This window comes from Paenarthrobacter sp. YAF11_1 (assembly GCF_052113445.1).
GTDB lineage: Bacteria > Actinomycetota > Actinomycetes > Actinomycetales > Micrococcaceae > Arthrobacter.
The window spans coordinates 228815-286485 of sequence record NZ_JBFRDF010000005.1; the positions used below are offsets into that span (position 1 = coordinate 228815).

Annotated in this window: 52 protein-coding genes and 1 pseudogene (2 of these 53 running past the window's edge); 23 read left to right on the top strand and 30 right to left on the bottom strand. The window is 58.4% G+C overall.

The genetic code is table 11. The annotated features are described in order from the left end of the window. Positions 1–227, bottom strand: partial view of an LCP family protein gene (locus AB4Y77_RS10870; protein ID WP_442013922.1) — the 5' portion only. 850 nt of this gene lie to the left of the window's left edge; 227 of the gene's 1077 nt are visible here — the first part of the coding sequence; its start codon is at positions 225–227; the stop codon falls past the left edge of the window. A gap of 191 nt (positions 228–418) precedes the next feature. After that, positions 419–2086, bottom strand: a complete 1668-nt coding sequence (locus tag AB4Y77_RS10875; protein WP_442013923.1) for an alkaline phosphatase D family protein — start codon at positions 2084–2086, stop codon at positions 419–421. Positions 2087–2211: 125 nt separating this feature from the next. Between AB4Y77_RS10875 and paaA the strand changes: the two genes are divergently transcribed. Genes paaA through AB4Y77_RS10910 form a run of 7 tightly spaced genes read left to right on the top strand, consistent with a single transcriptional unit; the run spans position 2212 to position 8052 of the window. Further along, the gene (gene paaA, locus AB4Y77_RS10880) at positions 2212–3207 is read left to right on the top strand and encodes a 1,2-phenylacetyl-CoA epoxidase subunit PaaA (protein ID WP_442013924.1); all 996 of its coding nucleotides are present in this window, start codon (positions 2212–2214) and stop codon (positions 3205–3207) included. After that, positions 3204–3581 (top strand): 1,2-phenylacetyl-CoA epoxidase subunit PaaB, encoded by a 378-nt coding sequence (paaB, locus tag AB4Y77_RS10885; RefSeq protein ID WP_311213829.1) that lies wholly within the window; start codon positions 3204–3206, stop codon positions 3579–3581. The genes paaA and paaB overlap by 4 nt, the downstream gene beginning before the upstream one ends. Then, positions 3578–4495, top strand: a complete 918-nt coding sequence (gene paaC, locus AB4Y77_RS10890) for a 1,2-phenylacetyl-CoA epoxidase subunit PaaC (RefSeq protein WP_442013925.1) — start codon at positions 3578–3580, stop codon at positions 4493–4495. The genes paaB and paaC overlap by 4 nt, the downstream gene beginning before the upstream one ends. A gap of 5 nt (positions 4496–4500) precedes the next feature. Further along, positions 4501–5064, top strand: a complete 564-nt coding sequence (paaD, locus tag AB4Y77_RS10895; protein ID WP_442013926.1) for a 1,2-phenylacetyl-CoA epoxidase subunit PaaD — start codon at positions 4501–4503, stop codon at positions 5062–5064. 8 nt (positions 5065–5072) lie between these two features. After that, on the top strand, positions 5073–6278 hold the full coding sequence (gene paaE, locus AB4Y77_RS10900) for a 1,2-phenylacetyl-CoA epoxidase subunit PaaE (RefSeq protein WP_311213826.1): 1206 nt from the start codon (positions 5073–5075) through the stop codon (positions 6276–6278). An 8-nt stretch (positions 6279–6286) separates the two neighbouring features. After that, positions 6287–7066 (top strand): enoyl-CoA hydratase/isomerase family protein, encoded by a 780-nt coding sequence (locus AB4Y77_RS10905; protein ID WP_442013927.1) that lies wholly within the window; start codon positions 6287–6289, stop codon positions 7064–7066. A 41-nt stretch (positions 7067–7107) separates the two neighbouring features. Further along, positions 7108–8052 carry a lipid kinase gene (locus AB4Y77_RS10910; protein ID WP_442013928.1) on the top strand — a complete coding sequence of 315 codons (945 nt, stop codon included), beginning with the start codon at positions 7108–7110 and terminating at the stop codon, positions 8050–8052. A 234-nt stretch (positions 8053–8286) separates the two neighbouring features. On the opposite strand, the gene AB4Y77_RS10915 is transcribed toward AB4Y77_RS10910, so the two are convergent. Further along, complete coding sequence (locus tag AB4Y77_RS10915) at positions 8287–9408, bottom strand: hypothetical protein (protein WP_442013929.1); 1122 nt, start codon at positions 9406–9408, stop codon at positions 8287–8289. A 174-nt stretch (positions 9409–9582) separates the two neighbouring features. On the opposite strand from AB4Y77_RS10915, the gene AB4Y77_RS10920 reads away from it, so the two are divergent. Beyond that, positions 9583–11046: a protein adenylyltransferase SelO gene (locus AB4Y77_RS10920; RefSeq protein WP_442013930.1), complete on the top strand. Its 1464-nt coding sequence runs from the start codon at positions 9583–9585 to the stop codon at positions 11044–11046. Positions 11047–11049: 3 nt separating this feature from the next. On the opposite strand, the gene AB4Y77_RS10925 is transcribed toward AB4Y77_RS10920, so the two are convergent. The 4 genes from AB4Y77_RS10925 to AB4Y77_RS10940 form a co-directional block, all read right to left on the bottom strand. Next, positions 11050–11229 carry a hypothetical protein gene (locus AB4Y77_RS10925; protein WP_311213821.1) on the bottom strand — a complete coding sequence of 60 codons (180 nt, stop codon included), beginning with the start codon at positions 11227–11229 and terminating at the stop codon, positions 11050–11052. Positions 11230–11382: 153 nt separating this feature from the next. Further along, complete coding sequence (locus AB4Y77_RS10930; RefSeq protein WP_311213820.1) at positions 11383–11790, bottom strand: MarR family winged helix-turn-helix transcriptional regulator; 408 nt, start codon at positions 11788–11790, stop codon at positions 11383–11385. A gap of 136 nt (positions 11791–11926) precedes the next feature. After that, complete coding sequence (locus AB4Y77_RS10935) at positions 11927–12388, bottom strand: hypothetical protein (protein WP_442013931.1); 462 nt, start codon at positions 12386–12388, stop codon at positions 11927–11929. Positions 12389–12566: 178 nt separating this feature from the next. Next, positions 12567–13151, bottom strand: a complete 585-nt coding sequence (locus tag AB4Y77_RS10940) for a DUF1349 domain-containing protein (RefSeq protein WP_442013932.1) — start codon at positions 13149–13151, stop codon at positions 12567–12569. Between the two features lie 116 nt (positions 13152–13267). Between AB4Y77_RS10940 and AB4Y77_RS10945 the strand changes: the two genes are divergently transcribed. Beyond that, the gene (locus AB4Y77_RS10945; RefSeq protein ID WP_442013933.1) at positions 13268–13705 is read left to right on the top strand and encodes a hypothetical protein; all 438 of its coding nucleotides are present in this window, start codon (positions 13268–13270) and stop codon (positions 13703–13705) included. A 40-nt stretch (positions 13706–13745) separates the two neighbouring features. Here AB4Y77_RS10945 and AB4Y77_RS10950 read toward each other — a convergent pair. Together AB4Y77_RS10950 and AB4Y77_RS10955 are read right to left on the bottom strand one after the other, a co-directional pair. After that, a pseudogene (locus tag AB4Y77_RS10950) lies at positions 13746–14410 on the bottom strand (response regulator transcription factor). Further along, positions 14407–15573, bottom strand: coding sequence for a sensor histidine kinase (locus AB4Y77_RS10955; RefSeq protein ID WP_442013934.1), 1167 nt, complete (start codon positions 15571–15573; stop codon positions 14407–14409). Before AB4Y77_RS10955 ends, AB4Y77_RS10950 begins: the two are co-directional and overlap by 4 nt. 184 nt (positions 15574–15757) lie before the next feature. Between AB4Y77_RS10955 and AB4Y77_RS10960 the strand changes: the two genes are divergently transcribed. Next, on the top strand, positions 15758–16669 hold the full coding sequence (locus tag AB4Y77_RS10960; protein ID WP_442013935.1) for an alpha/beta fold hydrolase: 912 nt from the start codon (positions 15758–15760) through the stop codon (positions 16667–16669). A gap of 149 nt (positions 16670–16818) precedes the next feature. Further along, positions 16819–17643, top strand: coding sequence for an alpha/beta fold hydrolase (locus tag AB4Y77_RS10965; RefSeq protein WP_442013936.1), 825 nt, complete (start codon positions 16819–16821; stop codon positions 17641–17643). A 45-nt stretch (positions 17644–17688) separates the two neighbouring features. Here AB4Y77_RS10965 and AB4Y77_RS10970 read toward each other — a convergent pair whose 3' ends face one another. Together AB4Y77_RS10970 and AB4Y77_RS10975 are read right to left on the bottom strand one after the other, a co-directional pair. Next, positions 17689–19572 carry an FG-GAP-like repeat-containing protein gene (locus tag AB4Y77_RS10970; RefSeq protein WP_442013937.1) on the bottom strand — a complete coding sequence of 628 codons (1884 nt, stop codon included), beginning with the start codon at positions 19570–19572 and terminating at the stop codon, positions 17689–17691. 119 nt (positions 19573–19691) lie between these two features. Continuing rightward, the gene (locus AB4Y77_RS10975; RefSeq protein ID WP_442013938.1) at positions 19692–21380 is read right to left on the bottom strand and encodes an FG-GAP-like repeat-containing protein; all 1689 of its coding nucleotides are present in this window, start codon (positions 21378–21380) and stop codon (positions 19692–19694) included. 495 nt (positions 21381–21875) lie between these two features. On the opposite strand from AB4Y77_RS10975, the gene AB4Y77_RS10980 reads away from it, so the two are divergent. Then, positions 21876–23138 carry a choice-of-anchor P family protein gene (locus tag AB4Y77_RS10980; RefSeq protein ID WP_442013970.1) on the top strand — a complete coding sequence of 421 codons (1263 nt, stop codon included), beginning with the start codon at positions 21876–21878 and terminating at the stop codon, positions 23136–23138. Positions 23139–23277: 139 nt separating this feature from the next. On the opposite strand, the gene AB4Y77_RS10985 is transcribed toward AB4Y77_RS10980, so the two are convergent. The 3 genes from AB4Y77_RS10985 to AB4Y77_RS10995 all read right to left on the bottom strand — a co-directional run bounded on the left by AB4Y77_RS10985 (position 23278) and on the right by AB4Y77_RS10995 (position 24328). Next, on the bottom strand, positions 23278–23592 hold the full coding sequence (locus AB4Y77_RS10985; RefSeq protein ID WP_442013939.1) for a hypothetical protein: 315 nt from the start codon (positions 23590–23592) through the stop codon (positions 23278–23280). Next, positions 23592–23768 (bottom strand): hypothetical protein, encoded by a 177-nt coding sequence (locus AB4Y77_RS10990; RefSeq protein ID WP_442013940.1) that lies wholly within the window; start codon positions 23766–23768, stop codon positions 23592–23594. The genes AB4Y77_RS10985 and AB4Y77_RS10990 overlap by 1 nt, the downstream gene beginning before the upstream one ends. 83 nt (positions 23769–23851) lie before the next feature. Beyond that, entirely contained in the window at positions 23852–24328 is a 477-nt protein-coding gene (locus AB4Y77_RS10995; RefSeq protein ID WP_442013941.1) for a hypothetical protein, read from the bottom strand. 365 nt (positions 24329–24693) lie between these two features. Here AB4Y77_RS10995 and galU point away from each other — a divergent pair, with 365 nt between their 5' ends. After that, positions 24694–25587 carry a UTP--glucose-1-phosphate uridylyltransferase GalU gene (galU, locus tag AB4Y77_RS11000; RefSeq protein WP_442013942.1) on the top strand — a complete coding sequence of 298 codons (894 nt, stop codon included), beginning with the start codon at positions 24694–24696 and terminating at the stop codon, positions 25585–25587. Positions 25588–26215: 628 nt separating this feature from the next. On the opposite strand, the gene AB4Y77_RS11005 is transcribed toward galU, so the two are convergent. Both AB4Y77_RS11005 and AB4Y77_RS11010 read right to left on the bottom strand, forming a co-directional pair. Further along, the gene (locus tag AB4Y77_RS11005; protein ID WP_442013943.1) at positions 26216–27292 is read right to left on the bottom strand and encodes an LCP family protein; all 1077 of its coding nucleotides are present in this window, start codon (positions 27290–27292) and stop codon (positions 26216–26218) included. Between the two features lie 37 nt (positions 27293–27329). Further along, positions 27330–28958 carry a hypothetical protein gene (locus AB4Y77_RS11010; protein ID WP_442013944.1) on the bottom strand — a complete coding sequence of 543 codons (1629 nt, stop codon included), beginning with the start codon at positions 28956–28958 and terminating at the stop codon, positions 27330–27332. A gap of 1025 nt (positions 28959–29983) precedes the next feature. On the opposite strand from AB4Y77_RS11010, the gene AB4Y77_RS11015 reads away from it, so the two are divergent. From AB4Y77_RS11015 to wecC, 7 genes are all read left to right on the top strand, one after another. Then, the gene (locus tag AB4Y77_RS11015; RefSeq protein WP_442013971.1) at positions 29984–31198 is read left to right on the top strand and encodes a glycosyltransferase family 4 protein; all 1215 of its coding nucleotides are present in this window, start codon (positions 29984–29986) and stop codon (positions 31196–31198) included. A gap of 473 nt (positions 31199–31671) precedes the next feature. Then, positions 31672–32946, top strand: coding sequence for a glycosyltransferase family 4 protein (locus AB4Y77_RS11020; protein ID WP_442013972.1), 1275 nt, complete (start codon positions 31672–31674; stop codon positions 32944–32946). Next, a complete protein-coding gene (locus AB4Y77_RS11025) occupies positions 32946–33107 on the top strand; it encodes a hypothetical protein (protein WP_442013945.1) in 162 nt (53 codons plus the stop codon). The genes AB4Y77_RS11020 and AB4Y77_RS11025 overlap by 1 nt, the downstream gene beginning before the upstream one ends. Next, complete coding sequence (locus tag AB4Y77_RS11030) at positions 33107–33994, top strand: ABC transporter permease (protein WP_442013946.1); 888 nt, start codon at positions 33107–33109, stop codon at positions 33992–33994. The genes AB4Y77_RS11025 and AB4Y77_RS11030 overlap by 1 nt, the downstream gene beginning before the upstream one ends. A gap of 136 nt (positions 33995–34130) precedes the next feature. Next, the gene (locus AB4Y77_RS11035) at positions 34131–34874 is read left to right on the top strand and encodes an ABC transporter ATP-binding protein (protein WP_442013947.1); all 744 of its coding nucleotides are present in this window, start codon (positions 34131–34133) and stop codon (positions 34872–34874) included. A 166-nt stretch (positions 34875–35040) separates the two neighbouring features. Continuing rightward, entirely contained in the window at positions 35041–36780 is a 1740-nt protein-coding gene (locus tag AB4Y77_RS11040; protein WP_442013948.1) for a glycosyltransferase family protein, read from the top strand. Positions 36781–36793: 13 nt separating this feature from the next. After that, positions 36794–38044, top strand: a complete 1251-nt coding sequence (wecC, locus tag AB4Y77_RS11045; RefSeq protein ID WP_442013949.1) for a UDP-N-acetyl-D-mannosamine dehydrogenase — start codon at positions 36794–36796, stop codon at positions 38042–38044. A 102-nt stretch (positions 38045–38146) separates the two neighbouring features. Here wecC and AB4Y77_RS11050 read toward each other — a convergent pair whose 3' ends face one another. The 14 genes from AB4Y77_RS11050 to AB4Y77_RS11115 form a co-directional block, all read right to left on the bottom strand. Next, positions 38147–39382: a hypothetical protein gene (locus AB4Y77_RS11050; protein WP_442013950.1), complete on the bottom strand. Its 1236-nt coding sequence runs from the start codon at positions 39380–39382 to the stop codon at positions 38147–38149. Positions 39383–39525: 143 nt separating this feature from the next. Next, on the bottom strand, positions 39526–40653 hold the full coding sequence (locus AB4Y77_RS11055; protein ID WP_442013951.1) for a polysaccharide pyruvyl transferase family protein: 1128 nt from the start codon (positions 40651–40653) through the stop codon (positions 39526–39528). 136 nt (positions 40654–40789) lie between these two features. After that, positions 40790–41842, bottom strand: coding sequence for a polysaccharide pyruvyl transferase family protein (locus AB4Y77_RS11060; RefSeq protein ID WP_442013952.1), 1053 nt, complete (start codon positions 41840–41842; stop codon positions 40790–40792). A gap of 361 nt (positions 41843–42203) precedes the next feature. Next, positions 42204–43589: a UDP-glucose dehydrogenase family protein gene (locus tag AB4Y77_RS11065; RefSeq protein WP_442013953.1), complete on the bottom strand. Its 1386-nt coding sequence runs from the start codon at positions 43587–43589 to the stop codon at positions 42204–42206. Between the two features lie 156 nt (positions 43590–43745). Then, positions 43746–44405 carry a hypothetical protein gene (locus AB4Y77_RS11070; protein WP_442013954.1) on the bottom strand — a complete coding sequence of 220 codons (660 nt, stop codon included), beginning with the start codon at positions 44403–44405 and terminating at the stop codon, positions 43746–43748. Further along, entirely contained in the window at positions 44405–46444 is a 2040-nt protein-coding gene (locus AB4Y77_RS11075; protein WP_442013955.1) for a glycosyltransferase family 2 protein, read from the bottom strand. Before AB4Y77_RS11075 ends, AB4Y77_RS11070 begins: the two co-directional genes overlap by 1 nt. Next, a complete protein-coding gene (locus AB4Y77_RS11080) occupies positions 46437–46850 on the bottom strand; it encodes a hypothetical protein (protein WP_442013956.1) in 414 nt (137 codons plus the stop codon). Before AB4Y77_RS11080 ends, AB4Y77_RS11075 begins: the two co-directional genes overlap by 8 nt. Further along, positions 46847–47614 (bottom strand): hypothetical protein, encoded by a 768-nt coding sequence (locus AB4Y77_RS11085; protein WP_442013957.1) that lies wholly within the window; start codon positions 47612–47614, stop codon positions 46847–46849. Before AB4Y77_RS11085 ends, AB4Y77_RS11080 begins: the two co-directional genes overlap by 4 nt. Further along, positions 47611–48681, bottom strand: a complete 1071-nt coding sequence (locus AB4Y77_RS11090) for a GSCFA domain-containing protein (protein WP_442013958.1) — start codon at positions 48679–48681, stop codon at positions 47611–47613. The genes AB4Y77_RS11085 and AB4Y77_RS11090 overlap by 4 nt, the downstream gene beginning before the upstream one ends. 36 nt (positions 48682–48717) lie before the next feature. After that, positions 48718–49905 carry a glycosyltransferase gene (locus AB4Y77_RS11095; RefSeq protein WP_442013959.1) on the bottom strand — a complete coding sequence of 396 codons (1188 nt, stop codon included), beginning with the start codon at positions 49903–49905 and terminating at the stop codon, positions 48718–48720. 87 nt (positions 49906–49992) lie between these two features. Further along, the gene (wecB, locus tag AB4Y77_RS11100) at positions 49993–51153 is read right to left on the bottom strand and encodes a non-hydrolyzing UDP-N-acetylglucosamine 2-epimerase (protein ID WP_442013973.1); all 1161 of its coding nucleotides are present in this window, start codon (positions 51151–51153) and stop codon (positions 49993–49995) included. Positions 51154–51744: 591 nt separating this feature from the next. Continuing rightward, positions 51745–53322 carry a hypothetical protein gene (locus tag AB4Y77_RS11105; RefSeq protein WP_442013960.1) on the bottom strand — a complete coding sequence of 526 codons (1578 nt, stop codon included), beginning with the start codon at positions 53320–53322 and terminating at the stop codon, positions 51745–51747. Positions 53323–53598: 276 nt separating this feature from the next. Continuing rightward, the gene (locus tag AB4Y77_RS11110; protein WP_442013961.1) at positions 53599–54171 is read right to left on the bottom strand and encodes a YdcF family protein; all 573 of its coding nucleotides are present in this window, start codon (positions 54169–54171) and stop codon (positions 53599–53601) included. 61 nt (positions 54172–54232) lie between these two features. Further along, positions 54233–54697: an Lrp/AsnC family transcriptional regulator gene (locus AB4Y77_RS11115; protein WP_311213790.1), complete on the bottom strand. Its 465-nt coding sequence runs from the start codon at positions 54695–54697 to the stop codon at positions 54233–54235. A gap of 171 nt (positions 54698–54868) precedes the next feature. Between AB4Y77_RS11115 and pdhA the strand changes: the two genes are divergently transcribed. The 3 genes in view from pdhA to AB4Y77_RS11130 are tightly spaced (at most 2 nt apart) and all read left to right on the top strand, a layout consistent with a single transcriptional unit that may run on beyond the window. Beyond that, positions 54869–56083, top strand: a complete 1215-nt coding sequence (gene pdhA, locus AB4Y77_RS11120) for a pyruvate dehydrogenase (acetyl-transferring) E1 component subunit alpha (RefSeq protein ID WP_442013962.1) — start codon at positions 54869–54871, stop codon at positions 56081–56083. Further along, positions 56080–57168, top strand: coding sequence for an alpha-ketoacid dehydrogenase subunit beta (locus AB4Y77_RS11125; protein WP_442013963.1), 1089 nt, complete (start codon positions 56080–56082; stop codon positions 57166–57168). The genes pdhA and AB4Y77_RS11125 overlap by 4 nt, the downstream gene beginning before the upstream one ends. 2 nt (positions 57169–57170) lie before the next feature. Then, positions 57171–57671 carry the 5' end (the start) of a dihydrolipoamide acetyltransferase family protein gene (locus AB4Y77_RS11130; protein ID WP_442013964.1) on the top strand. It continues 981 nt past the right edge of the window, so the window shows 501 of its 1482 coding nt (coding positions 1–501); its start codon is at positions 57171–57173; its stop codon lies beyond the right edge, outside the window.

Below are 57671 nucleotides of genomic sequence, written 5' to 3' on the forward strand. Positions count from 1 at the left end.
GACTTCTGGGGTCTGGTGGACTCGTCCGGGAATGCAACGTCGATCTTGGTAGTCCCGGAGTTGAAGGTCTGTGCCAGATTGAATATGTAGGCGCCGGCAACCAGGCCAACCACAAGTACCGCGGCGGCGAAACCGAGCAATACGTAACGTGCAGTTTTCTTGCCACTTTTCCGACGTCCGGAAGGGGACACTTCAGGTGAATTGTCAGTATCTGTTGGGAGTGTCATGTGTTCCTCGGTGTCGGCATCAGCAACGTTGATTCTATCAAGCAGAAAACAAGCGGCTTGAGCTGAAAAGTCTGGCACAGTCAAACCCACTGCCAGCTCTCATTCAAATGCAGTATTGAACGAGCATAATGCGATCGGGCCCCGGTCAAGAGAAATTCGGCCGGGGCCCCGTCGAGGAAGATTCAGTCTGCTCAGCCCTCCGGAGTCAGCGCCTTTGAATACAGCACCGCACCATTTGCGTTACGGAGGCTCACGGTGAACAGGCCGTCTGCGGCCAAGTCCACATGCCCGAAGTACTGGTTCTCGCCATCGCGCGGTGACTCGCCCGGGAAGCGCCCGGCCTTGGCGAACAGAACCTCTGGCCCGAACGTCCCATCCATCTCGCTGGGACCGAACGAACCGGCGTTGATCGGCCCGGCCACGAACTCCCAGAAGGGGTCGAAGTCCGTGAACGAGGCGCGCTCGGGGGAGTAGTGGTGCGCCGCGCAGTAGTGCACGTCGGCGGTCAGCCACACGGTGTTCTTCACGCCGTATTTCTTGAAAGCCGAAAGTACGCCCGCGATCTCGAGCTCGCGGCCCAGGGGAGCGCCGTGATCCCGGTTGGCCAGGCTTTCCTGGTTCACGGCGCCGTCGGGAACGATGATGCCCGGTGGCAGGTCTGCGGCGATCACTTTCCAGGTCGCCTTCGATTTTCGGACTTCCTTGATCAGCCAATCCACTTGCTCCTGGCCCAGGATGTTGGTGGCGTAGGGTTCCTTGCCGTCGGTGTTGGGCGATTTGAAGGTCCGCATGTCCAGGCAGAAGATGTCCAGTTGCGGGCCGCGGGAGATCTTCCTGTAGATGCGCGCCGGTTGGTACTGCCCGGCGTCCACCTTTCCCGGGCGCCAGAGCGCCGCGGCGTCGGCGATTGGCATGTTTTCCTGCCACGCCTGGCGGCCCCGGGCGGCGAGGACGTTGACGTTCCGTTCGGTGTAGCGGGGGTCGTCCAGGATTTCGCCGGGGTACCAGTTGTTGGTGGTCTCGTGGTCGTCCCATTGCGCGATCACGGGGACGTCGGCGAACATGGCGCGCATGTTGGCGTCCAGGGAGTTGTACCGGTGGCGGCCGCGGTATTCCTTGAGGGTCTCGGCCACTTTGGTGACTTCCTCGGTGACGACGTTCCGCCAGACCTGGCCATCCTTTTCCGTGACGGTGGCGGCGATGGGGCCATCGGCGTAGATGGTGTCGCCGGAGTGGATGAAGAAGTCCGGGCGGGTGGCATGCATGGCCTTGTAGCCGCGCATCCCGCCGAGGTCCTTGTTGATGCCCCAGCCTTGGCCGGCGGTATCGCCTGTCCAGACAAAGGACTGCGAGGACGACGACGGCCTGCCGCCTCCGCGCGCGACTTCAGTACCGTCGTCGTGCTTTCCGGGTGCTGTGCTGAAGGTGCCGTGAACTGCTTCGCCAAGACCGTTCTCGTCCTCGAAGTTCAACTCCAGCGCGAACCGGGTGCCGGCCGGGAGCCCTGTGGCGTGGATTTTAGCCGTGAAGTCGCTGGCCTCGGTGGCGAGGGGCCCGCGGATGGTGCGGCTGAAACCGTAGCGGCCGCGCAGGATTTCGCCGGAGTTGTCCACTGCCTGCAACAGGGCGGTGATCCGGCCGGGTCCGGAAGCGCGGGACCAGAGGACGGCGGAGTCGGTGGTGACGTCGCCCGTTGCAATGCCGGTGGGAAGCGTCAGTCGCTTGCGGACCAGCGGCACGGCGGACGGCGCCGCGGATGCAGGTGCGGCGGAGGCGGAAGCTGCGCTGGTGGCAAAGCCGGTCAGGGCCAGGCCGGCGAGGGACGTTGTGACGAGGGTGCGGCGTGTGAGGTCAGTCATGCAGTCCACTCTTGTCAGCGCCCGTGAACGGAAGATGAGGTGGAGGTAAAGGAACCCGGACCTTGACTGAAAACGCCCGCTCCGCATATTCTGAACGAACGGTCGGTAATTTATTAGGAGCAACCATGGCATCGCAGAATCTGCAGTCAGTGCCCGCTGAGCTGTCCCCGGAAGAGCAGGAGCGGGAGGCAGCCGGACAGGCGTATTTTGATCGCATCATTTCGGAGGACTCGCGCATCGAACCGCGCGACTGGATGCCTGCGGCTTACCGCAAGACTTTGCTGCGCCAGATCTCGCAGCACGCACACTCGGAAATCATCGGCATGCAGCCGGAAGCCAACTGGATCACCAGGGCACCGAGCTTGAAGCGCAAGTCCATCCTCATGGCCAAGGTCCAGGACGAGGCCGGCCACGGCCTGTACCTGTACTCGGCCGCCGAGACCCTGGGCCAGTCCCGGGACCAGATGATGGAAGACCTGATTGCCGGCAAGGCCCGGTACTCATCCATCTTTAACTACCCCACGATTTCCTGGGCAGACATGGGAGCCATCGGTTGGCTTGTTGATGGTGCTGCCATCTGCAACCAGGTGCCCCTGTGCCGTGCCTCGTATGGTCCTTATGGTCGCGCAATGGTGCGCATCTGCAAGGAAGAATCGTTCCACCAGCGCCAGGGTTTCGAGATCCTGCTGGAACTCGCCAACGGCACGCCTGCGCAGAAGGAGATGGCCCAGGACGCAGTGAACCGCTGGTACGCGCCGTCGCTGATGATGTTCGGCCCGCCGGATGACGATTCACCCAACTCCAAGCAGTCCATGGCCTGGAACATCAAGCGCTTCAGCAATGACGAGTTGCGCAGCCGGTTCGTCGGCATGATGGTGGAGCAGGTCCGGGTCCTCGGCCTGACTCTTCCTGACAAGGACGTCCGCTTCAACGAAGAAACCAAGAAGTGGGAGCACGGACCCCTGGACTGGAATGAGTTCAAGGAAGTCCTGGCCGGCCGCGGTCCCTGCAACTCGCAGCGCGTCGAGCGCCGCCGTGAGGCACACGAAAACGGTGCCTGGGTTCGCGAAGCCGCAGTGGCCTATGCCCGCAAGCAAGCACAGAAGGAAAACGCAGCATGAGCCCCCACGGTAACCCGGAAGCACCGGCCAGCGCAGCCAGCCAGATCAACCGCGAAGCCCCCAAGGTTGCGGCAACCACTGAGGAGCACCAGGAATCACCGTGGTCCTTGTGGGAAGTTTTTGTGCGCTCCAGCCGCGGCCTGTCCCACGTGCATGCCGGATCCTTGCACGCCCCGGATGCGGCCATGGCCCTTCGGAACGCCCGCGATCTCTACACGCGGCGCAACGAAGGCGTCTCCATCTGGGTTGTTCCGGCCGAGGCGATTTCCTCCAGCGACCCTGACTCCAAGGGCTCGTTCTTCGAGTCCCCGCAGGGCAAGGACTACCGCCACGCAACGTATTACACCAAGAGCGAAGGCGTGAAGCACCTGTGACGACCAAAGATACTGACTTCGCCATCGAAGGCCACGGCGACATTTCCGTCGGCGTCCACGGTGCAGGCGCTTCCGGCGACGGTTCGGCCAGTGCCACCCGCATCACGCCGGGCAATGCGCTGCGTCCGGAGGACATCGCGCTCGAAATCAGCCGGGGGCAGGTCAAGCCCACCGAGGATGTTGCAGAGTTCGCCCTGCGCATTGGCGACGACGGCCTGATCCTCGCCCAGCGTCTGGGCCACTGGATTTCCCGTGCCCCTGAGCTCGAGGAAGACATTGCGCTGGGCAACATTGCGCTGGACCAATTGGGCCACGCACGCTCGTTCCTGACCTACGCCGGCGCCGCGTGGGGCAAGTCCGAGGATGACCTCGCGTACTTCCGCCGCGAGCACGAGTTCCGTTCGGCGCACCTGTTCGAGCAGCCCAACGGTGACTTCGCGGTCACCATCGCCCGGCAGTTCATTGTGAGCTACTACCAGTACGAGCTCTACACCAAGCTCATGGAGTCCACGGACGCCACCCTCGCTGCCATTTCCGCGAAGGCCGTGAAGGAAGTGGATTACCACCGAGACCACAGCGCCCAGTGGGTGCTTCGCTTGGCCGGCGGCACGGACGAGTCCCGCGAACGCATCATCCAGGGCTTCAAGCTTGTGTGGCCCTACGTGGACGAGCTCTTCGAGGACGATGAGCTGACCACCCGGCTGGCGGAGGCCGGCGTGGCCGTTCAGCCCTCCACCCTCCGTGCTGGGTTCGATCGCCTCACCGGCGACATCATGGCAGAAGCGGAGCTGGAAATCCCCGGGGTCCCGCAGTCCCTCGGTGGCGGTCGCCGCGGCAAGCACTCCGAGGTCCTTGGCTACATTCTGGCGGAAATGCAGGTCCTGGCCCGCGAACACCCGGGCGCGAGCTGGTGACCACCATGACTACCCTGTCACGGACTGAAGAGCAGCGGGCCTGGGACATCGCGTCCACGGTCTGCGATCCGGAGATCCCCGTCCTTACCATCGAGGACTTGGGGATCCTGCGCGGCGTGCGGGTCACTCCTGCCGACGCATCCGCCTCAACCCAGGCAACAGACCAGCACGACGGCGGCACGTCGAGGACCGCCGTCGAGGTCACCATCACGCCCACGTACTCGGGCTGCCCGGCGATGGACGCCATTGGTGACGACCTGCGGACAGCCTTCCAGAAGGAGGGCTACGCGAGCGTGCGCATCAACCTGGTGTTGTCTCCGGCATGGACCACTGACTGGATGACGGATTCCGGCAAGGCCAAGCTGGAGGAATACGGGATTGCCCCGCCCAGCGGCATGGCTGCTGCCGGTGGCCACTCCGGTCCTGTCCGCTTGAGCCTGGCCGTGAAATGCCCGCAGTGTTCGTCGTTGAACACCAAGGAACTCACCCGCTTTGGTTCCACGTCCTGCAAGGCATTGTTCGTCTGCCAGGACTGCAAGGAACCGTTCGACTACTTCAAAGTCCTCTAAGGAATTCCATGACCACCGAAACCCAGACAGCCAGCCGCCGTCGTGCGTCTTTCCATAACCTGACCGTCTCGGAAGTCCGCCGCCTCACGGACGATGCCATTGAGGTCTCGTTTGGTGTTCCTGCCGAGCTGGCCGGGCAGTACGACTACCTTCCCGGTCAGTACGTGGCTTTGCGCACCTCGCTGCCCGATGAGAACGGTGAGCCGCACGAGGTCCGCCGCAGTTACTCGATTTGCGCAGAGCCGCGCAGCTTCGAGGACGGCAGCAGCGAGATCCGGGTTGCCATCAAGAAGGACCTGGGCGGCCTCTTCTCCACATGGGCCAACGCCGAGCTGAAGGCCGGTGACGTCCTGGACGTGATGAGCCCGCAGGGTGCGTTCATTTCGCGGCACGGCAAGGACGGCTCGGCCGTCCAGCACAACGTCATGAACTCCATGAATCATCCGGAGGAGCTGGCGGGGGAGCCGGGCAACTTCGTGGCGATCGCCGCTGGTTCCGGCATTACCCCGGTCATCGCGATTGCGCGCACGCTGCTGGCGGCCAATCCGGAAACCACGTTTGACCTGGTCTACGCCAACAAAGCTGCCATGGATGTCATGTTCCTTGAAGAGCTGGCTGACCTGAAGGACAAGTACCCTTCGCGCCTGGCGCTGCATCACGTGTTATCCCGCGAGCAGCGGATCGCGCCGCTGATGACCGGGCGTATTGATTCCGAGAAGCTGCAGGCGCTGCTCAGCAGTGCCATCCGTGCCGAGGATGTGGACGAGTGGTTCCTGTGTGGCCCGTTCGAGCTGGTTCAGCTGTGCCGCGACACTCTGGCTGCCCGTGGCGTTGAGCCCGAGCACGTTCGCTTCGAGCTGTTCACCACTGGACGTCCGGACCGCCCCGAGGGCAACGCCGGCCGCCCGGTTGTGGAGGACGAGTCGCAGGATACGTACAAGATCACCTTCACCCTGGATGGCCTGACCGGCGACGTCGCCAGTCCCACCCATGCCCGCGAATCCATCCTCAACGCCGCTTTGCGTGTCCGCCCGGACGTTCCGTTCGCGTGCGCCGGTGGCGTCTGTGGCACCTGCCGCGCCAAGTTGATCACCGGTACGGTGACCATGGATGAGAACTACGCCCTTGAACAGGACGAGCTGGATAAGGGCTACGTCCTCACCTGCCAGTCCCACCCCACCAGCGAAGAAGTTACCGTCGACTTCGACGTCTAAGGAGTCCCATGATCGAGCTCTCCATTGCCAACGGCATTGCCGAGATTGTCCTCAATGCCCCCGAAAAGCTGAACTCGCTCAACGAGGACGCGCTGGCCGAACTGGATAAAGCGTACGACGACGCCGCTGCCGCTGCCTCACGTGGTGAGGTGCGGGCGCTGCTCCTTCGCGGCGAGGGTCGCGCCTTCTGCGCCGGCCGTGACATTGCTGCCGTTACTCCCGAAACCGATGACGCCCAGGCTTACCTTGGCGGCCTCGTGGAACCGCTGTTGAAGAAGATGGCGGCCTTCCCGGCACCCACGTTTGCCGCCGCCCATGGTGCTTGCCTGGGCGTCGGGTTGGGGCTGTTGTTGGCCACCGACGTTGTGTACGTGGCGGAGAACGCCAAGTTCGGCTCACCCTTTGCCAAGCTGGGGGCCACGTTGGACTCGGGCGGGCATTGGTACTTCACCGAACGTCTGGGCATGCACCGCACGCTGGATTTGATCTACACGGCCGATCTCATCTCCGGGGCCGAAGCCGTGGCACAGGGTATGTTCAGCCGGGCGATGCCGGCCGATGTTTTGCTGGACGAGACCCGGGAAATCGTGTCGCGCGTGGCCGTTGGCGCCACTGAAGCCTTCAATGCATCCAAGGAACTCGTGGCCCACATCCGCGATCAGCGCTTGGGCCTTTGGGCTTCCATGACCGAGGAAAACGCCGAGCAGGCACGGCTGTGCAAGACCGACGACTACGCCGAGGGCTTCCGGGCGTTCCAGGAGAAGCGGGCGCCGGTTTTCAAGGGGTAGCCGCAGGTTCCTCCAAGGTAGTTGGGCCTAGCATTGGTCACATGATGGCTTCCCAACAAGTGCGCTCAGCGGCCGTGGTGATTAATGCGGCATCACGTCGCGGGGCCGCAGCGAGCCAACTGGCCGTGGATGCAATGAAGAAGTCAGGTGTGCCGGTTCGTTCCGTTCATCCGGTGACGTCGGGCGAGGGATTGTTCCAGGCCCTGCGCCAAGTGATGTCAGAAGGACATGACCTGGTGGTTGTGGGTGGTGGTGACGGCACCGTGACCTCTGCCGCCGGACTCCTTGCCGGGACTGACGTCGTACTCGGCGTCCTTCCGTTGGGTACCGCCAATGATCTGGCCCGAACACTTGAGATACCGAGCGGGCTCGCTGAGGCCTGCGCCGTTATCGCGGACGGGAAGGTGGTGGACATCGACCTTGGACGGGCCAATGGTGAGCCATTCCTCAACGTGGCGTCCGTGGGGCTTTCGGTAGGTGTCACGGAGGCTCTTAGTCCTCGCCTGAAGCGGCACATAGGGCCCTTGGCCTACGGCATCGCCACCGTGCGGGCTTACGCCCGGCACCGACCTTTCCGGGCACGACTGGAATTCCCGGACGGCGATCACGAGCCGATGGACCTCGACCACGTGCTTCAGGTGGCAGTGGGCAACGGCAAGCACTACGGCGGCGGAAACATGGTTGCTCCGATGGCGGGGATCGACGATCACACCCTGGATATTTACGCGATCCTGGCGGCACCGCTTAAAGAGCATTTCAAGATTGCACGGTTGCTCAAGGACGGCAGCTTTATTGATCACGATCGGGTGCACCACCTTGCGACCCGAAGGGTCCGGTTGGTCACGGAACCGCCGATGTCCGTGAACCTCGATGGCGAAATCGCGGCGGTAACTCCCACGGAATTCAGTGTTCAGCGCAACGCCGTTCACGTCATGGTGCCGCAGGGCAGCAACAGCGCCTCGCTCGATGGACCGATGCGGGGCTGACCCACAAAGAGCACTACTGCCGCAGGCAGCAGCGGCTTAAACTTTGAGGACACGCATCGAACGCAGTTTGCGGGTTAAGCGTGCGTTGAACGGAGATAGCCATGCTCCAGATGATCATGTGCAAATTGAACATCCACCACGTCTGGCATATCGAGTCAGCTGAGGATGGCAGCGGCCGTTACAGGCGCTGTACACGGTGCGGCAAGTACGATCGCGACTGGGATGGCAGCGGGTTCATGCACTGACGTTGCCGACGCCCGATTGCCTGGCGTTGCCGGACCTCCACGCCCGGATGAGCAGGACGGCAGACCCAACCGGGGCGAGGAACGCGGACATCGCTACCAGTGGGATGCCGACTGTGGAAGCGGCAAGCCCCATCAAAGTGACCACGGCGATGCGGGTCAAACGGCCGCCACTGACCAAGCGCTCCAACGGGAGCGCAATGGCGAAACCCATGAGCGCTGCTGCAACCAGGGTGGCAGGCCACTGCGATGGATGTCCCGCCCCAAGGAGTTGCGCGAACCCCTCAACGGCCATGGCGGCACACGAAAGAAGGACAGCCCACGGCGTAGTGGGACCGCGACGAGGGGCAAGCACCCCACCGGCAAGAACCAGCAAGGGGATAGCGGCGAAAGCGCCGTAGGCCAAGCCGAGGTTCATGGCATGGGTGGAATTGGCGACTCCGGGGGCCCACGTACTTCCCGTGACTGCAAAGACGGCGCACGCCAACCCCACCAGGAGCAACGCCAGCGCCGCTCCGCCCACACCGCGGCTGGGTGCAACCACTGTGGGTGAAGGTGCCGTGGCCGGCGGAGGTACGGGCCGCCCCTGCCGCAGGGCCGAGATAAGCAGCACCACCGCGCCCAATACACCCAGCATCGGGGGCATCATCATGAGGGCTCCGAGTATGAGCGCGGCTGGTGCGGCCAGCAGAACGGCTTGCGTTATACGGACGGGAAGGGAACGCCGGCCAGCCAGCAGGGAGTTCAGCGGAACAGCAAGGCAGACCGTCCCGGCAACCCAGCCCAGGATCATGAAAAGTAGGCTCGATGATCCAAACCAGCTGAGGCGTTGGCCCGCATCAGCTTCGTCGAAGCCCACGGACCAACTTGCCGCTGCGGTCAGAGCCAGGGCCCATGCCGGCACCGCGGCCACCGCCGTGAACAACGCGACACGAGCAGTCAGCCGCCCGGCAAGACGCAACAGCACGACGCCGGAAAACGTCCCCGCGAGCGGGCCGACGAATCGGGACAGAATGAGGTGTACGGGTTCCGTCCACGGTAGGGAGTACGCACCGCTGAACAAGAGGACCATAGCGCCCAAGAATCCGAGCAAGGATGCCGCTGCGCACCCCACGGCCCAACGCCTTGAAGCTGAAAAACGGCGCACTTGCGCAAATGAACCCACGTATTACCTCACCTTTTTGGCGGAAACCGCCCCCAATGGATCTCCTGCCTCAGGCAGAGGTTCACATGCTAGCCGGACCGGACCGTCATTTCGCGCAGGCAAGGGCATCTATATCCTTGAGTGATGAGTGACATAGCGCGTTCCACCATCGCCTTCGAGGGGCACTTCGCCCGGGACTTCCCGGAGCTCGCTGTTCCCTGGCGGGCGGAGGAGGCCGCCGAACCGCAGCTCTTGGCACTCAACGAGCCACTCGCCGTCGAGCTGGGTTTTGATCCTGGGTTCCTCCGGAGCCCCGAGGGTATTCGGCTGCTGATCGGTAATGCCCTCCCGGAAGAGGCAACTCCTGTGGCACAGGGATACTCGGGCCACCAGTTCGGTTGGTATTCACCGCGACTTGGCGATGGGCGGGCGCTCCTGCTCGGCGAGGTTGCCGGAGCTGACGGGAAACTCCGCGATGTCCACCTCAAGGGTTCGGGGCGCACGCCGTTCGCACGGAATGGGGACGGCCGGGCGGCTGTTGGTCCGATGCTGCGGGAGTACATCCTCAGTGAGGCGATGCACGCCTTGCGCATACCCACTACCAGGAGCCTTGCCGTCGTTGGGACAGGTCGTCAGGTTCAGCGTGAGACGCTCCTTCCGGGGGCGGTCCTGACGCGGGTAGCCAGCAGCCACTTGCGGGTAGGCAGTTTTCAATATGCCAGGGCCACGGATGATCTGGAGTTGCTTCGCCGGCTTGCTGACCATGCGATCGAACGCCACCACCCGTCGTCGGCCGGTGAAAGCAACCGCTACCTGGCGCTTCTCAAGGGCGTCATTTCAGTCCAGGCGGCACTTGTGGCGCAGTGGATGCTGGTCGGGTTTGTGCATGGTGTCATGAACACGGACAACATGACTGTGTCCGGCGAAACCATCGATTATGGTCCTTGCGCCTTCATGGAGGGCTTCGATCCGGGCGCCGTGTACAGCTCCATTGATGAGATGGGACGATACGCCTACCGTAGCCAGCCGGTGGTTGCGGAGTGGAACTTGGCCCGTTTCGCCGAGTCGATCGCGCCGCTCATCCACGACGATGAGGAGCAGGCGGTGGCCCTCGCCGTTGAGGCGCTCAATGGATTCCGCCAGCAATACAGCGCGGCCTGGTTCAACGGAATGAAAGCCAAACTTGGGCTGCCGGAGGAAATGGACGACGACGTTGCGTCGCCCTTGGTGGATGACCTGCTGCAGCTGGTCCAAGAAGCCCGCGCGGACTACACCTCGTTCTTCCGCAGCCTCGGCAAGGCGGCCCGCGGGCAGGCTGAACCCGCCCGCGGGGCCGTTCTTGACCTTGTGGCGTTTGATGCCTGGCTGGAGCGTTGGCGTGCACTCGCGCCGGACGCCGATGCCATGGACAGGGTCAACCCGGTCTATATTCCACGCAACCACCTGGTGGAGGAAGCGCTTGCTGCCGCAACTGAGGGAGACATGGGACCGGCAGGGCGGTTGCTCACAGCTGTATCTGACCCGTGGAACGAACGTCCCGGCCTGGAAGAGTACGCCACGCCGGCGCCGGAGAGCTTTGGACCCTACCGAACCTTCTGCGGTACGTAGGGGCTAGTTCCAGACGGCTCGAACCACCATGTCTGCACCTGCCGCCAGATGTTGACCAGTATGTCCTGCATCCAGGACGCAGACGTGTTCTGCTTCAGGAGCACTTGTTGATACGAGGCATTCCGTGGCCCTGAAACTCAGGAGATCCACTGGAAGGGTGTCGCCGATTCGAAGATCACTCATGGTGTCCTTTTGTTCGCCCGGGCGTCACCATAGCTGCGGCTGGCCCGGTGTGGTGGTGGAGATAAATTTCTCCTTGGGACGCCGGACTTCATCAGCGGATAACTTCATACTGCCCTGAAGGAAGACTTCCGTCTACGTGGGACTGCCTAACTCTCAACTGAAGTTTGAGTGACGCACGATTGCCAGCAGCTCTTCGCGCAGATTTCCCGAGTCCGTCATGATGGCCGACAGTACGGTGCTCTCCAAATCGTGGGACTGTTCCAGCAGCGCCAAACCCAGGTCGGTAATCGATATCAATTGGCCGCGGCGGTCGAAGCGATTGGGTTGTCGGTGGATGAACCCCCGGGATTCCAGCCTCGTCAACAGCGGTCCCATGGTTTGCGCTTGAACGCGGACGCTTTGGGCTAGCTTTCCCGGAGCGATAGGTCCCGACGTCGCCACGGTTTCCAGCGTCAGCACGGCCGGATACGTCAACCCCAGAGGGCGCAGCTTGTCGTTCCAGGCCAATTCCACCAGCCGTGCCGCCGTGGACAGCAGCCGGCTGGTTGGCCATCGGTCCATGTCAGGCATTCAGGCCCCCAGGCTCCCCAAAATAGTCAGCTTACTTACTAGGCTACATCAGGCCGATGCTAAAGCTGGCTGTGGGGCAGGGCTGCATTCAGGTGGGGGACACGAGCGGCGGGACTCGCCGTTGGGTTCAGGAGAGGTCGAACGCCGAACGTCCAACGGCGCGCTCGGCACCGTGCACCTGCAGGGCGTGCCGCATGGCTTGGCGGTTGTCTTCGGCAAGTTCAGGGTGGCCGGCGACCCGGTAGAGGTCCGCCGCCCACTGGAACTCATCGGCAGCGGAACGGAAACGGGCTTCGTCGAAGAGACGCCGGCCAATGTGGTGCCGAACGTAGGCCTCCTCCGCCGGTGACTGGACGGTTCGCAGGGCCTTTTCGTGGAGTACGGCGGCGTCGTGCCAGCGGTACTGGCGTTGATTGACCTGGGCAAGTATCAGCAACAACTCGCGGCGGTCAGGTGTATGGGGCAGCAGTTTGGAGCCTTCGTCGAGGGCTTCAGTGTCCCGGCCCAGCAGCGCCAAGTACCGGACGCGCTCCACCGGTGGGCACTCGCCAGCCAGCGCAGCTTCCACCGATTGGCGGCTGATTGCCACGTCGCGGAACGTCGCAGGGTCAGTGCGCCAAAGACTCGCAGTATCTTCCACAGTAATGTGCCCCCCACAGGCTTGTTTTGGAGCCAACTGAGTTGCAGCACTGTTCAATGGCAGGCCGCAGGAAACTCCATAATCTCATGAACGACGGGACCCGCAAGCTGGTTCCGCCCTGACGGCATCAGTGGAGTTGGCTGTCCGCTGGCGTGGCCCGCCAGGAGTGAAACGGCACGGTCAATCCTGCCCGTGTTGGTGCGCAGGTGAACGGCCCGGCGACGGCCACCGCATCGGGCGATAACGGCACAACCCGGACCAGCTGGAGTTCGTTGTCGCCTGAAGCCGCCCGAATGGTGAGGGCATCGCCCGAGCGGCTGACCCTCATCCGGACCCGCCCGCCGTTCCAGTCCGGGACCGGTGCCAAGGACCAGTCAGAGAAGCGGTCCGTAACCACCGCGCCCAGCTGAGCGGCGCCGTCGGCGAATTCCATACCCGCCTTGATCCAATGCTCGGCGCTGATACGGACGAAGATGCCTGCTTGGTCGAACTGTTGGGAGAACGCGGCGGTGAACTCAACCTCCATGGCGCTGTCCTGGGGAAAAGGGGCAAGCAGCGCGTGTTCTGTGTCGTGGATAAATCCGTAGGACGTGACGCGCCAAGCGTCGCTGCTTTTGGCTGCGGTCACCAGCAGGTCACCTGCCTGCTCGACGACGGCGGCGGCCGGCTGGTTGGTCCACGCGCCGCGGTTCCATGGGATGTCGATGTTCACAGGGCTCCTCGAGGTTGTGGCAAATACAGTTTCACAGTTTATGGGCTCCGACATGACGCCCGCGGGCGAGGCGCCCTCCAAGCCACCATGTGGATAGGCTTGGCAGAGTTCAGCTGATGGGGGACACCGGAATGCGTCGTGAAACAAAATTATGCTTCGCCCTGCTTGCGTTGCTCACGCTCACAGCCGCGAGCTGCGACGAGCGGCCATTTACCCGTGACTATGCCCGGTCCGTTCCAAACTCCGTCATTCAGGTCGGCGAGAAGACGAACAGGACCTGGGAGTACGTGGACAGGGACGGCGTATCGAGGGAACTCAACACCTGCGAAGACTTGAGCCCGTGGAACGCCGCCTACAGCTGCAAGTCCCCTGACGGCACCGTGGAACTGACCTTCAGTTTGTCTAAACGCATGCGGAATCCCACGCTTCACGTCGGTGACGAACTGGTGCCCCTGCATTGCATCAACAACGGATTTTGGGGCGACGCGCTGAGGTTCTGTATCCCGGCGTCGGACCCTGCCGTCCCGCCGCAGCCGGTTCCCCGCCGCGACTAGTGCAAACCCGGCTGAAAAGCCACGAGTAGGCGTCGGCTGCTCACAGCCCTGCGGAAACCAGGCCCGATTCATAGGCAAGAATCACCAGGTGCGCCCGGTCCCTGGCATCCACTTTGGTCATGATCCGGTTAACGTGCGTCTTGCGGTGTGTGGGGAAATGACCAAGCGGGCCGCGATGTCCTGATTTGTCAGCCCCCGGGCAACCAGAACCAGCACTTCCCGCTCCCGCTCGGTCAAGCGTGAGAGGCTCCTGTCTTCCCACACAGATGCCAGTGGAAGGGGCTCCACGAACCGTTCAATAAGTGCCCGCGTCGCAATGGGGGAGAGCAGCGATTCGCCCGTATAGATGGTCCTCACTGCGCGCACGATGTCTTCCGGCTCCGCTCCCTTTCCAATGAATCCGCTGGCACCGGCACGGAGTGCGGCCAGGATGTATTCGTCCTCCTCAAAGGTGGTGAGGATGAGCACCCGGGCTGACCCGGCGGATGGACCGGTGATGATCTCGGAGGTGGCCGCTATGCCGTCCATTTCCGGCATCCGAATATCCATGACAACGACGTCGGGGGCTGCTTCGGCGGCGGCGCGGACAGCTTCCCTGCCATTCGAGGCCTCGCCGACCACACGGATACCGCCGCTGTCGGACAGAATGTCTCGCACGGCTTGGCGTACCAGGGGTTGGTCGTCGACTACCAAAACGCTGATCATCGGAGTGCTCCCCTCGGGGTCGGGACGCGTGACGGCACAGTGACCATGAGTTGGAACTTACCGTCGACACTGGCTGTTTCCACTGTGCCCCGTACTGCGGCAACCCGTTCGCGCAGCCCGCGCAGCCCGTGTCCGCTGGGCACGGCGCCCGCACCGCCAGCACGGAGCCGATTGGTGACTGTCAGGATGACGTCGCCTTCGCTGGAGCGGATGACGACGGCGGTTTGCTCTCCTGTTCCGTGTTTGTGAGCGTTGGTGAGTCCCTCCTGCAAAGCCAGATACGCAACGTGGTCACTGGCCGGGGAGAGTGCTGGAATGCCTGGCTCCCGATGCAGTTCCACCTGCAGTCCCGCCTGGTTGAAGCGTGCCAGGAGCTCGTCGAGCTGCGCCAACCCTGCTTGGGGGTGGAGGCCACGCCCATGGTCTGTATCCTCGGTGCGTAGCAAGGACATCAGCGACCCAATGTCCGCAAGCACGGTTCGCGACGCACTGCGAATGGTGGTCAGCGCCTCCTGTGCCCGTTCGGGCCGGGACGCCAAGGACGAGGATGCGACGCCGGCGCTCAGGCTGATCACTGAGATCTGGTGGGCCACAACGTCGTGCAGGTCCCTTGCGATGCGGACGCGCTCCTCAGCCACCCGCCGTCGTGCTTCTTCGTCTTTACCGCGCTCAGCGCGTTCGGCCCGTTCCGTCACGGCGGCGATGTATTCACGCCGCGATCTGGCGGCGTCGCCCATGGCACCGGCCAGAACGATGAAGGCAACGAATTGCAGCGCCCGGGAGTCAAAGAAGTCTCCCAGCGGGATTGCGCTGACGAGGAACACGAGCAGTGCGGCCAGAGCCACAGCAACCGTCCCGGTGACACGGCGCGTCCTGCTCGTCACTGAATAGGCCGCGATCACAGCGGTAATCAGAGTGCTGGGTGCCAGCACGCCTGCAGTTGCGACGATCACGCTGCAGGCAAGGCTGACCCCGAGTGTTGCCAGCGGCCAACGACGGCGGAACGGCACTGCCGCGACGGGCAGGAGCGCCAGCAGGAGCTGTGCTCCGCGTGCCCGGAAGACGTCGTCGGGAAACGGAAGGACGGCAAAGAGCACAACGACGGCGATCACGATGACGTCGCTCAGGCGCGTGGTGACTCCCGGAAGGCGATGTGGCGGCACCCTCCCAGTATTGCGAGCCAGCAACCGGGCCGTTTCATCCTGAGGACGATTCGCCCGTACCACCAACGCGGTACGCAGGTGACCACTCAGGGGTGACGCGCGCAGCCCCGCCAAGGACGAGGCTGAAGGTATGGGCGCATCGTGCGCCTTGGGAGAGGCAGGTTTGAAGAGGTCTGTGAGGAGAATGCTCATAGCGGTCACCGCAGTAGGTGCCGTGCTGGCGTTGGGTTTGGGCAYTACAACCGTGGTGAACGTGGTGGCAAGCGAGTCGGAAAGCCACCGGATCGAGTCGTATGGGGAGAGGGTGGAAGTCGAGGGCGGCTTGATGAACGTCGTGGTCAACGGCGAGGGGGAGGACATTGTCCTGTTGCCGGGATTCGGCACGTCCTCTCCTTTCCTCGACTTTCAACCGTTGGTGGACAACCTTGCCAAGGACCACCGCGTGATTGTCGTGGAGCCGTTCGGGTACGGCTTGAGTGATGGAACTGAGCGGGAGAGGACCACTGGGAACATCGTTTCGGAGGTGCACTCGGCACTGGAGGCGCTCGACGTTGACAGGTACATCCTGATGGGGCACTCCATCGCCGGTATTTACGGCATTGAGTACGCCGCCCGTTATCCGGAAGAAGTCACTGCGTTCGTCGGCATTGACTCGAGTGTCCCCGGGCAACCTGGCATGGACACCCAGTTCCCCACCGGCCTGTTGTCCGCTGCGAAGAGTCTGGGACTTCTCCGCTTGGTGGCCGCAGTAGGCGACGCGTATGGCGACGCCTACTCCGATCACGCCCGGGAGCAGATGAACATGCTGACGCAGCGTAACTCCATCTCCTCTACTTACCTCAACGAGATGACCCACATCCGCACCAACTTCGAGCACGCGCTGGGGACCGGCTTCGGAGAGAAGCTGCCCCTGCTGCTGTTCGTGGTGTCGGAAAATACGAAGACTCCGGAGTGGTTGGGGTTGCATCAGAGGCAGGCCGCGAGCGTTGCCGACGGTACCGTGGTGCCGCTCCCGGGCGAGCACTACCTCCATCACACGCACGCAGCAGAGATCGCCGACGGGTTTCGGGAGTGGGAGGCCGCCCGCACACGGTAGGCGAGCCGGCTGAAACGAAAGTGTCCCGCCTGATGGGGGATCAGGCGGGACTCATCAACCATAGCCTCGCTAGCTGGTAATTGGCCGGGTACGCCTTTTCACCGTCCCCGAAGCTCGTCCGGGAGGGGCGCTGAGCGTACGCTGGCCCCATGGAGTCTGCGGTCAGGACGGTCGCCTTGCGCACGGGGATCAACGTCCCCTGCTTCGTTCAGGGGCGCCTTGAACGAGCAGTCGACGACGGCGGCACGCCCTTACTCTTGCTGCACGCCTGGGGTGAGTCCTGGCGCAGTTTCGAGCGGCTGATCGCCGCGATTCCGGACTTGGTTGTTGTGGCACCGGATCTTCGTGGACACGGTCTTGCCGAGAAGCCTTCCGGCGCCTATTCGCTGGTGGAGGTAGCCGAGGACGTGGTGGCTCTGTTTGGTGCCCTGGGTCTTGTCCGTGCCCATGTCCTGGGTTCGTCCAGCGGGGGATATGTTGCCCAACAACTGGCGGTGATGCATCCGGAACTGGTGGCCTCGCTGATTTTGGTGGGGGCACCGTTGAGCCTCCATGGGAAGCCGGCGTTCGCCGCCGAAATGGAGTCGCTGACCGATCCGATTTCAGAGGAGTGGGTGCGCGGGTCCTTGTCCTGGTACCGGCTGCTGCACACGGTTCCTGCTTCCTACATTGAAGACCGGGTGCAGGACGGGCTGGCCATGCCGGCGGCTATTTGGAAGGAGTCGCTGCGCGGCTACTACGAAGCGGTGCCGCCGACGGAAGCAGGCTCGATTTCAGCACCTGCTTTGATTCTTTGGGGCGCCCATGACCACTTGGTGCCGCGTCATCATCAGGAGACCCTAGCCAGCCGAATTCCGGGATCGCGCTTGGAGATATATGAGGAGACCGGCCACTTGGTGCTGTGGGAGTGCCCGGAGCGGGTGGCGGGGGATGTTGTGGGGTTTTTGAATGATGTGCGGGGCGGCTGGCCCTGATCGTTCAGGGGCCAGCCGCTCTCTACCTCGTCAAACCGAAATGAATCAGAGAATGGCCGTCATGACGTTCCAGCCTGTGCCCACCTTTGTAGCCGTAGGCCATGCTGCACCCCCGCTGCCTGCGTAAAGCCATAGCTCGCCAGTCGCGTTGCGCGCCAGGATGTCGGCCTTACCGTCGCCGTTGAAGTCACCGGGACCAACCAAGGAGTTCATGACGTTCCAGCCCTGGCCAATCTGCTGCGTCGGGAGCCAACCATTTCCGTTGCGATAAAGCTGGAGTGCGCCGGCCCCGTCGCGAGCAACAATGTCAGGAGTGCTGTCCATGTTGAAGTCTCCTACGCCTGTAATTTCGGACATCCCGTTCCAGCCAAAACCTGCATAGTAGCGAGGCAGCCAACCGCCGTTCCCGTCGCCGCGATAGACAAATAGCAAGCCTTCGCTGGAACGCGCAACGATATCGACGAACTCGTCGTCGTTAAACTGTCCGATGCCCTCAATTGCCGTCATGCTCTCCCATCCACTTCCGACCTGGACGCGTGAAAGCCAACCACTCGAGCCGTTACCCGGGTAGAGCCAAAGCAGTCCGCTTCCATCGCGGGCCAAAACATCTGCCTTGCCGTCACCATTGAAATCTCCGGGTGCGACGATGGCTGTCATGATGTTCCAGCCTTGTCCTACCAGCTTTCGGGGCAGCCATCCACCTGAACCGTCGCCGGGGTAGAGCCACAGCAGTCCGGCCGAGTCCCGGGCGATGACGTCCGCCGTGCGATCTCCGTTGTAGTCGTTCTTGACGGGCGGTTGTGTATTCCCATCAATGACGGATATGTGGTTATTGACCACCGTGTAGACCTTGTTGTTGGACGGGTTTACGGCAGCCATGAGCCACGGCGAAATCCTCAGCGTCGTTGTGCCGTTGTTCCGACCGTCAATGACTGTGGTACCTCGGTCGGCCATTGAAACATAGATTTTGTTATTCGTCGGGTTCACCACGATTTTCTTCACCCGCGTAGGCGTGGGGATTTTTGCTGTCTCCCTCATAGTGGTCCCATCGACAATACGGACGGATCCAGTATTGGATGCAGCAGCCGAACCAATGTAGAGCTTGTCTGTCGCCGGATTCAGGGTCCAGCTCTCCAGGGGGCCGTCCCAAGATAGCGAGGCGGTGATGGTGTCGCTGACGCCATCGATCACTTTGAGGCTGGAACCGGATATCGTCTTGGTTGTGATGTAGATCTTATTTTTCACCGGATTCACTGCCCAGTTAAGGACGTCAATTCCGTCGACGTTCAGAGTTGAGGTGATTTTTCCAGATGCATCAATGACATGTACGCCACCGCTGGAGAGAACGTATGTCTTGTTTGAGACTGGATTGACAGCGATCTTGCCAAAACCTGCGGAACCCGCCACGAGAGTCGGGGTATTGGTGGCTCCATCTACGACGGTGATCCCCGCCGCTGTGCTGACGTAGACCCTATTGGCCTTCTCGTTCACAGCAATATCACCGACGTATGAATCGAACGGAATTAGGGTGGATTCCTGAGTCCCTTCATCGATCACTACAAGGGCATTTCTTTCCATCATCGATGCGTCAGAACTTGCGACGTAGAGTCTGTTCGTCGCCGAGTTGACGGCCAACACCCCAGGCGAGTCACCCACCCACTTCACCTGACTCGAGCCGCGGTCTTTGACCCTGAGCACTGCGCCATCTGACCTTATGTACGCTGTGTCTGTTGTGGAGTTGAGTGCGATGGATGCGGCCTCACCCTCAATGTGGAAATCATCCCCAATAATGTCAGCCGTGGCCGGCGCCGTCGTCGTTCCCAGCGACAACGCCAGCGCCAAACCGGCGGCCACAGACGTAGACGCAGCCAGCCGCCGTCGTTGATTTACTTTCTTTAACGCGCGCGGTTCATCCAAAGCAACAGACATAAGTTCCCCCAGTAGTCGTGACGCTCCTGCGCGTCGATAGTCGGATTTTATAGTGAAAAGACCAACGACCAACCCTGATCGATCAGGATTGGCCGTTGATTTTCATCAAGTGGTGCGGGTTAGAGGATGGCAGTCATGCCGTTCCAGCCAGATCCCACTTTGCTCGCGGTAGGCCAGGCTGCTCCGCCGTTGCCGGCGTACAGCCACAGCTCGCCTGCAGCGTTGCGGGCGAGAATATCGGCCCTGCCGTCGCCGTTGAAGTCGCCGGGCCCAACGAGTGAGTTCATGCTGTTCCATCCCTGTCCAATGGTCTGCTTTGGGAGCCAGCTTCCATAGCCGTTGGGCGGGTAGAGAAACAGAGTTCCGGCGCCGTCGCGGGCTACGAGATCGGAGACCCCATCACCGTTGAAATCAGCTACGCCAGTAATCTCGGACATTCCGGTCCAGCCGGAACCGGCCCACATCCGGGACAACCAACCGCCCTTGCCATCTCCGCGATATACCCAGAGCGCGCCATCGCGGGCACGAGCTATGACATCAGGAAATCCGTCACCATGAAAGTCAATTGCCTCAATTGCGCTCATGCCTTCCCAGCCGCTGCCGACCTGCACACGAGCGAGCCAGCTGCCGGAGCCGGTGCCTGGGTAGAGCCACAACACTCCGCCTCCATCACGAGCCAAGACATCGGCATTGCCGTCTCCGTTGAAGTCGCCGGGAGCCACGAGGGCGTTCATGACGTTCCATCCCTGTCCCACCTGGAGGCGCGGCAGCCAGCCGCCGGAGCCATCGCCCGGGTAGAGCCAGAGCACCCCTGCTGCATCTCTGGCCAGGATGTCGGCCTTGAGATCTCCATTGAAGTCGTTCTTGACGGGCTGTTCCGCATTTCCGTCAATGACGCCCACAGAATCACTCTCGGAGTTGACCACGTAAACTTTGTTGTTGGACGTGTTCACGACTGCAGCGTCGGGTTCCTGGCCCATGTAAAGCGCGCTGCTGGTGTTATTTCGGCCATCAATGACGGTGGTTCCACGGCCAGTCATGGTGGCGTAGATCTTGTTGTTGGACGGGTTTACCACGATGCTGCGAACCCGGGTAGCCGTGACTATGTGCGCAGTTTCCGTCAGGGTGGCACCGTCGATTACCTTGATGGATCCGTCGCTGTTCCAAGTACCAGATTCGACGTAGATCTTGTCGGTGGCGGGGTTTACCGCCAGAGTTCCAAGTGGGCCTTCGGATGCCATGGATCGCGTGATCTTGTCAGTGGCACCGTCGATGACCTTGACGCTGGATCCGTACTTTGGGGTCGTCGTGACGTAGATCTTGTTATTTGACGGATTGATCGCGATAGCACCGATCCCGCCCGCACCCACGGACACTGTTGACGTGATCTTTCCGCTGGCGTCGATGACTTTCACAGTCCCGGCGGAAAGAGCGTAGGCCTTGTTGGTAACGGTATTGACTGCAATGTCTTGCGCACCGGCGGAGTTCAGGATCGGAGTGGCCACGTTTGTAGCGCCATCGATGATCTTGAGGCCATTTGCAGTACTGACATAGACCTTATTGGTCTTTTCGTTTACCGCAATGACGTCTGCGTTAGCGCCAAGTGTGACTGTGGTGGCCGCGTGGGTCGCGCCGTCAACTACTGCGACCGAACTGGAATCGCTGACGTAGATCTTATTCGTCGCCGAGTTTACAGCGATGCGCGACCACATGACATCGGGCTGATACACATTCGCCGTGCCAACCGCGCTGATGCTGTAAATGCCGCCTAAAGTCGACACGTAGGCTGTGTCGGTTACCGAATTCACGGCTATATTAGCCGGCTGCTCACCTACTAAGAAAACATCTTTGACGGCGTCAGCCGTTGCCGGCGCGTTAGCCGTTCCCAACACTAGTGCCAGGGTCAAAGCGGCGGTGCCGAGCCCAGCAACTGCCTGCCGTAGTCGTCCTATGTCCGCCGCCCTGAACGCGCGCGAACCACCCAAAACATTACTCAAGGAATCCCCCGGAAGTCGTGACGCTGAAGCGCGTCTCTACGGGCATTCTATAGGGTGAATGCTATCGATGACGGTCGGGTGGGGGGTGAAGCTCTAGGGGCTCGAAGGGTGGCAGGGCCAAAGCAAGTGGGCGAACATTAGAGATTGTGATGAAAAAGTCGCCATAGTTATGCGAGAATCACAAATTTTAATTGTGAAAAACTTCTTGGCGCTTCGGTCTATTGCCAGTGGGAACCTTGGACGTTACGGTGTGATCACCATCGCTGCATCGTGTTCTACTACTGGGGGCATTACATGAAACGTTCTATGGTCGCTTTAGCGGGCGCTCTTGCGCTTGCGCTTACGGGCGGCGCCACCTCCTCGGCCTTTGCCACCACTACGAGCATTACGCCGGCACAGGTCAGCACTGGATTTTCCGGCTCGGCATATGGGTCTTACATCTTTAATTCAGACAAAACATTGACATCAGGTCCCACAGCCAGTTCCAGCATTAGCTGCACAGGTGCTACAGGAAGAACCTCGTCGAATACCGTGGGGGGACTCAACGTTGCGGCAGTCGGGAACGTTGGCGCTGCCTCCACTGCTGTCAAAACGTTGCTGACAGCCAGTGGGAAGCGTATCGAGGGGCAATCTACTGTTGCTGGCGCCACCTTGCTAGGCGGTCTCATCACGGCGGGGACGATCACGTCCGTGAGCACGGCAGATAAAACTACTACTGGTGACTTCTCCGGTACAAATCAGACGACGATCGCCAATCTGAAAGTCCTAGGCCTTCCCGTGAGCGCCACCCCCGGCCCCAATACAGTTCTTGACCTCAATGCGCCGCTTCTGGGTTCTGTCGGCAAAATTACCCTCAATGCGCAAGAGAAGCGTCTCGTCAATGGCACCTACCAGGTATCGACGACAGCCTTGCGTGTGGAGATTCTTAAAGCTGGACTGCTGGGGCTGAAAGTTGGAACAGACATCCGCGTTGGGGTTACCGCCGTCAAGTTGCCGTCTGCGCAGACCGGGTACCTGGCCGGCACGGGCTTCAGTACGAAAGCCACACTCGCATCGGGCCTTCTGGGATCAGGTCCCACCGCCCTCGCAAACGTCAAATGCGGGGGCGGCACCACATCGGCAAACCTGGCAGCAACCTCGATACCGGGTTTGGCAACGGCAGGCGCATCTGCAACAACCACATCTGGCATTCTCACACCGCAACCAAAGACAACTGTCACAAGTACGCTCGCAGGACTCAACCTGCTAAACGGGGCCATCCGAGCTGACGCTATCAAAGCGGAGACTAGTGCAACCCGGGCTCCGAGTGGGGGCACCGTATCGCTCAAGGACACATCGACGTTCACCAACCTGAGCATTGCAGGTCTGCCGGCGATCAACGCCACTGTTGCACCCAATACAAAGGTCCAGGTGGCAGGCTTGGGTCAAGTCACCCTGCACAAAGTCACCAAATCTTCTACCAAGATCATCGTTGTGATGATTGAAATTGTGCTGAGCCAGCCTTTAGGGGCTCTACCCACAGGGGCAGTAGTACAAATCGGTTACTCAAGTTCCACCGTCGGGACATGAGGGCTCGACTGATCAAACACTGAGGTGGTCCACAATCCTCGAAGAACTTGACATGCACCCGTGGGCGACGAGCCAGAGCGCCGCGTCTAAGAATTACAAAGACCCCCGCCCTCATCGGGTGGGGGTCTTTCGTCGTTTGCTAGTTGTGCCCAAGTTCCTTGGCAATTTCGGCGCTATCGTAGGACTCTGGCGTAACAGCTACACCACCAACAGCTTCGGCGGAATCAGCCGAGTTCCCCTTGATGAGATGCTCCAGGCGCTGTACCTCAGCGAGGGCTGCTCGCCGGGCAACGTCCGCAGCCACGTCCTCGTCGAGGGAAGCATTTCCTTCGCGCCAATCCAAGTGGACCTTGGCCCATGTACGCATTGTTTCTGCGTAGCGGTCGGAAGCCTGGATGAATTCCTCGAGGAGTTTCTGGGCATCGATCATGTCATCGGATCCGTTCGAGCTCACTAAGCCAGGTTGTCCTTCCGGGTTTCGTGGACCAGCCATTCATACAGCGAGTCAGATTCCACAAGGATCGCTTCGGCCATGTCAGCTACCTCGGTTGTGGTGACAGCTTCCTCGGCGGTGACGAGACTGTTGTCCACAGATTCATCCTGTGTGACTTGCGGCATTTCGATGGTCATGTTAGCCCCCATAGCTAAGTAGATTTTCGCGTCAGCCTAACAGCAATGTGCGGAGGGGACCTAAACGGCAACGGCCGGGCGGGCTAGGCGGAGATGATGGTGACTTCACGGAGGTCTATGAAGCCGTTGCTTCTGTTGTTGAGGGGGTCGGAGAGATTGAAAATCTGGATGATCCATCGCCCGGCGGCAGCGCCCTGGGGCACGGTTGCCGTGACCTGCCAAACCCCATTCTGAAGATTCCCTGACACCAGACTGTGGTTGGACAGCCAGTAGTACTGGTCCGTTTCAGGGTTCCAGACGCGCACAAGGAACCCGTTGGTTACTCCGGTTTCATCGGAAAGGCGGACCTTCAGTGTCAATCTCGCTGACGCGTTTGTGACGTCCAACGGTGTCGCGGTAGGGACGTAGTTACTGACTACCGCTGGAGCAGCCACATCCGTTGATGCGGCCGCGGCGGGAAGATCAAGGAACGAGAGACTCCCGGCGAGTACTAGCGATGAAACAACAGCTGCCTGGATGCGTCGTAGTCGCAAGGCCCCCCATATGTTTTTGAAAAGCATCTTGAAGGCTCCAGTGCCTAAGAGCACGAACGTCGCCTACCCGTTCGAATATTAGCCGGTTGGGGCCGTGCGCCCAGCGACCTGGGTGACAGATTCGGACGACAACGGCGCACTTGCCCCCGTTACTGGTCCGATTGAAACGGCCCTCTGCGAGAACCGTAATCTGGTAAGGATGCGGCCATAGGAAGGTCGAGACTGTTTCGGTCGAACGACGGCGTGGGCTAGTGGGTGTATTGATTGAGCAGGTGGCAACGAGCAGTCGCGATGACTTATGAAACCTCTCTTAGAACAACGATGCGCCTGTTCACTGTTCTTGAATCGTTATGAAATTCGTATATTGAGAGTCAGTTTTATAGGGTTCGAGCATGACTACGTTCGGTAAAACTGTTCGAAAAGCTGTGATTCCTGCTGCGGGCCTCGGCACCCGCTTCCTTCCCGCCACCAAGGCTATGCCGAAGGAAATGTTGCCGGTTGTGGATGCGCCGGCAATCCAGTATGTAGTCGAGGAGGCAGTCAACGCGAACCTCACCGACATTCTTATGATTACGGGACGAAGCAAGCGCGCACTGGAGGATCACTTTGACGGAGCGCCTGCATTGGAGCGGACCCTCGAACTCAAAGGCGACCACGCGCGTTTGGAAGCGGTCCAGTATGCGTCTGGACTCGGCCCTATCCACTACGTGCGTCAAGGCCAGCCCAAGGGGCTTGGACACGCCGTTCTATGCGCCCGCCAGCACGTTGGAGATGAACCTTTCGCAGTGTTGCTGGGAGACGACCTAATTGACGAACGCGACCAGCTGCTGACCACCATGATGGAGGTGCAGGCTCAAACCGGTGGTTCGGTGATCGCGCTGATCGAAGTGGAGCCGTCCCAGATCAGCGCCTATGGTTGCGCAGACATCAGCGCCGTGGACGGCGAGGGGTATGTTCGCGTCAACAGCTTGGTTGAGAAGCCAAGCGTGGATGAGGCTCCCTCCAACCTTGCAGTCATAGGACGGTATGTTCTCCACCCCTCGGTTTTTGACGTTCTCGAACAGACGCAACCTGGCCGCGGCGGTGAGATCCAACTGACGGATGCACTGCAGACCCTCGCCGCAGGTGACGGCGAAGGCTCTGGGGTCTTTGGTGTGGTCTTCCGAGGTAGGCGTTACGACACCGGAGATAAGCTGAGTTACCTGAAGGCCGTAATCACCTTGGCATCGGAACGCGCCGAGTTCGGTGAGGACCTCAAGGCTTGGATGAAGACTTTTCTTGGCTGAAAAGCCAGAACCGCTTCCGGTTCCTCGGAGCAGATGCTACTAATGGCCCCGCGTTCGGTATAGTGGGCTTTCTTCGCGGGTTCGCCTACGAAGAACCACACACAAGATCCGCCCACACCCTTTGGGTGTGGGCGGATCGTTTGTTTGGAGATTGCTAGGTGTGCGGGACTTCCCTGATCGACTGGACGTGCCCCTTGAGCCTTGTCTCTTGCGCGCGGTTGCCAGCATCGTAGAACCACCATTGGATGTTCCCCTCGGTGGCACGTGCGGCTGAAATCACTTCTTCTGTTTCCAACCCCTCGTTTATGACAAATATCGGCATTTTTCCTCCCCAATTAGATGTCGAAGCAAGTTGAGTTCGATACCCGCTTCTCCCGCCTAAACAAGTTCGCACTGGATTCTATCTGAGTGCTGGTGCGCTCGGTGTAGTGCTGGAAGGCGGTGTCAATGACGATTTTGATGGACGTCATGATTCGTCCAGCAGATTCCTGGGCCGGCGCGTTTTGTTGTAAGGTTGCAGGTGAGGGCCTCCCGCGTGCTCAGTGGTTTCTAGACATCTCCACTGCCCGCGGGAGGCTTTTCTTGCGTGATTGCAGGATTAGGGTCTCAGCCCCTAGCGACACTCCTGCTAGTTCCCTTTTTCCAGAGCATGCGCTGCAACGTAGGCCGCCAGTTGGTCCTTAGAAAGAGCGTCGGCAAGCTCCGATATCGCTGTGGTGTCTGCAACTACGATGGACTGGCCATCGGTTGAAGTGCCCGTGCCCAGCGTGGGCAAGGTGAACATGACAGTGTCATTCGCGCGAAGGTCCTTCATGCCCAAGGCCAGGCTGCCGATGGCTGCAGCGTCGAAGCTCTTGTCAACGCTGATGAAGGGAGTTACCGCGCTAACCATGCTGTTGACGGTGGCAGGGTTGGTGAGGGTTTCACGGGCGATTGTCTTGCTGATGATCGCTTTCATGTAGGCCTGCTGGTTGCGAACCCTTTGGTAGTCGCCGTCGCTGAAAGACATACGTTCACGGACAAACGCCAGTGCTTCGTCGCCGTTCAGCGTCTGCTTTCCGGCTTCATAGTAGTGGCCCTTCATGGGGCCTTTTGCCGGCGCAAACGGAATCTTCACGTCCACTTCCACTCCGCCTAAGGCGTCGGTAAGACCCTTAAAGCCCTCGAAGTCCACCATGGCAACGTGATCAATGCGCTGTTGAAAGAGGGATTCCACGGTTTGGACCATCAGCGGAACACCACCGAGGGCCAACGCCGCGTTGATCTTCGACTCACCCTTGCCCGGGATGTCTACCCAGAGATCACGCATGAGCGATACGGCGTACACATTCTTGCGATCTGCCGGGACGTGTACGAGCATCAGCGTGTCAGCCCGTTGATCGGTGGAAGTTTGGGTATCGACGTCAAGTTCAGCAGAGCCCCTGGTGTCGCTGCCCATGACAAGAATGTTCATGGCAGCAGTGCCGTTGACGGGTTCGGCCTTCTGGGGTCGAGTGGACTCGTCCGGGAAAGCAGTCTCGATCTTCGTCGTGCCGGAGTTGAAGGTTTGAGCCAGGTTGAAAATGTAGGCGCCGCCTACTAGGCCAGCAACGAGAACCGCGGCCGTAAAGCCAAGGAGTACGTTCCTGGCGGTTTTTCTGCTGGTTTTCTGACGTCGGGGACGGGACTCTGCAGCAGGAGTTTCGGTATCTGTCGGGAGCGTCATATGTTCCTTGGTGTCGGTATCAGCAGTAATGATTCTATCAAGGCCTGTATATGCCGTCTGTATATTCCGATTGCAGACTGTTGCCCCACCGGTTGGAGACGCCGACTTTGTAAGGGGTTTTGACGTTCCAAGTTGCATTGCCGAGTTCTAAGGAGATCGTTTCCAGCTCCGGCTTTGGCTCTATCCAACGCATATGTTTCTCATCGCTGTTTGGGATTTCCGCTTTCAGCTCGTGAGTTACACCATCAGTTGCGGTCCATTTCACTAATGCGCTTCCCCCGGAAAGATTGAAGCCCGTTACCTTCAGCGACCCCGTGGAAGTGTCCAGGGATGCTCCGGTTACGATAGGGGTCGTAAATCCGGATGTCATCTGAGACTTGAGTGCCTCACTACTGTCGTCGCAAGTGAAGTACGGATCCCACATGAAGGAGATCACCTTAGCGGCTTCGGCCATCTGCTGGAGTTGTCGATCAATTCTGTCCAGGGTTGTCTGTCCGCGAAGGCTGTTCCCACATGGATTCTTCTTTGTCGCGGGTGCCATGCCCTCCAGATTTGCCCAGAGCTCTGCACCCGTTCCCACGACGCCAGCGGCCGCGGCTCGGAAGTAGTCCTCATTCGGGGCTATATATTTGCCACCCCAAGTGCCTTTGCCTACTATGCTCTCCGCAAAAGCGTCAACGGCAGTGTCGGACTCGCTGGGGAGATAGGCGGCGCCTTTTCCTGTTCCCATACCGTCTTGAATTGCGATTTTCAACTGTATGCCGCTGGAGGTTTGAGCGATCTTCCTTATCCCGATGCGGGCGTCGTCGGGGCTGACGTTTGACGCATCTACCCTGGACTCTATGTACGGACTCACGATCGCCGAACGAGTCGGGAGGACGCGCCGTATGGCCTCATTCTGCATACGGTAGAGCGACAACACAGGATCGAAGAATGGATTTGAGCTAATTGGCATCTCTGCGTGGTGGTAAAAGCCCGCCAGGCCAGCCACGTCATTCCTTGACGCTTGATATTGGAGGAACCGCTCTGTGAAAAGTGCGAGAGTTTCCTCATATGAAAGATCGGGAAGGTAGTCCAAGTCTGTACGTTTCACTGGGGCTGGCAGTCCTGCGTAGAATTTCATGTCCAGATCTGTTGCCGCTGTCGCCAAAGCGACTGCTGGATCTTCAGCAGATGACTTGCTGCCGCCTACAAGTACAACATCATAGGTACCCTTGGGCGACGAGCACCCCTTGCCCTCGGTTGGCTGAAACAGGAGGGTGTATGCCCTGCCATTGCTTGAAAAGCTCTTATCCCGGGGGCACGGAAGGTCAAAACCATGCCAGCTGCTTCCATCGGAGTATGTAAAGTATCGATGAACGTCCACAATTCCGGCTGCGAATTCGGCGCATTTGACGCCGTCGATCACGCAGTCTTCGGGAAGGGAGTCTGGGCTGGCAGGTTTCAAAAGCGTTCCGAAAGTAATCGCTGTATCGCCACCGACAGCAGAAATATCAGCAAGCTTCTCACGGTTCTTTGAGGCGACCGTGTTGGCGGTTATGAAATAGCCGCTTATGGGGTACTGCGGCCTTGACGCGGAGGTGGCGGATGGGGCCGCGGAGATGGTCGGGTCCGTGGGACCTGCCACTTGGGATGAAAGAGTCACACCGGCGATAATGACAGTCACGGCAAGTAGTGCAATTGGCCATCGCCAAACGCTTCTGACGGCTGACAGCGATGGCCGTGGACGTCTGGAGAGCCTTGCGGGTGACATGTGTTCCTCTGAATCGGCGTCAGCAGAGACGACTCTATCAATGGAAAGTGCGGAGTTTGAGTATCCGTCAGCGTGGGCTGCTGCGGCAGCAGGTCTGGTGCATGCGATAAACTGATCCAGGTCGCCCTCCGATGGTGGACGTCCGTGTGCCGCCAAGTCTTGGGCGGCTGCGTTCAACAGAACTCGACAGCGTTCTGCAATTCACACAACGGGGGGAAAGTTGAGCACCGGAATCAAACGTGTTCAAGCTGCGCTTGTTGTCTTGATCCTGGCCGTACTCGGGTTCCTCGGAAGCCAACCCGCCATAGCCACTCAAGATGACCCTGGAAAGGAAACGGAACAGCCGACTGATCCGGTAACACCGACCACCCCCGTGGTGGTGCCGCCTGTCGTGGTTCCTCCGATTCTTGAGCCTGCTCCGACACTCACTCCGCTGGAGCCCGAGGACAGTCCTGCACCGTCTCAGCCAACTGACCATCCAGCACCCGAAGTTCCACCGGCCGCGGAGCCCCCTGCGCCACCCTCAGTCGCGCCAATCGCCCCGGCTCCCTCCCTTGAGAACTCGGTTCCCCTGGCTCCTGCGGATACTGGCACCCTGGGCAACGTCGTGGAACCGGAAATGCCGTTGGAAAGCACGACTGTTGCGTCGGCGGATCCGACCCCATCGCCGATGCCATCCTCCACGAGGACAGCAGCTCCGCCGGTTGCCAGCGCAGAAGTTGCGGGGCCCCTGAAAGCGGCGCTGGCACCAGCCGCCGAGAATAATCCCCTTGTCCAAGGTCTTATGGTCCTCGTGTTGGTTCTATTAGGTGTCGCCTACTTCCGTGCTTTGCGCTCCACGAGGCTCCGCGGACCGCGGCTTAACGGCAAGTAGACCCATGGTTAACACCCTGGCCGGGGATAAGGCTGTGGAAAATCCTGCATCATGCATGCGCCTCATGGTCCTTTCGCATTCCTACTGGCCCGAACATAGTCCCCCTCAACGAAGGTGGTTTGCCCTTACACGTGAGTTTCGCAGGGCTGGATGGGAAGTTGATGTGGTTGCCCCAGTAGCCCACTACCCTAATGGCCGGCGAAACTTGCCCAGAAGAGAAGCAGGGTTTGCTTTCACTCACCAGCGCGGCCCGCACGGGGAGACTATCCGCCGTGTTCCTTATCTGCGTCATCTGGGGACGTCGTCTCTGGCTCGCTTTATAGATCAGCTTTTTTCGGCAGTAATGTCTGTCCCTGTCGGCTTGGGCGGGAAAAAGCCCAACGCAATCGTAGCCACTGCTCCCAGTCTGCCCACTTTGGCTACAGGATACGTCCTTTCCAAACTCCGCAGAGTTCCCTTCATTGTTGAGATGCGGGATGCCTGGCCGGATCTCGCACGTGATGCCAGGATGGTTCAAGGCGGAGTGAAGAGCCTGGTCGAACGCGCTGTGGAGTTCGTGCAACAGCGGGCAGACCTTGTGGTCACAGTTACAGAGGGCTTTGCAGACACGTTGCGTGACCGAGGCTTTCCCAACGTCGTCACAATAAGCAACGGTCTCGATCTGAATGCGATTCCCTTTCTTGAGCCACCAGCCATGGAACGCGATGTCTTCCGTGCTCTGTACTTGGGAAATCACGGAAAGAGTCAACGCTTGGACATACTGATCCGGGCAAGCGCGCTTTTGGGAGATGCCTTTCAACTTACACTCGTTGGACATGGCACCACACGCCCGCAGCTTGTGAAACTAGCCCGGGAGCTGAATGCCCCAGTTACGTTCTTCCCTTCGCTTCAGGGGCCCGAGGTTGTGGAAAAGTACCGTGAAGCAGATACCTGCATCGTTTCCCTCCGCGACGACTGGAAGTCCTTTGAGACCACCATTCCGTCCAAAACCTACGAAGTCTTGGCGATTGGAAGGCATGTCACCGCCATCGTCCGAGGCGAAGCCGAGCGCATCATCGTTGAGGCTGATGGGGGAGATGTTGTACCGGCCAATCCTGAATCAGTGGCGCAATTGTGGCGCGATCTGGCGGCCGACCGGACTAGGCTCGTGTCTGGCTCAAATGGGCGTGAATGGGTCAGAGCAAACGCCGACTATGTGCAGCTGGCGGTCAAGTATATGGAAACAATCACTCAAGTGGTGCATCCGGAAATAGCTATCGAGCGGGAGCGCACCTCGTGATACAAGTTGTTCGGAATTTTCAGCTTGTACTCACCACCATCTCTGAGCACCTCACTGAGGCACCGGTTGTCTTGGCGCTTCAAGTCCTACGGAAACTGCCGAATGGATTTGTCAGGCCGATGGCACGTTTCGTGGCGTCGCTGGCGCAGTACTCTGGGCGTCCCATTTTTCTCCTGGCGAGCCACGCATCAGGCCAGGAACCTGAACTGATCAGACGTTTTGAAAACAATATTGCTACCGGAGTCACCGGTGAAGCAGCGCGGAAAGCTGCTGAGATTGCCGTCGCGGCTGGGCAACCGGAGTGGGCGGACACGCTCTTGCGATTGGCCGGGAGTTCACCGCGAGTCTCTGCAACCAAGGCCAGGCTTGATTGGTATCGCGGTGATATGAGCGGCGCCATTGCTGTTCTGGAGGGCCAGCCTGGCAGCATGGCTAGGCAGCGGCTGCGACTGGAATCTGAACAGAGGGTGTTTATGGGGTGGAAGCCCTCACTTCCCTCAAGACCCGTGCTGCCAGAAAGTCGCCGCGTACTGCACCTCCTGACGAACTCAGTGCCCCACACTGGAAGCGGGTATGCTAGGCGTAGTCACGCCATACTGACTGCACAGCAATCAGCTGGCTGGGAAACTCTGGCTGTCACACGACTGGGGTATCCGGTTCAAATCGGGGCATTGCACGCTAAGCAACGCGATGTTGTCGACGGAGTCACATACGAGCGCATTCTGCCGCGCCGAGTGCCGCCGACTATGGACCGCCGACTGCAGCAGCAGACTGTGGAGTTAGCTGGCGTGGCGAGGGAGTTCAGGCCATCGGTGCTTCACACCACCACGCACTTTGTAAATGGCCTAGTGGCGCGGGAGGTAGCCAAAGCTCTTGATATCCCATGGATTTACGAGGTTCGTGGACAATTAGCAGATACGTGGGCTTCCAGCCGCGATGAGTCGGCGCTCCAGAGCGAACGATACGAGCTTTTCACTTCACGCGAGGCGGAAATTATGCGCTCAGCCGGCATGGTGGCCACTCTCGGCGAGTCAATGAAACGCAACATCATGGCGGTCGGCGTGGCCGAACACAAAATAATGATTACCCCGAATGCCGTTGGGGGTGCTTATCTGGACACTCCTATCAAGCACCGAGATGCCCGGGCGGCCCTTGGCCTCGAAGTGAATGCGCTTTACATAGGTACAGTCAGCAGCCTCGTTGGATATGAGGGCCTGGACGATCTAATTACTGCATTTGCACTGCTTGCTCCGAGACTGCCAAAGTTGTGCCTCATTTTGGTCGGCGATGGCACGGCAGCTCCTGGACTCCGCGACCAAGTGCAACGTTTGGGGCTAGCTGGCCGGACTATCTTCACGGGACGAGTTTCTCCGGAACGGGCTCGCCTTTACCACTTGGCCCTAGACGTTTTCGTGGTGCCCAGAAAGGACTCCGCAGTTACGCGAGCCGTAACACCACTGAAGCCTGTAGAGGCGATGGCCTCAGAACGGCCCGTCGTTGCCAGTGACCTCGAGGCCCTGCGGGAGATCGTGACTGACAACGTTAACGGCAGATTGACTACGCCTGAGAATCCGGTGCGGCTTGCTGAAGTTCTGCAGGAATTGTTGGAGGACGAAGACTTGCGCCATCGCTTGGGAGCCGCGGGTAGAGAATACGTGTTGGCCACAAGAACATGGCAGGCAAATGCTCTTGCTTACAGCAAGGCTTATGAGACTTTACTGTCTGAGAACTCAAGGAGGCTGAATTAGTGTCTATAAACTTGGCCGAGGTGCAGCCCATCGCGGTTAGTCTGCCCTTAGCCACGGACATTCGACAGCTGAATCTGGCAGACGGGGAACCTGCCATCGTGGTGGGCTTGCTCATCGCCACCAATCTATGGCTCGGAAGCCGAGTAAAGGGAGTCATCTAGTGTCCGCAAAAAAGGCAAAGCTACCGCCGCCTGCGGCCATCCAGCCGATGTCGGTAGACATCCGGAAGTTATCCCGTGTGGGCTCAAGACCTGGGTTCTTGGACTATTTGGTTCAACTGTGGGACTACCGGCAGTTTATATTTTATGATGCACGCGCTCGAGTCCAGAGCGGCACACGTCGAGACCGACTTGGTAGCGCGTGGCTGTTGCTCAATCCTGTTTTTAACGGGCTGACATACTTTCTGATCTTTGGTGTGTTGCTTCAGACAAGCCGCGGGATTGAAAATTATGTGGGCTATCTTGTTGTCGGAATATTCCTGTTTCAATTCAGCTCAGGTTCAATAAATGAAGGTGCCCGTTCAATTCGAAACGGGAAGTCGGTGGTGCAGGCGTTCAACTTCCCGCGCGCGGCTCTCCCGCTAGGGGCTAACATCCGAGAACTGCTGTCGGTTGTTCCCCTCATGCTCGGTATGCTTCTGATCATTGTCGTCTTGCCACCTGTTGAAATTATCAGCTGGAAGTGGGTGCTGATAATACCGGCAGTGCTCCTACAGTCTCTTTTCAACTTGGGTATCGGAATGATCTTGGCCCGGACGATTGCCAAGGTCAACGATGTGGCACATCTATTGCCCTTCGCATTGCGCGCCTGGATGTACGGTTCTGCTGTCTTTTACTCTTATGAGCGGTTTGTCTCGGATCCATCCGTTTTGGCTGTCTTGAAGCTAAACCCTCTCTTCAACGTCATAGATATCGTTCGAAACTGTGTACTCTACGACACGTTGCCGGCATGGGAGTCGTGGGCCAGCTTGGCAGTGGCTTCACTTGTCGCGCTCATGGTGGGTTTCGTCTTTTTCTGGAAGGGTGAAGAAACATATGGGCGCGATTGATCAGGCGGTTTTCCTTGATGGTCCTCCATGCGTCGTGATCGACAGGGTCAAGATGACTTATCGTGTAGCTTCCTCCGATGACCGTTCAGTATCCTCTCGAAGAGGCTTGAAGGGCAGGCTGCGTCGACTCTTTAGAATGCAGAATCTGGTAGCCGTTAACGCTCTGAAGGAAATTTCCTTGATCGTGGAGCGAGGAGAGTCGGTCGGCATCATTGGCCGGAATGGCTCAGGTAAAAGCACGATAATGAAACTTATCAGTGGGCAGGCTGCTCCCACGGATGGCGCCATATATGCGTCGAGCACGCCGGTGCTACTTGGTGTCAACGCTGCGCTCGTTCCAGAGCTCTCAGGAGATCAGAACGTTGTGCTCGGATGCTTGGCAATGGGCATGGACATAAAACAGATTGACGCGCAGTTTGACAGCATTGTAGAACTTTCCGGTCTTGAATCGGCTATATACCTACCAATGAAGTCGTACTCATCGGGCATGGCATCGCGGCTGAGATTCGCCATCGCGGCAGCTGTCAATCCAGAAATACTCTTGGTTGACGAGGCATTGAATACTGGCGATGCCCAGTTCAGCAACAGAAGCAAGGCCCGCATGGACGAGTTGAGGGAGCAGGCTGGCTGCGTGTTCATAGTCAGCCATAGTTTGGAAACCATCCGCACCATGTGCAGCAGAGTCATCTGGTTGGACAAAGGTGAACTCATCATGGACGGTTCACCTGACGAGACAACGCGGCTGTACCAAGAGTTCTCGACGAATCTATCGCGAGGCAACAACTTCAGCGCGGCCCGCATTAGGGATGAGGCTCGAGCAAATCTCGTGGCAACAGAAATCCTGGAGCGAGCCAGCGGGCGACGAACGGAAGGACGCTGACATGCCGGTTATTTCAGACCTGCGACGGGCAGCATGGCATTTTCGGCAGGGCGGTTTCAGCCAACTAAGCGAATGGCGGAGGCGACTGAGGACCGAACGCAGGATAAGCCGTGGAGGGGTGTCGCCCGTTGCCAAAGTGAATCAGTTGAATGGTAGCAATGGTTCCGTGACTTTCGCGCCCCACCGTGTGCCCGACCGACTTCCCAGAAGATCCGACCTCACAGTTGGAGTCATACTGGATGATTTTTCTGCTGCGGCATTTTCCTTTGAATGGAACCTCGTGCATCTGCGCAAGGATCAGTGGCGGTCGCAGTTGGAGGAAAAACCAATCGACTTCTTGTTTGTGGAGTCGGCGTGGAACGGGAACGGGGGTTCATGGAAGTTCCAACTGATGGGTACATCCGGGCCCAAGGAGGAATTTCTGGACCTCATGGCTTGGTGCAAGTCTCGGTCCATACCTACTGTGTTCTGGAACAAAGAGGATCCACCGCATTATGATGACTTTCTCCCAGCGGCTGGAGAGTTTGACATGGTCTTCACGAGCGACTCGGACAGAATCTCTTCATATGTCGCCGATCTAGGCCACAACAGGGTCGCAGCCCTCGCTTTTGCTGCCCAGCCTGCGATCCACAATCCTATGCGGACCGGCCAGGGACGTCATTCCCGTGGGGTGGCCTTTGCGGGTATGTATTTTGCTCATAAATATCCAGAACGTCGACAGCAGATGGATGTCCTCCTGAGTGCTGCTAGGGACGCAGGAACAAATTCAGGTCCGCGTCTAGATATATTCTCGAGGCAGCTTGGAGGTGACTCCAACTATCAATTTCCCGTGCCATTCAGCGAAAATGTAGTAGGTAGTCTCGACTACGGTCAGATGCTCACTGCCTATCGAGCCTACAAAGTTTTCCTCAATGTGAATTCTGTCGTAGATTCTCCGAGCATGTGTGCGCGTCGAATATTTGAGATTACGGCGTCGGGTACGCCAGTTGTTTCTACTCCAAGTGAGGCAATAGGTAGATTCTTCGCACCCGATGAAGTGTTCGTTGCTGATTCCAGGGAACAGGGCGAACATCAAATCCGCATGCTGGCTCGAAGCCCTGAGTTGAATGACAGAGTCGTCCACAGGGGTCAGCGGCGTGTCTGGGCCGAGAATACATACGCCCACCGGGCTGAGGTCATAGTAGCGTCGGTGCTACCGGAACAGAGTAAGGCCGTGACCTTGCCGTTCGTCAGTGCCTTGGTGCCTACGATCCGGCCGCATCAACTGGACCACGTGTTCGCAAGTGTCGGCGGTCAAATTGGTGTTGACATAGAGCTTGTCCTTTTGACTCATGGCTTTGAGCTGGATGACGAGGCAGCGGATGAACTGGCTGCGAAGCACGGCGTCCAAAGATTCAAGGTCTTGTCAGCTGCTCGGGAACTCACTTTGGGAGATTGCCTGAATATCTGTGTGCAGGCCGCTACTGGGGAAGTCCTGACCAAGATGGATGATGATGACTATTACGGTCCGAACTATTTGGCAGATCTTCTGCACGCATTGGACTACTCACAAGCAGATGTAGTGGGGAAGCTTGCACACCATATGCACTTCGTTTCCAACGGATCGACAGTGCTGAGGATGCCTCACATGGAACACCGGATCAGCCGACTCGTCATGGGACCCACAATCACCGCCCGACGCGATGTTTTTGAAAGACACCCCTTCGAACCCGTAAATCGGGGTGAGGACACAGCTTTCCTCAAGGCTGTCACTCAAAGCGGTGGCACTATATATGCTGCCGATAGGTTCAACTTCTGCCAGATGCGTCGGAGCGAAGGACACACTTGGAACCTTACGGATGAGGAACTGGCAGCGTCTGGCGAAATAAAGTTCTTTGGAGATCCCAAAGAACACATTACCGTTTGAAAGGGCTAAGAGATTGCCATCCATTGAGACCGTAGCGGTCGTCGGTTTGGGCTATATCGGCCTACCTACAGCCGCCATACTTGCCACTAACGGATTCGACGTGGTTGGCGTGGACGTAAACCAGGAGACTGTTGACGCGGTCAACCGCGGTGAAGTTCCGTTCGTTGAACCTGATTTGGGCATCCACGTCGCCGGCGCTGTAAGCCAAGGGCACCTGAAAGCGACCGTCGACACCCCGCCGGCGCAGGCATATATTGTTGCCGTTCCTACACCCTTCAAAGCTGACCGATCTGCTGACCTAACTTACATTGAGGCTGCGGCGCGGGGGATCGCTCCACAACTGCAAGGTGGAGAGCTCATCATTCTGGAATCGACTTCGCCTCCAGGAGCAACCCGCCATCTAGCCAACTATCTTCTGGCTCTTCGTCCCGAATTTTCGCTCGATGGGGCTAGTCGTGGCCCAGTCATTCACGTTGCACATTGCCCCGAACGGGTTCTACCTGGACGCGTGATGATTGAACTTGTTACAAACGACCGCATTGTGGGTGGTATTACCTCGGAGGCCGCGTCACTTGCCAAGGAACTCTACGCGTCATTCTGTAAGGGAGAAATTCTCGTAACTGATGATGTTACGGCGGAGATGGCCAAACTCGTAGAGAATTCCTACAGGGACGTCAATATCGCCTTCGCAAACGAGCTGTCGGTCATCAGCGATAAACTTGGTGTCGATGTCTGGGAACTGATCCGCCTAGCGAACCATCATCCGCGCGTCAATATCCTAAACCCGGGTCCCGGCGTCGGCGGGCACTGCATTGCAGTCGATCCGTGGTTCATCGTCTCGGCAGCTCCGCGTGAAGCCCAACTGATTAAGGCTGCGCGAGAAGTCAACGATTCCAAGCCCGCATGGGTCGTGGACAAAGTGGTCAGCGCTGTTTCCGCGCTGCCCTTGGATCAAGACGTGGCCGTGTTCGGCCTGGCATTCAAAGCCAACATCGATGACTTGCGCGAGTCCCCTGCAGTCGAAATTGCACAGTCACTTTCCGTCCGGCTGAAGGACCGCAGAATCAACATCGTCGAACCCCACGTTGAGACGTTGCCGAAAGCGCTTCTGGGTCAGCAGAACCTTCAGCTGGTCGATGCTGAAACTGCTCTGGCCCGGTCTTCGGTTGTGGCCCTCCTTGTCGACCACGACCCCTTCAAACAGCTTGCCGACCAGCTGGGTGGAAAGACAGTCATAGACACTAGGGGACTCTTCACAGCATAGTGACCTAGCTCGCTGTCTCAATGGGAAGTACCCAGACGAAGGCCCGTGAGAGTGGAGAAATCTACTCTCATGGGTCATCTTGTTAGCGCGACTCGCATTTAGCTACTTAGTGGAGAAATGCCCATAGGTGGCTCTAATTGTCGTGTTGCTTGCCTTAATAGAGCAGTTATCGAGCGAACCGGTCAGGGACACGTCCGCAGGAGTTACGTTGCGGCGCTCATAGAGGGTCGTGGCGGCCTGCCAGGGTTGGCGAATAGGGTACTTGTATCCCTGAATAAGAGAATCTTTTACGGAGTTCTTGTTCGCTGCAACAAGATCATAGGTCTTTACGCCCCCGTCATACGGTCCGGAGCCAGTTCCTTTGGCGATGAGGTTTCCAATCGTCTCCACTCCTTCAGCTTGCTGGCCTATTACAATCCCGGAAGCCCCATAGAGGATGGTGTTGTTCTTTATGATGACCCCCCTCGGCGCGCCGGTGGGATCCTGGCTTCCTGATGCCTTGATGCCAGCACCCAAGGGTGAATCACCAATGAGGTTATTCTCAATTGTCCCGTCACTGGAGTAGATCGTTGGCATGAGATAGATATTATGCATCTCGCCGGGTGTGCCACTCTTGGCAGCCTGTCGGATGCAGTTGGCGCCGATCAAGTACTTGTGTGGTGCGGCAGCCGTTTTGCTCTCGATTGTTGTTGACGTCGGTGTTTGGTCTCGGACGTGGAGATTGGCGACGCCGTGTGTCCCGGCTATTTCATTGTTGATGAATGACCACCCCGTACCGCCGAAGAAACTAACGATAGCCTGCCCAGTCGTGTTAGTTGCGCTGTAGCCAAACTTGATTCCCTGAACGGTCCAGTAGTCACCCCCCGACAACTTCAGGTACCCGTTCAAGCTGACTGTTTCATTAGGATAGGACTGCAAGCGTATTGGCGCGTCTGACCTTCCCGGGCGTGCTGACCAACCAACTTTTTCGTCATACGTCCCAGCCCTGACAATGATTACATCACCAGGTTTGGCAACCTTGACAGCTCCTTGAACAGTTCGCAGTGGCCGGTCAATTGAAGGCTCAGGGCACGTGGGGTCGTTTACAGGCAGCTTTCCACTGTCTAAACACGAAATGCGGTTATATTCTTTATATCCCCAAGAGACCTTCATCCCCCAGACGTCGGAGCCTTGGTCATCCACGTATATGGCGCGGGCTCCGCTCGTCGGTACGGCGATAGAACTTGAGCCAACTCCGGTGTAATCCGGAGCTGTGGCAGCATAGGCGGGTGGCAGTCCAAAGCAGACTACGGAGGACACCGCGATACATGTTCCCAGAATCATTTCACGTATCTTCATATTTCGAGTCTGCCACGATGAGACTCGATTGAGGAGTCAGTTTGAGCGATTGGCACCGGGGAGGAGACAACCTATCTGCCTTACGGTCCTGAATCTACGGCGTTTCACACATGGAGACATCCACAAATTGTGTAGAGCTTTAGTCACTCACTTCGGATTGCCTGTTGGGTTTCCTTGGCTGATGTTAGGTCCTGAAGCAGGGCTTTTTCCTCGGGACCAAGTCTGGGGGTGAGAGACTGATGAGGGAGCCGTTCAATCAGTGCGAGAGCTTGTTGCCTTGGCTTCTCTATGTTGCCGCTGCCATCATCCCTCACGGGTCTTAAGCACCGTCGCAGGAGCGCCGGCAGCACATCGTCCGAGGGGTTGCCGCTGTAGGATTCCCAGTCAGAGATATTGTTGTCGATATCTTTCCACTCATCTACGGGAGGCACAGCAGTGTGAGGGTGGTTCTTCTGAGCATCCGGACGCCACAAATCAAGCGGGAATGAGTTGTATATGCCTTCTATGTCGTAGGTCCCTCTGGCGGTTGGCCCGAGATCCAAGGCTTCACTGTAATTTCGCGCTAACTGCACGCGGGTTCTTCCTGTGCCTTCGTAGTAGTCCATGTACTTCGTGTGGTGCTCAGCTTCCGGTTTTACCGCCCGGTTAGGAATGCCAAGGGCGTCGGCAAGTATGAGCGCGTGGAGTGAAGAGGCCACAACGAATTTGCTTTGTGCTATGGCTCGCACAACCAGCCAGATTTCATTGCGGGGGCTAACCATGGGAAGTTCGTCGTCGAAGAGGAGTTTGTCGTTCAGATTGGGAACTACCAAGACGTCCCGCGTCTTCACGTCCGTCCATCCCCGGACCTCCGGGAAGAGAGTTGGAATGAGAAGGGCCGGGTCACCGAACAGATGAGGTGCGCTGGTGCCCATGTTGTGGAGATGCGACTTACTTCGCGGTCCGCGGAGCAAGCGCACATCCAATTTGGTCGAGCCGACCTTGCGGCCAGGAACCTTGCCATTGATGCCACTGCCCCAGACGACGTCGTCGGGAAGAGCGAAATGGAGGATAGAGCCAACGGTCAGCAATCTTCTGCTGTCAGCAAGACCGGAGTTTATGTTGTTAAGCCATAAGATGCGTTGAGCAATCAGTGGGCCTAAGAGGTCCCCAAAGTTGTCCACCCTAGCCGAGGACCCATCGGGTAGGGCCCTTAAGGGATTCCAACGAACGACTGACCTCCCGAGGACTTCCTCAGTATGGTCTTGTTCCCGGTCTTCCTTAGATTCCACGCGACCTATCCTTAATCTTCCAACGATGACATTAGCTGACGGCGCCGGTTCAAAAATTGTCGCGGTGACCGGAGGTGCTTCCGAGGAAGACGGAATGCTCCAGGCATACCTTGCGAGCCTGGAGCACTCCATTTGATCAGTTGATTGCTTCCTTCACAGCGGACTGTACCTGGAGAAGGAGGTCCGTAGCCTGCTTTCGCAGCATGGCGACGTCTTCAGTGGCGATGTCTGCAGGGCGGGGTTCGAAGCGTTCAAGGTGGTCTTTTGCATCGAACTTCGAGAGAAGGTCTTCCCGACCGATCCGGCGCATAAAGCTTCGGTTCTTACTCGTGGGAATCATGACGATGGAGGGCACCCCGTACATGGTGGCAACAACGCTGCCGTGGAACTTCATGCTTGCGAGTGTGGTGCATTCACCGATGGCTCGGGACAGCTCGTCCAAGTCTTGGCTGTAGACAATTTCTTTTCCAGGCACATCCAGGTCCTGTGCATTGACGATGTCGCGCCAACCGACAATGCCGGTTCCCAGTATCAGGTGACGGATTGTCCAGCCTCGTGACTGCAGTTCCTTAGCCAAATTCTCAAGCTGTGTGTAGTCATCCGGAACGTCCCTGTCGGGCCTCTGCCTCGTAACGATACCCAGGATCTTGGCTTCTGGGTCGCGTGTGACCTCAGGCAGAGTGAGTGCACACACAATATCCGGTGCAGCGACAAGGGGAGCTGTTGCTGGAGCAACGTGATTCTCCATCCAGCGACGGGAGTCCTCATCGCGCACTCCAACAAACTTCATGTTGGGGTGGTTGAAAAAGGCAGCATAGCGTTTGGCAATGTGGGGCTTCTCAGCCTCGTTGGGAGAACCAACTCGAATCGGTACGCCCAGCCCGAGGGCAAATACAGGCTTAGTTAGATATTCCTTGTGGAAGTAGCGCTCATCGGTTCCCCAAGGGCGCACGAGGTCTCCGCCACCCAAGAGGATGCCGTCGACTTCCTTAACCATTTCGGCAATAGGGCGTGAGAAGTAAGGCTTTGCCGGAAGATCCGGTAGAACCTTCAAATTGTAGTCGTCGCCGAAGTATTCTTCGAAAACACTGAGGAAAAGTTCGTCACCGTAATTTCCGTGACCAAAAAATCCAGCGATGCCCAGAGTGGGCCGCTTCCTTGTAGCCGTAGAAGGGCTGCTTGTAACCATGTTTTTCCTCCTAGGAACCGCCCTCGCATGGAAGTGGCGGGTTCAAATTGCTTTGGTGCTGAAATGGAGCGGAATCCCCGTGTGCCATGTCGGCGTGGACTATACATCGAACACACGCTGGTCCGCTCTCAGGCCGAAGGCTTCAAGCCACCATCGGTACTTCCTGTCCGCTTTGACACGCAGGATAAGCATGCGTGAAACAGCTCACCACCTGTCGATAACTATAGGCGGGGCCACCAGTTGACAACTAATTTGGTAACTCCTCCCCGTGGACAGGCGGATGGAGCTTTGCCGATGCCGTCCATCAACACCCACGATCGCTGTGAGTATTGATGCACGGCATCGACCGTACTCGACAGCCTTAGCTTCCTGACCCAGCTTCGGTAAGAACGAGCTCGGACCTTCGGCCGAGTGACTCGAAGTGCCAACCGGACTCGATCCACTCATCGTGGTCCAAAACATTTCGACCGTCGATTAGTGCCTTCGATTCCACCAGGTGCTCTAAATGGCTGGGCTTCAACTGTACAAATTCCTGCCACTCTGTGAGGAGGATCGTCAGGTGGCTCCCGTCGAGAGCTTCATCGAGTGACTCGGCGTAGTTCAGTCTGGGAAAACGCAGGCGAGCGTTGTTCATGGCTTCGGGGTCGTAAATCGAGACATCCGCTCCTGCGTTGAAGAGTTGGGCCGCGACATCCAGTGCTGGGGAATCGCGAACGTCGTCGCTGTTGGGTTTGAAGGCCACCCCGAGAACCGTGATCTTACGTCCGTCAAGCTCGTGGAGGATCTCGGTCGCCAAGTGAACGACACGTTCGCGACGTCGAAGGTTGATTTCATCGACTTCTGAAAGGAACCGCATCGTTCTGTCCAGTCCAAGCTCGCTTACGCGGGCTTGCAGGGCTCGGATGTCCTTCGGCAAACAGCCGCCTCCAAAGCCAACGCCGGCATTGAGGAACCTGCGACCTATGCGCTTGTCGAGACCGATGGCGTCGGCAAGTGTTCGGATATCACCGCCAACATGCTCGGTGACTTCAGCAAACGCATTGATGAAGGAGATCTTGGTTGCCAAGAATGCATTAGCGGCCACTTTTACAAGCTCCGCGGTCTCCAAGTCCGTCACAATGAATGGAGTATCTGAAGCCAAGGCAGACGCATAGACCTCGCGAAGCACGGCGACGGCTTCCGGTGTGCCTCCGCCCACGACCAAGCGGTCCGGCGTGAGTGTGTCTTTTACGGCGAAGCCCTCGCGCAGAAACTCAGGATTCCACAAAAGGTCAATGCTAACGTCCGGATTGACCTGGGCGACAAGTTCGCGAAGTCGACGGGCAGTTCCGACGGGCACGGTTGATTTTCCCACGATAAGTGCATCTTTGGTAATGCACCGTGCCAGTGAGAGCGTCGCGTTGTCCACGTAGGTCATGTCGGCTGCGTGGTCTCCTGCCTTCTGGGGTGTGCCCACTGCTATGAAGTGAACATCCCCCCAAGCGCCGGCCTCTTCGTAAGAAGTGGTAAACCGGAGCCGACCGCTCGACGTGTGCTCCCTTAGCAGCTCGGGCAGGCCTGGTTCGTGAAAGGGGAGAATGCCCGCACTCAGTTGCTCGACCTTCTTCGGATCAGCGTCGAGTCCCAGAACTTCGAAGCCGAGTTCTGCCATGCATGCTGCGTGTGTGGCTCCAAGATAGCCGGTCCCGATTACAGTGATTCGAAGTGGCATGATACCTTCCTGCGGGATGACGGCAACGATTTCCATTGCCGAGATTGAGTCTTAAAAAAAGTTGATGGCTGAAGTTGGGCTCCAGCCCGTACGGCCGCCGACAAGCTGAAGCGACCAGTTCCGAAGATGAGCGTGCGTTCGCTATGCCGATCAGGACGAGGGGCGATTACTGACCCCTCGTCCATACAGGCGCTAGTGCGCTCCACAGTCCGTGAGAATCAACGACAGCCCGGCTGATTCCAGCAAGCGTGAGGCCTGAGAATAGGCTGGCAGTGAGTCGTCAGTCGAGGTATCGCAAATTGCCACACCAGCGGCGCTCAGGTCGGCTGACAACAGAACACCTCCGGCCAGTGTGCAAAACACATCGCCATGGACGTCCGGGCGTAACTCTGCATGCAGCCATGAATTGCACGCGACGTCCAAGCTATCCATGGTCAAAAGCCCGCCGGAGCTACGATCAGTGGGCTGGAACGAAACGCGGACCTGCCGCTGCTGCCCCACGTGATTGGTGAAATTTGAATCGCGGTGGTGAGAGTTGACGTGCAGGACAGAATCACCATGCGGGGAATGGTTCTCGCTGTAACTTACTGGTTCAACCCGCACTGCCTTGTTCGCGCAAAGGTTTTCGATAGCGCGTGCAACACCAGACGAAACAGGATTCTCGAAGACCAATCGACTGTCAACATATGGGCCGAAGACTAGTGCAGCGGCAACGGCAATGCGATCTTGGTCGACCGTTTCGATGAGGTAATCAACATAGAAAGTCTCGATCGGCGGCTGTGTGTCACCTTCCTCAGCAACGGCCAAAATACCCGACCTGCCGAAATCGTTTCTAGTCCATTGAACCTTCATTAGAATTCCTCACTGGTTCGAAGTGCATTACACAATTGCTTTGCAATATCACGGGATGACTTGGCAACCAAGAAGGATTGGCTATCTGCATCAAGTTGGAACTCGTCTCTTGCATTGATTCGTCGGACTCCGGCGCCTAAGTCCTCATGGTCCAGAATCACGTACTCGCGGGATGTTTGCGAATCGGCAGTGCCGAGGATAAGGCCTGATGGTTGTTGATCGGATACAGCATCCGCGGGGTGTCCGAGACCGTCGTTTGTGTGAACCACCGCGAAGTTAGGCACGGTACGGCTTACATGGTCAGACACTGCGTCCCAAAGGATCTGCTGTGCTGAAGACTCGCTGTCTTCATAAGCCGAGAAGTCTGCGCCGTTTGCCCGCAGGGCTGCCAACTCCGGCCAGGTTACTGACGCTATGACGTTTGTGCGGGGCAAAATTCCTTCCCAGGCGCTGCGTGAAACTGAGCCATTCCGGGACGTGCCGTACGCAGATTGTGCTCTTTCCGGAAGCACGTTCGACGTCACACTTCTGATGACGAGGTGGTCAGGCAGGTAGGGTCGGACCGAAGCCTCGAAGGCCTTTCCTGCCATGTCTGACAGCCATTCCTCAGACGCAACTACCTTGGTCGGGTCCCCAGCGACGCCATTGGCAAATTTCAACATTCTTTGTGACATCTTGGCAGAAGCACGCTGAATTTCGCCAGCACTTCTTGTGATCTGCCCGCTATGCAGGCGACGCAGAATGAGGTTCTCTCCGGTGTGCTTCATCTTGACTCCCGAACGGACCATTCTGAGAGCGATATTGTTGTCTACGCCACTTTTTAGGGTCTCGTCGTATCGGAACTTCTTGAAGATATCGGCCCGGATCAGCCAAGTGGGATGCGTGGGGTTGTTGCCATAACGAAGAGCAGTCTGCATGTTGAACAACCGGTGAACCAACCGGTGCACTTCGCCCGTAGAGTTATCAAAATGGACCGACACGCCGAAGCTTCCGTGATCTCCCGGTTCAAGCGATTCGAGCTGACGCTCCAACCGCCACGGGAGCATGATGTCATCGTCGTCATGTACGGCTATAAATGCACCTCGGGCCTTATCGGCGCCGAAATTCCTAGATGCGGAAATTCCGTGATTCTCACGTGCAAAATACCGGATCCGCGAGTCGGCAAAGGAAGTGATGACATCGCGAGTATGGTCTGTGCTTCCGTCATCAACCAAAATCACCTCAAAATCTTGCAGGGACTGGGCAAGGATTGAGTTAAGGCAATCATCGAGATAGTCGGCACGGTTATACGTGGAAATGACGATAGAGACCAGCGGTCCGTCGACTGATGAGGACGAGCGCCACCCCAAAAGATCACCGAACATGTCCGCCGAGTGGGGGCCAAATTCTTCAACTTTTCCAGTCGCGGCCATCTTCGAGTGCATGCGGACTGTAAATGTAAAAAGTCCATTCTCGGAGCTGGCCCATGTCTCCACGTAGCCAAACTGCTTGCCACGCCGGAGGAAGTCCTGCAAGGCGGATTGCAACTCAACATAGGTGGGCTTCAAACCACGCAGTGTGTGGAGGAGAGTCCGCGGTACGGCAACCGCCGACAGGGATGAGCGTGCAGGTGCCAGGACACTGTCCGTTCGAGCTGTTCCCAGCCCCTGGGTCATTGCGTCGATGTCATTGTCGTCCAGTGGGGCAATGGGCCGTACGATGCGGTGCGGAATACGAATCATCGCAGACGGCGTCGCTTCGTACGACTCTTCCAAGGCACGCGTCGTAGCTGTTGGAATGACGGCCCCGGCGGCGACAATCAAGATCAAGGGCTGCGTTATCGCGCCGAGGGCGGTGTTGACAGCGGAAGCAACTGAAGTTGCGGCAGGATCATATGTCAGAGTGTCACTGTCGGCACCCATGCCTGGTGCGGCCTTCAATACTGCTGTTGCGACGCCTGCGGATTGGAGTGATCGTATCGTTCGCTCCACGGCCGCTGAATCAGAATCATGTTCAGCCACAACCAAAGCACCAACGACATCAGACGTGGTCTCAGACATTCGAGGTCAACCTTCCCTTCGCAATGATGTTGAGTTCGTCAGTGCTGCCATCGGCGGAGTCGGCGATAGCCCAAACGCTCGTGATCGCACTGGCCGGAGGCAGATCCCTCGTCCCCCACGGAACAACCTGCAAATCAAGTTCCGAGACGAAGTCACTCAAAGTGAGCTTGGGCAGGGCGATGGCCCCGGCCTCTGCCGTGGCTACATATTTGTAATGTCCCTGTAACTGATTCGAAAACCCCCAGGTCTCGGACATGACTGCAGACTTTTCAGGTGCCTTCACCAGTGCAACGAGGGATTTCTCATTGACGGGAACACGAAGATCAAATACAAACTCTATGGACCGGACTGGCGTTGGGAAGGTCCATCTAAAATTGAGCGCGGAAGGCGCAGTGGCCAAAATCATATTTCCTCATTTGCTTTGTTCACGTTCAAGATATCCTCGGCTACCAATTCGCCATAGGAAGAATTCATGTGCACGAAATCCAGTTTGGGTTTACTGTCGTTGGGATCAATGCTTTCAAGCTTGAAATGCCCAAACTCACTGCGAGTCAAGCCATTAGACGATATAGTCTGCCGCGGCTGGCGAAGAACGCCGACACCTTCGCGTTCGAGATCCTGAAGTTTTCCTTCGTAAATCGCGTGGAGACGATCCAGATCCTTGGATCCAATCAACTCACGGAAGAACTTCAGGGAGGACTCAGGTCGAGTTCCTACCCACTCGAGCGGCATAGGCTGCTGCGCATAGAAAATCGGCTTATCCGTGTGTTGCCGAAGACCATCGATAACCCGCTTTGCCTTAGACAGCTCAAACAGGTCGTCAACCATGGCGGCGTAAGCGTTGTCGGAGAGAACATACACTCCATTTTTGGCAACATCGCGTGACGTTCGATACTGAGCATAGGTCTTAGCCAGAGCGGTAAAAGAGTAGTGCATTCCGAAGACGACAAAAATGTCGTATTTGGATATTTCCACCTCGGATGCAAAAGCGCACTTGATGTCATCGAATCCAGCGACAGCTTTCCCGTCGAGCAGGAGTTTCAGGGACTCTGTTCCGTAGGTTCGTTCAGTATGGATCCCCGTCTCGGTGATGTCACCGGACGCGGCCCTGGTTTTCCAGACGGGAATAATGTGTCCAAGATGGGAGTCGCCGATGAAACTATATTTCATTCCCCAAACACCTCCAAGAGGACGTCTTCACACTGAATCTGCTCGGCCGAGACGACCGCTACTTCATCAGCAGGAATATTGGCAGGAGGATGCGCAGCAAAAAAGTGACGCATAACTTCCTTAACGCCGTCTGGTGTAACCGACCGGAGGGTATCATCCCAATAAATGCCTCTTGCCGGGCTTGCAGTAATGATTTCAAACGACGGGAAGTAAGCAACGTCATCGTGTCTTTTCGACAAGTCACCAGCTGCTGCCCGGAGCACCGCTTTGGAGTATGTGGTCGCTACCACTACATGATCCTCGGTGGCTGTGGCGGCCAATGCAACTGGCGAAACCGTCAACAGAAACTTGATGTTGGGGTTATGGCGCTGAATCAGTTCGCGAAGTTTTTCGAAGTCCGAAACTATATCGGCGTAGTTGAAATTTTCGAAGGTGAATTCGTCGGGGTTGAAGTCGCCGCACACGGTTCCGGGAGCGGTGGGAAAGACCGTTCCTGACGACCTGTCTACCCACCCTTCGGTGAGGCCAAAGGTATACACGAGCACTGAGGCCTGATTCAGCATCTTACGCACGGCGGCTAGATGCTGCTCGCGGTGCTCCTTTACTTCGTCAGCATTGGTAAGCCCAGACGGCTCTACAGACGGCCGTAGGGCATCGTAGTACCTGTCGCTCTTCGACCAAATCCAGTTGCTGGGTTCTCGTTCCTCATAAGCCTCCTGGACTAGCTGGAGGAGTTGTCGCACATAGTAGATGTTTCCAAAGCGCGCCGAGTATACGCCGAACCCGAACCGCTCGGCGGTCTGCGTAGTCATTGCCTTCGGCGCCGGTTCAGTGTCGACGACGCTGTAGCCATTTTTGCGAAGGTTGGTTGCAATATGCTGAGCGAAGCAACTTCCGGCGGTGGCCACAGAGTCTGTCTGCTCAATTTCAAACTTCTTTTCATAGAGACCCGACATCGCCAAGCCCTGGTTGTCTGAAACTGCAGCGCGCCAAAACGAATTAGCGGGCTTGCCTCTATAGGGTGATCGAGCTCTGATTTCACCGACGCTCTCACGACTTTGCACCATGGTGTTTCACTCCTTCATGCTCTAAGGCTTCTTGAACTATTTCCCTGACGCTGCACTACCGAGTTTGCGTAAAACCCGTTGTGAAAATTCTCTGGATAGTTCAGTCGCATCGAACTGGTCTGCGTAGCGGCGAACTTCATTCCGGACATCGCGTTCGAAGAACCGATCGGCGCCGTTGAACGCTTCAACCAAGCCCTCCACGGAGTTGTCTGATACGCGCTGTCCGATTTCATCCGTCATGTTCTCCCAAATTGCCGGCACATCGGAAGCAATCACCGGGAGATCAAAGGACTGGTATAGCAGGACCGCGCCGCTGTTGAGCATTCTCGTGTAGGGTGCAAGCCCTATGTCAGCGGCACGCATGTAGTTTTGTACCATGTGGTTCGGAACTTTTTTTGGCTCAATGAGGACGTTCGGATGCTTGGTGCACTGTTTGACAAATTCCGTTACTTCGGGAGACTCGTCGGCCATCCCCCCCACGAGCAGCACCCGGCGAATAGATGGGTCTTTCGCGCTGAACTCGTCGAACGCCTTCAAGAGACGGTCGAGTCCCTTGTACGCCTTGAGTGCGCCCAGCAGTACATAAACCCGGTCACTTGGTCCGATACCAAATTCAAGGCGAGCGTTTGATCTGGTGACGTAGTCCTCATAGGTCAGTCTGTAGTTAGGGTGGGGAACGTTCACCAGTTTCTTTGGATCGATGGCCAGCGCAGCTGACATCATCTGGGCAGAAGCGTCTGAAAGCACATGCAGAACGTCGGCTTCTTCCGCCAAGTGCTGTTGGATCTCCATCTCAAGTGTCGGATAAAGTGAGTCATGCGGAATGATGTTGTGAAGGGTCCACACAATCTTTCCGTTTCTCTTCTTTAGTTCCGCAATTGCATTGCGAAAATCAGCAACTTTTTTCTTGGCCGTGCCATAGCTCGTGATGCCATTTAGGATAAATGAAGTCCAGTGGATGTGGACAATAATGTGAGAGCCTGTCGGAGATAACTCGAACAGCTTCTCAAAGTCCCAGCTCCGGACGATGGGAACTGTCGCAATATTTTGATCTTCGGCGGCCCGGTATAGCAATGCCTGGTACGGGTTGGTGCGACCGACCGGGGTATAGCCCAGAACATGGGGACTGGAACCTGTCGTAGCCTCTAGCATTTCGATGGCTTTCGCGGCTTCCGCTAGGGGCGAGTTTTCCTCTTTGAAGTAGCCTTTGAGCTTTAGTTGCATGAATGTCCTCTGGGAACGTGATCGAAGAACGACGAACGGAAGCTGTGGGCAGGATTCGGGGGCGCGTATCCTACCTAGCCTTTTGGGTTATGGGGTGCGCTTGAGCTCAGTGACGAAATCCGGAGACCTTTGTCCAATGCGCAACAGATGACGTACTGCGGCGACGGTTCGCTCAGCGGCCCGACCGTCACCGTAGGGGTTGACGGCATTTGCCATCGATTGGAAGACCTCTTCCTGATTGAGCAGTCGGTCAACTTCCTTGACGATTCTGTCCTCATCGGTGCCGATGAGAGAGACGGTCCCCGCATAGACGGCCTCGGGCCGCTCGGTGTTATCGCGCATTACAAGAACGGGCTTGCCCAGGCTTGGAGCCTCTTCCTGCACTCCACCGGAGTCGGTCAAAACCAAATGGGCAAGGGATAGCATCCGGGTAAATTCGCCATAGGCCAACGGTTCAGTGACGATGACGTTGTTTTTGCCTTCCAGGGCCGGGAGGACTGCCTCGCGTACCACCGGGTTCTTGTGCACAGGCAGAACGATAAGCAAATCCGGTTCGGCTTCAGCAATACGAGCCAACGCGCGTCCTACGCCTCGCATGGCGTCGCCTTGGTTTTCGCGGCGGTGCGTGGTTACGAGGAGGATTCTTCGGCCACTGGCTGTAAGTTCTTCGAGCTGTGGGTCTGCGAATGGAATGTGCTTGTCCACAGTGGCGAGGAGCGCATCAATCACGGAATTGCCAGTGACGACGATGTCGTCCTCTGAAATGCCTTCGGCAAGAAGATTGGCCTTGCTCGTACTGGTCGGTGCCAAATGCAGACTAGCAATCTGGCTCGTGATTTTGCGGTTTGCTTCTTCAGGGAACGGCGAGAACAGGTCACCGCTCCGGAGCCCGGCCTCTACGTGCACCACAGGGATGCTGTGGTAGAAGGCAGCGATGGCGCCGGCCGTGGAAGTGGTCGTGTCACCTTGGACAATGACTGCATCGGGCTTGTTGGCTGCAAACAGCTTGTCCAGGCCGTCTATAGTTCGCGTCATGATGGAAGACAAAGATTGACCGTGCTGGAGGATATTGAGGTCGTGGTCGGGCACGATTCCAAACAGCTCGTTAACTTGGTCGAGCATCTCGCGGTGCTGACCTGTCACCGTGACCACACATTCGAAGTGGCCGGAGTCCTGAAAAGCGGTGATGATCGGCGCCATTTTGATGGCCTCTGGACGAGTACCGAAAATTGGCATGACTCTGGGCATGGTTTCCCCCGGGAACGGCATAGGCTGACCTGCCGATGCTACCCCACGCTCAATCGAGGTGATCAATTGTGTATGACGCCGAGCTAAGTCTCATCCGGAAAAGATCAAGGTCAGTACCAGAAGTGGGATAGTGAGCGAGACGAGGATCACAATGGTAAGAGCAACGAGCCGTTTCTGGCCGAGGGTGGCCTCGCGCGGCCGCAATTTGGGTTTGGAGGTGCGAGTTTGTGCCGACAGCGTGGCGGCGGGCGGTTGTGTCGAAAATCCCGTCTCTTCGCGCGCCTGTTTAGGTGGGAAGTTACTCCCAGGGCGAGTGGAGGGTGTGTCTCTACCGAAACTGCGCTTGCGCATATGGCGCGGAGAGGGCGAAAGGGGCGCCCTCTGGCGGACAGCAGTCATTTCTCACTCCTCAGATACGTCCGAATGACTCAGGACCACGGCCAATTCTTGCATCTGAGGGCGGTGCGTGGCACATCTGACTTCCTGGGAGGCGCCGGCCAGCTGACAATTCGAGGGGTGCGGGCAGTGTCCGGGCGAACGCAGAAGCAAGGCGGCCAGGCACGTGTGCGTGCATGGCCGCCATGCTGCCCGTCAACCCCGATCAGAATAGAGGGCGTCGTTCCTCACTCCCGAACCGTTGGTTACGTTGATGAAGTAGTTCTTGCCCGAGCCCAGGGAGGTGCTGCCAAGCTTTGCCGTCACCGACTCAAGAAGTGGATTGATGCCCAATTGCTTCCCGTACGTTCCGTTGTAGCTCGTAGCTGTTACGGTCTTGTCGAACACCCTTCCATAAGCATCGGTCCACTTGACCTGAACCGTCCCACCGCTCAAGTTTTGACCGGTGACCAACACGTCACCGTTCCCGTAGAAAATTGAGTCAGTAATCACGGGAGTCGTGCTGGTGGTCTTAAGCCGCTCCAGCATCGGCGCATACGTCCCAGTACATGTGAAGTATGGATCCCACATGAACGAAATGACCTTCCGAGGGGTGTTGCCCAACTGCTGGAGTTGCTTGTTCATTCTTGATTTCGTTGTCTGACCGCGCAGGCTGTTGTCGCATGGGTTCTGCGTAGTCGCCGGTGCCATGCCTTCCAGGTTCGCCCAGAGCTCCGCTCCGGTACCCTCCACACCTTCAGCCAGGGCTGCGAAGTAATCACGCGTTGGTGCCAAGTACTTGCCACCCCATGTTCCGCTGCCCACTATCGCGGCGGCGTACTGATCCACGCTGTTTCCGGATTCACTTCCGAAGAATGACGCGCCCTTTCCGGTACCCATGCCGTCTTGGACCGCGATCGCGAGATCCACCCCATTTGCAGTGTTGGCAATGTTCTCGACTGCTTGGCGCGCCTGATCAACTGTGACTCTGCCAGAGAAGGCGCTACGCGAGTCGATGTATGGGCTGACAATAGCTGACCGAGTTGGCTGGTACTGGGCAATCCTCGAATTCTGGATTTCGTACACCGTCAGGACGGCATCCCAGACGGCCCCATTGCTGAGGGGCATCTCCGTGTGGTGGTAAAACCCCGCCAGCCCTGGAACGTCGTTGACTTGCGCTTGATAGAGCAGGAACCGCGCAGTGAAAAGCGAAAACGTTGCTTGGTAGGAGAGATCCGGCAAATATGTTAGGTCGGTCCTCTTGACCGGCGAAGGCAGGCCCGCGTAGTACTTCATGCCCAGACTGGTGGCCGTCTTCCCCAATGAAATGGAGATTGACGAAGGTCCACCCGTTATCACCACCACGTCATAGGTATTTGTAGGGGAGGTGCAACCACTTCCTTGGGTGGGCAGCAGCAGTATGGTGTATTTTGTGGTGCCACTGGTGACGGTCTTATCACGTGCGCACAGCAGGGCAGGTGAGCCCCATGAGCTGTTGTCCGAGTAGATGAAGTAGCGGTTTACGCTGACCCCGGCAGCAGCTGCTTTTGCACAGTTGACTCCTGATATCGTGCACCCGGCAGGGATGGTGGACAACGATGCAGGCTTGAGCAGTGAACCGAACGTGATCACCGTGTCGCCGCCGACAGATTTTATGTCTGTTAGTTTTTTTAGATTGTTTGCATCGCTGGTGCTGCCGTAGATGAAGTAGCCGCTGATGGGATAAACGGGAGGGGTTGCAGCTCGGGCAGGGGACCCCTGCAAAATACCGAGCACCAGGACTGTCGCTGCCATAAGGGCGGCTAAAAGGTGACGGGACCTGCGGGGAGGGAAAGGTGTCGGCTCTGCTCTGAAAGTGGCCACGGAGGATCCTTGGGCTCGTAGGGTGAGACCTTGGACCTATGGCAAAAGGATGGCTTGCTGCATCCCCAAAACTCAATACTTTGACCAGAACCTTCAAGCAACCCAAAGAGTTTGCAAAGCGCCTGAACGGTTTTGACCCGGCGTCGACAGTCACCGATAGTGCGTTACATGTTTTGTCATATCTCGGTGACGTCGCTGGACCCAGTTTTATCTACTCGAGCATTCCGGCCGGATCCACGTATCAATCAAGCCCCCGGTTTCCACGACGAACCGGTCCAGCCAAGATCCCGCTGAGAGGTCCGGTTGAGAACCAACCATCTGCACCTCTGCGGAAGTGCATTGGCCAATAAGGGTGCCGGCGCGCATCACGTGATAATCCGACGTCACCACGGTCACGGACTTCCAACCATGTTCCGCAATCAAGGCGCGAAGAACTTCAGCCTCACCCCTCGTATTCAGCGGGGAGGGCTGGAAGCACACCAGATCAGAATCGCCCGACTCCTCCTGGCACAGTGCGTCGCCCTCAGCATTGCCTGCCAGACCCGTCGTCGAGATGACCAGAACAGGAATATCCAGTTTCTGCTGCAGCTTCTGGGCCACCGGCAGCCGTTCCTTGCTCATGCCGCCCAACACCACGATCGCGTCCGTGCGGTGAGGCGTTGCCTGCGGAGGGTTATAGAAGAACTGAAAGGCAGCGGTCAGCCACAGCAGCGCCGCCATGAAGCACGCCGCCACAACAACGCCCATGACACGCGTGGCGGAGGCAGTTTTGAGGGGCACGGGGACAGTCTAAGGTTCGGAAATGGGTGCTCCCTCCCAGCAAAAGGACCGTTCAAGGCCACTAGCGGGTATCAACATCCTCAAAGACAAGGAAAGTCTGGGTATCCTGCACGCCGTCCATGGACTGCAATTGGTCGAAGATCACACGCCGGAGGTGGATGTTGTCCGTTGCCCGGACCAAAAGGATGACGTCGAAGTCTCCGCCCACCAGGGCAATGTGGTGGATCTCGGGGATCGCGCGCAGCTGTTCCTTGAGTTCGCGCCACGAGTGCTGCTGAACTTTCAACGTCACGTAGGCCGAGGACCTAAGGCCGGCTTTGATGGGATCCACCAGGGCCGTGAACTTGGTCAGCACACCTTCGCCCGTGAGGCGGGCAATCCTTGTGTAGGCGTGGGCGCGGCTGATGTGCACGTTCTCGGCCACCTGCGTGATGGACATGCGCCCGTCGGTGGTCAGTTCGCGGATGATGTCCCGGTCCACACTGTCCAGCGGTACGGCGGTCTGCTCCGCCTCGACCTCGCTCACTGGCTCTCCAATTCGTCTACAGCACGGGCACGCTACCCAGCTCACACTTACAATTCGTCTTTCAGAATACCTACTTTAGGCAAGGGCTTCCATGATTCAGCGGAAAGCTGGATACGAAACATCGCTGGGGAACATACTGGAAGCACATAGTGGCTAGAGAAGGACGGACCAATGACGATCCATGCAGACCACTCTGCGCCGGAAACGGCTGTAGAGGACCACGCTGCTGACGTTCGGACAAAATTCGGCATCAGCGTTGAGGACTACATGCTCCCCGCCCGGCACCAGATCCAAATGGTGAACCCGGACGGCACCCTCCGCTCCCATGACGAGCAGGGCACCGAACCCGGCCACGAGTACCCCACGCCCAGCGACGCCGAACTGATGGCCGCTTACGAGAAGCTAGTCGTCGGACGTCGCGTCAACGACCAGAACTCAGCCCTCGTCCGGCAGGGCCGTATGGCCGTCTACCCCTCAAGCCACGGCCAGGAAGCCTGCCAGGTTGCAGCTGCCATGTGCCTCAGCGAAGGTGACTGGCTGTTCCCCACCTACCGTGACGCCGTCGCCGTTATGACCCGAGGGGTGGACCCCGTTGAGGTGATGACCATCTTCCGCGGCGACTGGCACGGAGGGTACGACCCCAAGGAACACAACGTCGGCATCCAGTGCACGCCGCTGACCACACAGCTGCTGCACGCCGTCGGCGTCGCGCATGCTGCCAAGCTGCGCGGTGAAGACACGGTAGTGATGGCGATGTGCGGTGATGGTGCCACCAGCGAAGGCGACTTCCACGAGGCCCTGAACTTCGCCGCCGTCTTCCACCTGCCTGTCATCTTCTTTGTGCAGAACAACAAGTACGCCATCTCCGTGCCGCTCAGCCACCAGTCCGTGGCGCCGTCCCTGGCTCATAAGGCTGTTGGCTATGGCATGGCCGGTGAGCGCGTTGACGGCAACGACCTCGTGGCGCTGCTCGCAGTAATGGACCGCGCCGTGAAGCTGGCGCGCGAAGGATCCGGCCCGCTGCTGATCGAGGCCCACACCTACCGCATGCAGGCCCACACCAACGCCGATGACGCCACCCGCTACCGCCCGGACAGCGAAGTTGCCGAATGGCAGGCCAAGGATCCGCTGGCACGCATGAAGTCCTATCTCTCGGACAAGGGCCTCCTGGACGATGCCGCCAGTGAACGCATAGCCGAGCACGCCGAAGCCGTCGCAACCCAGCTGCGCGAAGGTCTGGGTGAGGACGTCCCGGTGCAGCCACTTGACCTCTTCAAATACGTCTTCGCCAAGCCCACCCCGCAGCTGAAAGAACAGTCCGAGCTGCTCGCCAGCGAACTCGCCCGCGCTGAAAGCGCCGAAACCGGAACGGAGAGCGCAAAATGACCGTCACCACCACCGTTAACGGCAACGTCAGCGCAGCCACCGCCAGTGCCGCCGCTTCCGCTGCGGCCACTGCCGAAGCCACCGGACCACAGAGCCTCACCATGGCCAAAGCGCTCAACACCGCCATGGCGGACGCCATGCACGCCGACCCGTCAGTTCTGGTCTTCGGCGAGGACGTCGGAATGCTGGGCGGCGTCTTCCGCATCACCGACGGACTCATGGCCGAATTCGGGGAACAACGCTGCTTCGACACTCCGCTGGCCGAGTCCGGCATCGTCGGTATGGCTGTGGGCATGGCCATCAACGGCATGCGGCCCGTCATCGAAATGCAGTTCGACGCCTTCGCCTACCCGGCCTTCGAACAGATCGTCAGCCACGTCGCCAAAATGCACAACCGCACCAAGGGCAAGCTTAAAATGCCCATGGTCATCCGTGTTCCATACGCCGGCGGCATCGGGGGAGTGGAGCACCACTGCGATTCCTCCGAGTCTTATTACGCGCACACCGCCGGCCTCAAGGTCTACACGCCCGCAACCGTGGCCGATGGCTACCGCATGCTCCGCGAAGCCATCGACTCCGATGACCCCGTGATGTTCATGGAACCCAAGAAGCTCTACTGGTCCAAGGACCAAGTGGACTTGGGTGCACTGCGTGCAGAGCACGACGCCGGTACCTCCACCGAGGGCCGCGCAGCCGTTGCCCGTCCCGGCACGGACGCAACGCTCATCGCTTACGGTCCGTCCGTCCCCACTGCCCTGGCCGCCGCCGCTGCCGCTGCAGAGGAAGGACGCTCCCTGGAAGTCATCGACGTCCGCACCCTCGTCCCCTTCGACGACGAAACCGTCTGTGCGTCCGTACGCAAGACAGGACGCGCCGTCGTGATCGCCGAAGCCCACGGATTCGCGTCCGTGTCCTCCGAGATCGTGGCCCGCGTCCAGGAACGTGCGTTCCACTACCTCGCCGCTCCGATCCTCCGTGTAACCGGCTTCGACGTCCCGTTCCCGTCTCCCAAGCTGGAGCACTACTACCTGCCAAGCGTCGACCGTATCCTCGACGCCGTCGACGACCTTCAATGGGAGGACTGACCATGAGCTCAGATATGCAGGTCTTCAAACTGCCCGATCTTGGGGAGGGCCTCACCGAGGCCGAACTGGTGAACTGGCTCGTTGCCGTGGGTGACGAGATTGTGGTTGACCAGCCCATCGCCGAGGTTGAAACCGCCAAGTCCATGGTTGAGGTGCCCTCGCCATATGCCGGTACCGTTGCAGAGCTGCACGGCGAAGCGGGCCAAACGCTCGACGTCGGCAAGCCGCTGATCTCGATCGCCCGCGCTGGTTCTGTGGCGGCTTCGCCCGCTGCCGCGGCTCCCGTTCCGGCTGGTTCTGTGGATCCTTCACCGGTTTCCTCGGGTCTTGACGTTTCGCCCGCTGTGGAAGCTGCTGCCGAGACCTACCGCACTGAAGAGAAAGCGGGCTCGGGCAACGTGCTCATTGGGTACGGTACGCCTGGGGGAGTGACGGGTGGCCGGACCCGTCCGCGGAAGACGAGTGCCGCCGTCGGTTCTTCTGTCTCTGTTCCTGCTCCTGTT

Excerpts from the sequence above, each read along its gene's own strand:
- paaE (WP_311213826.1), top strand. The coding sequence starts at position 5,073 with ATGACCACCGAAACCCAGACAGCCAGCCGCCGTCGTGCGTCTTTCCAT.
- AB4Y77_RS10945 (WP_442013933.1), top strand. The coding sequence starts at position 13,268 with ATGGGGGACACCGGAATGCGTCGTGAAACAAAATTATGCTTCGCCCTG.
- AB4Y77_RS11005 (WP_442013943.1), bottom strand. The coding sequence starts at position 27,292 with ATGACGCTCCCGACAGATACCGAAACTCCTGCTGCAGAGTCCCGTCCC.
- AB4Y77_RS10995 (WP_442013941.1), bottom strand. The coding sequence starts at position 24,328 with ATGCTTTTCAAAAACATATGGGGGGCCTTGCGACTACGACGCATCCAG.
- AB4Y77_RS11125 (WP_442013963.1), top strand. The coding sequence starts at position 56,080 with ATGACCGTCACCACCACCGTTAACGGCAACGTCAGCGCAGCCACCGCC.
- AB4Y77_RS10965 (WP_442013936.1), top strand. The coding sequence starts at position 16,819 with ATGGAGTCTGCGGTCAGGACGGTCGCCTTGCGCACGGGGATCAACGTC.
- AB4Y77_RS11015 (WP_442013971.1), top strand. The coding sequence starts at position 29,984 with ATGGTCCTTTCGCATTCCTACTGGCCCGAACATAGTCCCCCTCAACGA.
- AB4Y77_RS11020 (WP_442013972.1), top strand. The coding sequence starts at position 31,672 with ATGGGGTGGAAGCCCTCACTTCCCTCAAGACCCGTGCTGCCAGAAAGT.
- pdhA (WP_442013962.1), top strand. The coding sequence starts at position 54,869 with ATGACGATCCATGCAGACCACTCTGCGCCGGAAACGGCTGTAGAGGAC.
- AB4Y77_RS11085 (WP_442013957.1), bottom strand. The coding sequence starts at position 47,614 with ATGAAATATAGTTTCATCGGCGACTCCCATCTTGGACACATTATTCCC.
- paaD (WP_442013926.1), top strand. The coding sequence starts at position 4,501 with ATGACTACCCTGTCACGGACTGAAGAGCAGCGGGCCTGGGACATCGCG.
- AB4Y77_RS11090 (WP_442013958.1), bottom strand. The coding sequence starts at position 48,681 with ATGGTGCAAAGTCGTGAGAGCGTCGGTGAAATCAGAGCTCGATCACCC.
- AB4Y77_RS11095 (WP_442013959.1), bottom strand. The coding sequence starts at position 49,905 with ATGCAACTAAAGCTCAAAGGCTACTTCAAAGAGGAAAACTCGCCCCTA.
- AB4Y77_RS10910 (WP_442013928.1), top strand. The coding sequence starts at position 7,108 with ATGATGGCTTCCCAACAAGTGCGCTCAGCGGCCGTGGTGATTAATGCG.
- paaA (WP_442013924.1), top strand. The coding sequence starts at position 2,212 with ATGGCATCGCAGAATCTGCAGTCAGTGCCCGCTGAGCTGTCCCCGGAA.
- AB4Y77_RS10980 (WP_442013970.1), top strand. The coding sequence starts at position 21,876 with ATGGTCGCTTTAGCGGGCGCTCTTGCGCTTGCGCTTACGGGCGGCGCC.
- AB4Y77_RS11075 (WP_442013955.1), bottom strand. The coding sequence starts at position 46,444 with ATGTCTGAGACCACGTCTGATGTCGTTGGTGCTTTGGTTGTGGCTGAA.
- AB4Y77_RS10925 (WP_311213821.1), bottom strand. The coding sequence starts at position 11,229 with ATGAGTGATCTTCGAATCGGCGACACCCTTCCAGTGGATCTCCTGAGT.
- AB4Y77_RS11070 (WP_442013954.1), bottom strand. The coding sequence starts at position 44,405 with ATGAAGGTTCAATGGACTAGAAACGATTTCGGCAGGTCGGGTATTTTG.
- AB4Y77_RS11060 (WP_442013952.1), bottom strand. The coding sequence starts at position 41,842 with ATGGTTACAAGCAGCCCTTCTACGGCTACAAGGAAGCGGCCCACTCTG.
- AB4Y77_RS11080 (WP_442013956.1), bottom strand. The coding sequence starts at position 46,850 with ATGATTTTGGCCACTGCGCCTTCCGCGCTCAATTTTAGATGGACCTTC.
- wecB (WP_442013973.1), bottom strand. The coding sequence starts at position 51,153 with ATGCCCAGAGTCATGCCAATTTTCGGTACTCGTCCAGAGGCCATCAAA.
- AB4Y77_RS10930 (WP_311213820.1), bottom strand. The coding sequence starts at position 11,790 with ATGGACCGATGGCCAACCAGCCGGCTGCTGTCCACGGCGGCACGGCTG.
- AB4Y77_RS11050 (WP_442013950.1), bottom strand. The coding sequence starts at position 39,382 with ATGAAGATACGTGAAATGATTCTGGGAACATGTATCGCGGTGTCCTCC.
- AB4Y77_RS11065 (WP_442013953.1), bottom strand. The coding sequence starts at position 43,589 with ATGGAAATCGTTGCCGTCATCCCGCAGGAAGGTATCATGCCACTTCGA.
- AB4Y77_RS11105 (WP_442013960.1), bottom strand. The coding sequence starts at position 53,322 with ATGGCAGCGACAGTCCTGGTGCTCGGTATTTTGCAGGGGTCCCCTGCC.
- galU (WP_442013942.1), top strand. The coding sequence starts at position 24,694 with ATGACTACGTTCGGTAAAACTGTTCGAAAAGCTGTGATTCCTGCTGCG.
- AB4Y77_RS10905 (WP_442013927.1), top strand. The coding sequence starts at position 6,287 with ATGATCGAGCTCTCCATTGCCAACGGCATTGCCGAGATTGTCCTCAAT.
- paaB (WP_311213829.1), top strand. The coding sequence starts at position 3,204 with ATGAGCCCCCACGGTAACCCGGAAGCACCGGCCAGCGCAGCCAGCCAG.
- AB4Y77_RS11035 (WP_442013947.1), top strand. The coding sequence starts at position 34,131 with ATGCAGAATCTGGTAGCCGTTAACGCTCTGAAGGAAATTTCCTTGATC.
- AB4Y77_RS10920 (WP_442013930.1), top strand. The coding sequence starts at position 9,583 with ATGAGTGACATAGCGCGTTCCACCATCGCCTTCGAGGGGCACTTCGCC.
- AB4Y77_RS10970 (WP_442013937.1), bottom strand. The coding sequence starts at position 19,572 with ATGTCTGTTGCTTTGGATGAACCGCGCGCGTTAAAGAAAGTAAATCAA.
- AB4Y77_RS10990 (WP_442013940.1), bottom strand. The coding sequence starts at position 23,768 with ATGACCATCGAAATGCCGCAAGTCACACAGGATGAATCTGTGGACAAC.
- AB4Y77_RS10875 (WP_442013923.1), bottom strand. The coding sequence starts at position 2,086 with ATGACTGACCTCACACGCCGCACCCTCGTCACAACGTCCCTCGCCGGC.